Source organism: Litoreibacter meonggei (genome assembly GCF_003663885.1).
GTDB lineage: Bacteria > Pseudomonadota > Alphaproteobacteria > Rhodobacterales > Rhodobacteraceae > Litoreibacter > Litoreibacter meonggei.
In genome coordinates this window covers 114,921-172,591 of the sequence record NZ_RCCE01000001.1, presented here as the reverse complement: position 1 = coordinate 172,591, position 57,671 = coordinate 114,921, and the positions used below count along the sequence as shown (strand labels likewise).

The following is a 57,671-nucleotide window of genomic DNA, read 5'->3' as shown; positions in this document are numbered from 1 at the left end:
CTTCACCGCGATGCTGGCTGTGATGGCGCTGGAGGATCACGGCATCAAAGACGGCCCTGTGCTGGTGACGGGGGCGGCTGGCGGTGTGGGGTCGGTCGCGACCGCAATTCTGGGCAATCTAGGCCACGAGGTTGCCGCTGTAACGGGACGGCCCGAGACGGCGGACTATCTGAAAAGCCTTGGTGCAACGCAGATCGTCGCTCGCGAAGAGATCAACGAGACCACCAAGCGGCCTTTGGAGGCCGAGATGTGGGGCGGGTGTGTCGACGCGGTGGGCGGCGAGATGCTGGCGCGGCTGCTGGGGCAGATGAAATACGGCGCGTCGGTCTCGGCTGTAGGGCTGGCAGGCGGGGCAGGGCTTCCGGCCACCGTCATCCCGTTCCTGTTGCGCGGCGTGAACCTGCTGGGCATCGACAGCGTGATGCAGCCCTATGACAACCGCCTGCGGGCGTGGCAGCGGATCGCGAAAGACCTGCCGATGGCTAAACTTGATGCCATGGTGCAGCCCGCGACGCTGGCCGATTTGCCCCAACTGGGCAAAGATATCCTGAAGGGTCAGGTCAAAGGCCGCGTCGTTGTTGACGTGAACGCCTGACAAATTCTGGCGGGGCGCATCGGTTGCGTTGCGGTCCGCCATCCTGTTACGGTTCTATGATGAGGTGGATGAGGTGGTCGGGCACTCGGCCCGCCGCTCATCAAAACTGACGGAGATTCCAGTGGTTTGCGCCTCGGCACAAGTTCCGGAAATCCAACTAAAACAGGAGGGACCTATGTTTCAAAAAATCATGGTGCCGATTGACTTGGCCCATAGTGAAAAAATGGGCAAGGCGCTGGTGACAGCCGCAGAGATTGCGCAAAGCCACAAGGCAGAACTTTGCTTTGTGGGGGTCACATCGAATACGCCCGGCAAGATCGCACATACACCGAAAGAATACGCGCAGAAGCTTGAAACCTTCGCGCAAGAGCAGGGCAAATCCCACGGGGTCGCTGCGTCGTCGCATGCGATGACCAGCCACGATCCGGCGGTTGATCTGGACAAGACGCTGCTGGCCGCTGTGGATGAAACGGGCTGTGACCTGGTCGTTATGGCCACGCACACACCGGGGTTTAGCGAGCATATTTGGGCATCGCACGGGGGGCATTTGGCCCAACACGCGAAAGCGTCCGTTTTCTTGGTGCGCTGATAGCAAAAAATAACACAGGGGGACCAGATAATGGTCGATGAAACTGAAAATGAAGGAATCCGCCCGCCGGATGGAGAGTCGGATCTGATTGATACGGATTACGAGATCGGGCAGGACAATGTGGAAGGCAATGTCGGGCCGTTCGGGTTTGACATCCACAACCCGGTGTTTGGCATTTCGGGCGTCGCCATCGTGGCGTTCGTGTTCTACACGCTGGCCTTGCCAGAGCAATCGGGGGCCTTGTTCACATGGCTCTTCGGGGCGGTGACGAAGGGCTTTGACTGGTTCTTCATCGGGGCCGCCAACATCTTCGTTTTGTTCTGCTTCTTGCTGATCGTGCTGCCCATGGGCAAAGTGCGGTTGGGTGGCAAGGACGCAGTTCCGGACTATTCCTACATTGGCTGGTTCGCGATGTTGTTCGCCGCCGGTATGGGCATCGGTCTGATGTTCTACGGCGTGTCGGAGCCGATGAGCCACTTCTCCAGCTCCTTCGGAGGCACCGCGTCCGAGGGCGGCGTGCGCACCGACTGGGCCCCGCTTGGCGCAGCTGGCGGCAATCAGGAAGAGGCCATTCGCCTTGGCATGGCAGCGACGATTTTCCACTGGGGCTTGCACCCATGGGCGATCTACGCGGTCGTGGCACTTAGCCTTGCGCTGTTCACCTATAACAAGGGTCTGCCTCTGACGATCCGCTCCGCGTTCTACCCGATCTTCGGGGATCGCGTCTGGGGCTGGACAGGCCATATCATCGACACGCTGGCGGTGTTTGCCACGCTGTTCGGTCTGGCGACCTCGCTGGGCTTTGGCGCGACGCAGGCCAATGCGGGGCTGAACGAATTGTTCGGCGTGCCGATCAGCGGCAGCACGCAAGTGATCCTGATTTCCGTCATCACGGCGATTGCGCTGATCTCTGTTGTGCGTGGTCTGGACGGCGGGGTGAAGATCCTGTCCGAGATCAACATGGGGCTGGCCTTCCTGCTGCTCCTGTTCGTGCTGATCGTCGGGCCGACCGTTGCCATCCTGACCGGCTTTGCCGACAGCCTGCTGGCTTATGTCCAGTATCTGCCGGCGCTGTCTAATCCGGTAGGCCGTGAGGACGTGAACTTCAGCCAAGGCTGGACCGCGTTCTACTGGGCGTGGTGGATCAGCTGGTCACCTTTCGTCGGCATGTTCATTGCCCGCGTCAGCCGTGGCCGGACCGTGCGCGAGTTCGTGATCTGCGTTCTGCTGATCCCGAGCCTCGTTTGCGTGCTGTGGATGAGCGTCTTTGGTGGCACAGCCATCCATCAGGTTGTGGCCGACGGCTACACCGCTGCACAGGACGCACCACTTGAGCTGAAACTGTTCAAGATGCTGGACGAGTTGCCGCTGACCCAGATTACCTCGCTGATCGGGATCGTACTGGTCATCGTGTTCTTCGTCACCTCGTCGGATTCCGGCAGCCTTGTGATCGACACGATCACGGCAGGTGGCAAGATCGACGCGCCAGTACCGCAGCGTGTGTTCTGGTGCATCTTCGAGGGGGCGGTGGCGATTGTGCTGCTGTTGTCCGTCGGGGGATTGAAGTCGCTTCAAAGCATGGTGATCTCGACCGGACTTCCGTTCACGGTGGTCTTGCTTATGATGTGCTGGGCGATCTTCAAAGGGCTTCAAACCGAAGAGCGCTAGACTTCATCGCGACACAAACGAAAAACGGCGCCCCAATCGGGGCGCCGTTTCTTTTTGTAGAAGGGAAGGTTGCCTATTCGGCAGGTTGCCCTTCCGCCGCGAACTTGTCGCGCTTGCCGTCACGATACAGCGCCTTGGTCAGGGCGATCATCATCAGCCCCATGACCATGGTGAACGGAAGCGCCCCGATAATCATCGCGTTGCGCAGCGCGTCCATCGGGTTGTTGTCCCCCGCAGCAAGCAGCAGCGTGCCGATCACCAAGGTCAGGATGATGCCCCAAACGATGCGGTGCTTGACGCCGGTTTCCTGCTCTCCGCCGGACATGATGGTGTTCATCACCAGAATGCCCGAGTCTGCGGAGGTCACGAGGAAGGTCATGATCAGCACCACACACATGATGGTGATGGCCGACAGGAACCCGCCGGAGATCATCTCGCCCAGTGTCACGAACAACTTGGCGGTGTTGGACGCGCCGATGATGGCGCCTTCTGCGCCGCCGGTCAGCTCTAGGTCGATGGCCGTGCCACCAAGGATGGTCATCCATGCAAAGCACACCAGCGACGGCGCAATCACGCAACCGATGATGAACTCACGCACAGAGCGACCCTTGGAGATACGCGCAAGGAACAAACCCACGAACGGCGAGAATGCGATCCACCAAGCCCAGTAGAAAGTTGACCAACCGGACTGCCAGCCGAACTGACGGCCTTGGTTGCCTGCCTCGTAGGCTGCGGCCAGAACGTCGTCTGGCAGCGCTGCTGCGGCGCCTTCAAGTCCAGATTTGAAGCCATCGAATGAGCCCCAGGCGCTGGTGGCACCTGCCATCAGATCACCCGCCAGTGGTTTGGCGGCTTCTGGCAATGCAGCCGCAAATGCGTCTGCAGATTGTGGACCGTATGCGCCAAAGGACAGCTGCACGAAGTTCAGGATGTAGTCGATGAACGCTGAGCCATAGGTCGACAGGGCGAAGGTGAACGACCCGAAGATGATGAAGACCAGCAGCAGGATCAGCGACAGCACGAGGTTCAGGTTAGAAAGATACTTAACCCCTTTGCCGACACCCGACACCGCCGAGATGATTGACATCGTCATGATCACCACAAGGCCGGCCACAAGGCCAACTTTGCCCGGTGCAGGGGCGTCGCCCTCCATGTTCATCATCCACTCCATACCGGTGATTGCGTAGACCCCGTCGATGAATTGGCTGACACCGAACCCGATGGTCACCGACACACCAAGGATTGTCGCGACAACACCCAGCACGTCGACCACATGACCCAAGAAGCCATTCATAGCGCTGCCGAACAAGGGCGTCAGCGCCGCGCGGATCGTCAGTGGCATGTCGCGCGTGTAGGCGTAATAGGCCAAGCTGAGGCCGGTCACGACGTAGATCGCCCACGCGTGGAAGCCGTAATGCAGGAAGGTGTAGCGATACGCCGATTGCAGCGCCTCTTCCGAATTGGCTGGAACGTCACCCGCCAGCACGACAGGGTTGGAGCCCCAAAGGCCCAGCGGCTCGGCGGTTGCGAAGACCATCAGGCCCACACCGAGACCGGCCCCGAACATCATCGAGAACCACGAGAAGTTGGAGAACTCCGGCTTCTCGCCGGGGGTGCCCATGATGCGTCGGCCGGTGGATGGAATGATTGCGATGATCGCGAGGAAGAAGAAGAACAGCCCCGTGATGACGACATAGAAGGAGTTGAAGCTGGCGAGGATCGCGCTGTTCCAGCTGCTTAGCGTGCTGTTGGCGTAGCCCGGAAAGACCAATGCCCAAAGCACCAACGCGACCATGATCCCCTTGGAGATCAAAGCGATTGGAACGCTGTTTCCGTGATAAAACCCGCCATCAGCTGTATTGATGTCTAGGTCGGTGAAGGGTGGTTTAACACTCATATTTCCCTGTCCTTGTTGGGCGGGGCATGCTGTCCGTTATGTTTCGAAATTCTATGTGCCCCGTCTTCCCGTCCTCCTCGGACGGGTCATGGGCGGAGCCTAGGCGGGCGGCAGAATGTCGCAACGTCTGAAAGCGATGCGATTCTGCCTGTTGGCGACAGATTGGGCGCTTGCGTGGCGAAAACCGACGGGCCAAGATCATCGTATGAAACTTGATATTGAATTTGTGCGGGCGCAATTCCCGGCTTTCGACGCGGCCCCTTTGAAGGGGCAGGCCTTCTTTGAAAACGCCGGTGGGTCCTATACCTGTCGTCCTGTGATCGACAGGCTTAACCGCTTCTATACCGAGCGCAAAGTGCAGCCCTACGCGCCTTACGAGGCTTCGACCCTTGGCGGTGCAGAGATGGACGAGGCGCGGGTGCGGTTGTCCGCGATCCTTGGGGTGGACACGGACGAGCTGTCCTTCGGGCCGTCGACCACACAAAACACCTATGTTCTATCGCAAGCCTTCGCGCAGTGGATGAAACCGGGCGACGCGATCATCGTGACCAATCAGGACCACGAGGCCAATTCCGGCCCGTGGCGGCGGTTGGCTGATCGCGGGTTCGAGGTGCGCGAGTGGAAGATCAACCCCGAGTCCGGTCATTTGGACCCTGCCGATCTGGCGAACCTGCTGGACGACAAGGTGCGCTTGGTGGCCTTCCCGCATTGCTCCAACGTGGTGGGGGAGATCAACGACGTCGCCGCCATCTGCGCCCAAGTGCGTGAAGCCGAGGCGGTGGCCTGCGTCGACGGCGTGTCCTACGCGCCGCACGGGTTACCGGATGTGGACAAGCTGGGGGCGGATATCTACCTGTTCTCGGCCTATAAAACCTACGGCCCCCATCAGGGGATCATGGTGATCCGTCGGGATATAGGAATGAAGTTGCCGAACCAAGGTCACCATTTCAACGGTGGCACACTTTACCAGCGGTTCACCCCTGCGGGGCCGGACCACGCACAGGTCGCGGCCAGCGCGGGCATGGCGGATTATATCGACGCATTATACGACCACCATATCGGCGGTGATGCGGCCCCTGCGGCCAAAGGCGCTGTGGTGCATGACCTGATGCAGGCGCACGAGCGTGAGGTGTTGCAGCCCTTGCTGGACTACGCCTCGGCCAAGAACTCGGTGCGGTTGATCGGGCCGGACAAGGCGGCCTCACGCGCACCGACCGTGGCACTTGCCTTGCAAGCGAACGCAGAGGAGGCTGCGGCGCAACTGGCACCGCACGGTATCATGGCAGGCGGCGGTGATTTCTACGCAGGCCGCGCGCTGGAGGCGATGGGCGTCGACATGGACCGCGGCGTGCTGCGGCTGTCATTTGTGCATTATACTTCGAAGGCAGAGGTTGACCGGCTGATAGACGCCCTAGATCAGGTTTTATGAGTGATACACCAATTCTGTTCTGGTTCCGCCGCGACCTGCGGTTGGGCGACCATGAAGGCCTGAGTGCGGCGGCCAAGACCGGCCGCCCCGTAATTCCCGTTTTCATCCATGACGAGGTTGTCGAGACCCACGGCGCCGCGCCCAAATGGCGGCTGGGGCTGGGGGTGGAACACTTTGCAGGGACGCTGGAGGGCATCGGCTCCAAACTGATCTTGCGGCGCGGTAAGGCACTCGACGTGCTGCGTGATCTTGTGAAGGAAACAGGGGCAGGGGCCGTGTGGTGGTCTCGGGCCTATGATCCTGACGCGATTGCGCGGGACAAAGGCGTGAAGGAAGCCCTGAAAGACGACGGCATCGACGCGCAAAGCTTCAAAGGGCATGTGCTGTTCGAGCCGTGGACCGTGGAAACCAAAACCGGCGGGTTTTATCGGGTCTTCAGCCCGATGTGGAAATCCGTGCGCGGATGGGACCTTGCAGCGGACATCTCGGCGGTGAGCGAACTATGCGCACCCGACCAGTGGCCCGCTTCGGACAAGATCGACGACTGGCAGATGGGGGCTGCGATGCAGCGCGGCGCGGATATCGTCGCCAAGCATGTGGCCGTGGGGGAAGAAGCCGCGTCCATCCGACTGGCCACTTTCATCCGCGATCGCATCGACGGATACAAGGACGCCCGCGACCAAATGGCGGAGCGCGGCACCTCGATGCTGTCGGAGAACCTGACCTATGGCGAGATTTCCCCTCGCCGTTGCTGGCACGCTGGCTGGCGGGCGGTGCATGAGGGCAAGTCAGGGGCGGAGACCTTCCTGAAAGAGCTGGTCTGGCGGGAATTTGCCTATCATCTGGCCTATCACACGCCACATATCATGGACAAAAACTGGCGCGAGGAATGGGATGCGTTTCCGTGGCGCGACGACGAACGCGCCGCCGATATCAAGGCTTGGAAACAGGGACGCACGGGCATCCAACTTGTCGATGCGGCCATGCGGGAGATGTATGTCACCGGTTATATGCACAATCGCGGGCGGATGATCGTGGCGTCTTATTTGACCAAGCACCTTATGACCCATTGGAAGGTGGGGCAGGCGTGGTTCGACGATTGCCTGATCGACTGGGATCCAGCTTCAAATGCAATGGGATGGCAGTGGTCGGCGGGCTCTGGCCCCGACGCGACGCCCTATTTCCGCGTGTTCAATCCCGCGACGCAGGCCGAGAAGTTCGACAATGATCGCAGCTACCGCGCGCGGTATCTGGGAGAGCTGTTCAAGGATCACGGCGCGGAGGCGGAGGATTACTTCAAGGCCATTCCGAAGTCGTGGAATATGGCGATCACTGACGACTATCCCAAGCCCGTTGTTGCGTTGGATGAGGGGCGGCAGCGTGCGCTGGACGCCTATCAGCAACGCAAGGGATAAGCACCGCTCAGCGCTCACGGAAAAATACGACCGCGTTGCTTTACTTGAGAAATTTCGCGCTATCTGTCAAAATTCACGAAATCGCTTGGTTTGGGAGGCTGGGCATGAATGTTCTGAGCGGCGATGCTTTGACGCAAGAGGTGCTTACGCACACACAGGGGCAACAGGGGTTGCCGCGCTATTTTCCGCAGGCTTTTGCCACGGCGCAAAAGATGCGGGCCGGGCGGCTGGATATGAAACTGCCCGATGGCCGCGTGTTTCGTGCCGAAGGGCGCGAGAAGGGCATTTGCGCCGAGATCGACATCCACAACAACGACCTGTTTGCCCGCCTGATCCGAGAGGGCGATCTGGGCTTCTGCGACGCCTATCTGGACGGCTGGTGGACCACGCCCGATTTGCAAGCGTTTATGGACCTGATGCATGCCGACAACGAGGAGGTCTATGACGGCTTCCCCGGCCTCGGGCTGGTGCGGGCCTATGAGAAAATGCGGTTCTGGATGCAGCGCAATTCACGCGAGCAGGCGCGTAAAAATATCAGTTACCACTATGATCTGGGCAATGAGTTTTACGCGCTCTGGCTTGATCCCTCCATGACCTACAGCTCGGCTTTGTTCAAAGGCGACGAGAGCCATGAGGAGGCGCAGCAGGCCAAATACGCCTCCATGCTGGAGCAGATGGGCGCGCAGACAGGTGACCATGTGCTGGAGATCGGCTGCGGCTGGGGCGGGTTTGCGGAACATGCCGCCCGCAAGGGGATCAGGGTCACAGGGCTGACGATCAGTCAGGAACAGCATGATTATGCTGTCGCGCGGATTGCGAAGGCTGGCCTCAGCGATCTGGTCGAGATCAAGATGCAGGATTACCGCGACGAACGCGGACAGTATGACGGGATTGCCAGCATCGAGATGTTCGAGGCGGTGGGCGAAAAATATTGGCCGGTCTATTTCGACGCGATCCGCGACCGCCTGAAGCCCGGCAAAAGTGCGACCTTGCAGATCATCACGGTCGAGGATCGCCGTTGGGAGGTTTACAATCGCCAAGTGGATTTCATTCAAAAATACATCTTTCCGGGCGGCATGTTGCCATGCCCGTCCGTGCTGCGCGCGCAGGTGGAGCGGGCGGGGCTGGAAGTCGTGCGCTCCATCGAGTTCGGGCAAAGTTACTCGAAAACCCTGCGTCTGTGGCACGACACGTTCAACGCCCGATGGGACGAGGTGGAAGCGTTGGGGTTTGACCAACGCTTTAGAAACATGTGGAATTTCTATCTGACCTCTTGCGCCGCTACGTTTTGGAGTGGAAACTGCGACGTGACGCAGATCACCATGAAAAAAACCGAGTAGTTTCTAATGACCACCACTGCCAAGATGCCCACCGCAGCCAAGCTTGTTGCCGGCTTCATTTTTGCTGTCACCGGTTTTTTTGTGGCTGAAATTGTTCACGCGACCCTTCCCGAAGGCCAGCCGGTGAAATGGTTGCTACCAGTTAGCATCCTCATCCCCATGACGATCGGGTGGCGTTTGATGGGGAAATTGGTGGGAAAAAACTACGGAGCCAGCATGAACAACGGTCTCTACGGCGTTGTTGTGTCTACAGTTTCTGTAACTTTCATCTTTGCGGTTGCGTTAATGATAAAGAAATCGCGCCGCCTTCAGTATGATGGTCCAATGGAAGCCTTGGTCGACGTGTTCGCGCTGATGTTGGAATATGGGTTGCTGTTGTTGAACCCGCTTGTGTTAGCGACGTTGGTTGGCGGCGGGTTTATTGGTGGACTTGCCTCCGAGTGGGCACATCGCAAGTTTGAATGACATCGTGACTACTTGCAATGCCGTGGACGATATCGTCCTGTTTGGCACCCTAAGAGACCCCGACCTTCTGGAAATAGTGCTGGGCGCTGTGGCAGATGCGCAACCCGTGTCACTGGCTGATCACCGCGTATTTGCGGCGGCGGGCGAGACGTTTCCACTGCTCTTTCGGTGTGAGGGGGCGCAAGCCGACGGGTTGTTGCTACAAAATCTGACCGGTGAGCAAATTGCGCGATTGGATTATTATGAGGCGCCCTATGGCTACGAGCTTGAGCCGATGGTTTTGGCAGATGGTCGGCGCGCGCAGGTCTACAGGCCGACAGACAATCAATACCGTAAGGGCGAAATTTGGGACCTGACGCATTGGCAAGCCACCCAAGGCCCGATGACGCGCGAGGCGGCGCATGAGATCATGGGATTGTTCGGAAAAACCTCGGTGGACGCGTTGATCCCTTTGCTGGGACCAATCCGCTCGCGGGCTCAGGCGCGGGTGAATGCGCGCACGGACGACATTCCCACCGATCTGCGGCAAGGCTTCTCTCGCGATGACGTTGTGTTGACCGCGCGGCGAAGACCGTATTCGCGGTTTTTTGCGTTGGACGAAATGGAGTTGCGCCACCCTCGTTTTGATGGCAGCGAGAATGTCGTGGAACGCGAGGTTTTCGTCTCCGTCGATGCCGTGGTGGTGCTACCTTACGATCCCGTGCGTGACACGGTCTTACTGATTGAGCAGTTCCGTCCCGCGCCCTTTGCCCGTGGTGATTTGCACCCGTGGTGTCTGGAAGCTATCGCAGGCCGTATCGACGGTGGCGAGACTCCGCAAGATGCAGCGCATCGCGAGGCCGAGGAAGAGGCGGGGTTACGGTTTTCCCGGTTGGTGAAGGCCGCGGATTACTATCCGTCTCCGGGGGCGTTGACGGAATATCTCTATTGCTACATTGGTTTGGCGGATCTGCCGGATGATGCAGCAGGGCTTGGCGGTTTGGCCTCCGAGGCGGAGGACATCCGGTCGGTAGTGGTCCCGTTTCAAATGCTCATGGATGCGGTGCGTAGCGGAGAAGTTCAAAACGGCCCGCTCTTGATTTGCGCCTACTGTCTGGAACGTGAACGCATGCAGCTTCGCGCGGAGGCAACACCTGCTTGAGTTCGCGCCAAGCGATGCCTATCAAAGGCTAAGCGCTGAACAGGAGTTTCGCAGATGGCTATCAAGAAAAACCTTGCCGATTTGGTGGGCAACACGCCCTTGATCCGTTTGAACGCGGCAAGCGAGGCGACGGGCTGCGAAATCTTGGGTAAAGCCGAGTTTATGAACCCCGGCCAATCGGTCAAAGATCGTCCTGCGTTATATATCATTCGCGAGGCGATTGCTTCTGGCGCGTTGAAACCGGGCGGCACGATTGTCGAAGGCACGGCAGGCAATACAGGCATCGGCCTTGCGCTGGTCGGCGCGTCGATGGGATTCAAGGCCGTGATCGTCATCCCTGAGACGCAAAGTCAGGAAAAGAAAGACATGCTGCGCCTTGCTGGGGCGGAGTTGGTCGAAGTGCCAGCCGCACCTTACCGCAAACCCAACAATTTCGTCCGCTATTCCGAGCGGTTGGCGAAAAAGCTGAATGAGACCGAGCCGAATGGCGCGATCTGGGCCAACCAGTTCGACAACGTCGCCAACCGTCAAGCCCATATCGAGACCACCGGCCCTGAAATCTGGGAGCAAACCGGCGGTAAGGTCGATGGATTTATCTGCGCCGTCGGCTCTGGCGGCACATTGGCGGGGATCGCCATGGCGTTACAGCCTAAGGGCGTTAAAATCGGTTTGGCTGACCCGATGGGGGCAGCGCTCTATGACTGGTACACCAAAGGAGAGTTAACCATGGAAGGTGGCTCGATTGCGGAAGGTATCGGTCAGGTGAGGATTACCAAGAACCTTGAGGGGCTGACGCCCGACTATACGTACCAAATCCCCGACGAAGAAGCGTTGCCGATTGTGTTCGACCTGCTGTCCGAGGAAGGGCTGTGCATGGGGGCATCCTCTGGCATCAACATCGCAGGGGCGATCCGGCTGGCCAAAGATATGGGGCCGGGCCACACGATTGTGACGATCTTGTGCGACTATGGCACGCGGTATCAGTCCAAACTGTGGAACCCCGAATTCCTGAAAGAGAAGGGGCTTCCATATCCCGAATGGCTGGCGCGTGCGCCCCAGCCAATGCCGAGTGTTTATGAATAGCATGGCCCGTTTTACAATTTTGCGTGCACTGCTCATTGCACTGACGCTGTGCCTTGGGGTCGTCTCAGGGCCGGGATCGCTTCTGGCGCAGGCCGTGGCAACGGAGACCGGTTCACCTGACTACGGAGCGTGGGAGCGTGATGCCACGCGGGCTACGGACGTGTTGGACGCAGACCGTGCGTCCGTTGAAGGGCTGCAGACCCTGCGGGAGCAGCTCGTCTCGTGGCGAGACCTGTTTTTGCGCCGCCAGAACGTCAACAAGGACCAAATTTCCACTCTTAGAAACCAGATCAGTGCCCTTGGACCGCTTCCGGCAGAGGGGGAAAGCGAAGCTGATGAAATTGCCAATCGTCGTGCGGAGTTGAACAAAGAACTTGATGGCGCGACGGCACCGGTCCGACGGGCAGAAGAGGCTTACACGTTGGCTGACGGTCTGGTTTCGCGACTAGACAGCACTGTACGTGACCGGCAGACCAACCAGATACTGGAATTGAACCCGACGCCGGTAAACCCGGTCTTGTGGCCTAAGGCGGCGGTTTCGCTGGTCGAGGTATGGACCAAAACCGTAGATGAGGTGAAAGCCAATCTGGCGTCTCCGCTTAGGTATGAAGTTTTTAAAGGTAATTTGCCACTGATCGTGGTGCTGCTGTTGGTTGGTCTTGCTTTCGTTATTCGGGGCGGAGCATGGGTCGAACGTGCATTGACTGCTTTGCGCGGAAGCCGGCACTCCAGCCGTGCCCGGGTCAGGGTCGGCGTGTTTCTCACGTCGCTGGTTTCGCTTATTTTGCCAATCTTCGGGTTGATGTTGCTGCTCGAAGCCGCGGATCAAAGCCAGTTGACCGGCACCGCGGGGACGACCGTGCTCGACATCCTGTCAGCCGTTGTCATCATCATTTACGTGGCCCGCTGGCTTGGTCGCCAAATCGCGCCGCCTGCTTACCCTCCGCACCCCGTGCTGATCCTTTCTGAGGGTCAGGGGCTGCAAATGCGCGTCCTGATAAATTTTGCTGGCCTGTTTATTGCCGCGAACGCCGCGATCTCTGGGTTGCTGTTTGCCGATCTGTTGTCAGAGACTGCGGCGTCGGTTCTTGGATTGCCGGTGATTGTTCTGGCGGGTCTGTTCTTGTTCCGTATCGCGCAATTGATGGTGGCCTCAGCGAAAGCGGCGCAACTCCAATTTGCTGATGAAAGCGATACCGAGGAGCAGGGATCAAGCGTCGCTGAGGCATCCAGTGGCTTGGTCTTGCGCTATCTGGGCCGTGCCGCGAGCGCGGTGGCAATCGTTGGCCCTTCTTTGGCCGCGATCGGCTACACATTTGCCGGCAATGCACTGGTCTATTCCAGTTATCTGACGTTGGCTGTGATGGCGGGCGTGGCGATCTTGCAACGACTGGTGCGCGATATCTACGCGATGATCCGGGGCGAAGACGCGGGCTCCAACGGGTTGATCCCTGTCTTGATAGGCTTTGCACTTACGCTGTGCTCCCTTCCACTGCTGGCGTTGATCTGGGGCGCGCGCGTCACGGATCTAAGCGAGGCATGGACGATGATGGCGGCTGGTGTGCAGTTGGGCGACAGCCGCATCTCGCCAGTGGATTTCCTTAAGTTCGCGTTGATTTTTGCAGCTGGCTACGGGCTGACCCGATTGTTGCAAGGCACGCTGAAGACGCAGATTCTGCCGCGTACCAAACTCGATACTGGCGGCCGCAATGCGATGGTGGCAGGGACCGGCTATATCGGCATTTTCCTTGCCGCGCTGATCGCGATTACCAGCGCGGGGATTGACCTGTCATCGCTGGCGATTGTGGCTGGTGCGTTGTCGGTCGGTATCGGTTTTGGTCTGCAAACCATTGTGTCGAATTTCGTGTCGGGCATCATTTTGTTGATCGAGCGACCGATTTCCGAGGGCGACTGGATCGAGGTCGGCGGCACCATGGGGGTTGTGCGTGACATCTCGGTGCGCGCGACTCGGATCGAGACATTCGACCGCCGTGATGTGATTGTCCCCAATGCGGACCTGATCTCCACCTCGGTCACCAACTGGACCAAGGGCAATTTGACGGGGCGGATTATCGTGTCGGTCGGCGTAGCCTATGGGACGGATACCAAACGTGTAGAGCAGATTTTGCGCGAGATTGCCGAAGCCGAGCCGTTGGTGATCCTGAACCCACCACCAAGTGTGCTATTCAGGGGGTTTGGTGCGGACTCGCTGGACTTCGAGATCCGCGCGATTATCCGCGACGTCAACTACGTGGTGAAAGTACCGTCCGAGATGAACCACGAGATCGCGCGCCGGTTCGCCGAAGAGGGGATCGAGATTCCCTTTGCCCAACGCGATGTCTGGCTGCGTAACCCCGAGGCGCTTCAGCCGCCAACGGAGGAGAAAAAGCCTGCGCCGAAGAAGAAACCCGCACCCAAGAAGCCGGCCGCGAAGCAGGGGCCAATGTTATGAGTCTGTTGTTTCGCGAGGACGCCTATCTGAAAGAATCTGAGGCCGAAGTCGTTGGGGTGACCGAGCACGGTGTAATCCTGGATCATGCGCTGTTCTATCCCACTGGTGGAGGTCAACCGGGTGATACGGGGCGTCTGGAGTGGCTGGGCGGTAAGTGTACCATCGTGGATGCCCGTAAGGGCGAGGGCGATCAGGTTGTATTGACTGCGCAAGACGGGGCCGCGACGCCTGAGCTAGGTGCGAAGGTTACCCAGTTCCTCGACTGGGATCGCCGCTACGCGCATATGCGTATCCATACAGCATTGCACCTCTTGTCGGTGGTTATTCCCTTGGGTGTCACCGGTGGCCAAATCGGTGCCGAGAAGGGCCGATTGGATTTTGATATGCGAGAGCCGCCTGAGGATAAGACCGCTGTGGAAATCGCATTGAACACGCTGATTGCCCGCGATTTACAGATTACCGAGCAGTGGATCACCGATGCGGAACTTGAGGCCAATCCCGGTTTGGTAAAAACGATGTCGGTGCAACCGCCCAAAGGCGCAGGGCGGGTGCGGTTGGTGCGAATTGGCGATGATGCCCAGCAGATTGACTTGCAGCCCTGCGGCGGCACGCATGTGGCACGCACTTCAGAGATCGGGCGTGTTCGCATCGGTAAGATCGAGAACAAAGGCCGCAATAATAGACGGGTTAACCTGCATCTGGAAAGCTAGGCTGGTGTCCCCCGGGATGCGTGGCTGACATCTTCTTGAAAAGAGAAGATTTGCCCCTTGCGCTTCCCCTGTGGTTTTGGCTAAACCCTGCGCCACGGACAGGTGGCCGAGTGGTCGAAGGCGCACGCCTGGAAAGTGTGTAGGCGGGAGACCGTCTCCAGGGTTCGAATCCCTGTCTGTCCGCCACCACGCCTTATTGTTTGAGTTAGATTTGTTCGCCTGAAATGTGGGCGAGGATGTTAACCAACTTTCCAGTTGGATCATGCAAATAGACGCGCCGGATACCCCAAGGCTCGTCCGCCAATCGCATTGGAACCGCCGCACTTTCCACTAAGCGATGATGGGCAATGGGTGCGCCGTGTAGTCAAACATGATTTCGCGACCTGAGTGCGGATCACCTAGTCTCGCTTTGAATTTCACCGCGGGGCGCACGCCCCCAATAGCACCAAGTGTTCCGCACAGCATTGCAGTGTTGTCGCTCATTGGCGCACCGTCCATCAGTTCGAGTAGGGGGCGGATCGCGGCGAGTGTACCGGATTGATACGGCACCCATGTGCCGCTCTCTTCGATCCACGACTCCAATGTCAGATCGTCCAACCTGTCTGCCACCTCGTCAAATTGCCAAAGTGCGGTCGCCACCGGCTTGGGGCAAACTTGTTTTGAAGCAGCCACTGACGTGGCTTCCAGCGCGCGGTCGGTATGGTCGGAGCCAAGGCCCAGCCACAATGCCCCATCGTGTTGTATCAACAACGGCTCTGCTTCACCGGAGCTGTCAGGGCCAAGGACTTGCAGCTCCGTCGCCTGAGTAAGCAGGTCTGCCGAGACGCGGTAATAAAGGGGCGTGGTGGATGGAGGCGGAACGCCGATGGCAGCCAGCTCTTCAATGTGATGTGCCACTGCGGCGGTGTCGCGGCCTGTCCAGCCTGCGACAACCAACCGAGTACAGGAAAAGGATAGCGGCCCTGATTGGGTTTCGAATTGCATGGGTTTCTCCGATTTGAGGCGTGGGGTGGCATAGGCTTTGAGCTGAGGCTAACGTGTCGGTGACCCCATGGACAAGGTATCCGCGTGACGCTCGATCAAATTAAAACCTTTCTTTGGGTCGCGCGGCTTGGCGGCTTCCGGCGTGCCGCAGAGCAGTTGAACCTGACGCAACCCGCTATTTCGACCCGTATCGCCACGTTGGAAAGCGAGCTTCGTGTTCAGCTGTTCGAACGAAGCCCCAGGGGGCTGACTTTGACACGACATGGGGCGCTGTTGCTGGGCTACGCGGAGCAGCTGCTATTCGTCCAAGAAGAAATTCACCGCCGGGTGGCGAACGCTGCCGAGATGGACGGGCTGTTTCGAATTGGTGCGTCGGAGACGATCGCGCAAAGCTGGCTGCCTGCGTTCCTCAAAGCGTTTTCCGATGCTTATCCGCGCATCAATGTTGAACTTACAGTCGATATCAGCCGTGACTTACGCGATGCGTTATTGGGACGGCGGTTAGATTTGGCGTTTCTGATGGGGCCGGTGTCGGAGTTCTCGGTCGAAAACGTGACTCTTCCTGACTTCCCTTTGCATTGGTACAAACCTGCTGATCTTGGGGCTGTTGATTTGACCGAAATTCCGGTGATTTCCTTTTCGTCGCAAACTCGCCCCCACCGTGAATTGGCCACCGCCTTGTCACGCAAGGTTGGGCCGAATGCGCGGATATTTGCGTCGGCCTCGCTATCGGCGAGCCTTGAGATGATTGCGCACGGCGTGGCCGTTGGCCCGTTCCCACGTGCACTTGCGCAACGATTGCTGGACGAGGGACGCATAACAGAATTCTTCCCGGATATCGATGTCAGTCCACTGGTGTTCACCGCCTCGTATTTGGGAGAGCCCTATAGTTTTTTGACCGAAAGCAGCGCGGCGTTAGCGCAGGGTGTGGCGCAGGCATGGGATGCAAAATCCGGCAGCTAGGTATTAACAATTTCTATCACTGTTAATCAAAATCAAAAATTTGCTTTACACCCATAACCGTGGTTGGCTTGGTCATCCGAGTTTGGGGGATTATTTTGTCTGATACGATCAGCTACGACAGCCTTCGTGGCGCTACGGCCGCAGACGTGCGCAAGGCCATCCGTTCAGGGGCTTACTCCAAGCACACTGCCGGACTGGCGGCGGGCAAACTGCAATGCAATCTTGCGATCCTTCCCGAGGCCTATGCCCTGGATTTTTTGCGGTTTTGTCAACGTAATCCCAAGCCGTGTCCGGTGGTGGGTGTGAGCGAGACTGGCAGTCCCTATGTGCCCACTTTAGGCAGCGAGATTGATATTCGCACCGACGTGCCGCAATACCGCGTCTATCGTGACGGGGTATTGGCTGAGGAGTTGGATGACATTTCTGACATCTGGCGCGACGATTTGGTGACGATCGCCCTTGGCTGTTCATTCACTTTCGAGAATGCGCTGATTGAGGCGGGCATCAACATCCGCCATATCGAGCAAAACCGCACGGTGCCGATGTATAGCTCTTCGCTGGAACTGGTACCTGCGGGGCCGTTTCATGGCACGATGGTCGTCACCATGCGTCCGATCCCCTATGATCGCGTCGCGGACGCTCTCAAGATCAGTGCGGCGTACCCGCAGGCCCATGGTGCCCCTGTGGCATCGGGGGATCCGGCAGCTATTGGCATCGCCAACCTGAACGCCCCCGAATGGGGTGAGCCGGTCGAGGTCCGTGCGGGTGAACTGCCACTGTACTGGGCTTGCGGCGTCACGCCCCAAAACGTGCTGCTGGACGCGAAACTGCCCTTTGTCATTACTCATAAACCCGGCTGCATGCTCATCGCCGATGTCGGCGAACGCGACGAGCTTAGCAACCACACCTCTCTCACGTCTGTTCAACAAGGAGACTATCACTATGCGTAACATCGCACTCACATTGGCGCTCTCGACCGCATTGGTCGCGCCTGCTACCGCGGAAACTCTTTCGGTCGTCGGATCATGGTCCGGCCTCCCTTTGCACAAGGAATATGAGGCACCGTTCTGGAGCGAGACCCTGCCGGCCGCATCCGGCGGCAAGATCGAAGTCGAACTGACAACCCATAACCAAATGAATCTTGGCCTTGGCGACATCTATCCGCTGCTGGGCCAAGGCGTGTATGACGTGGCTATGACCGTGGGCGACTATGCCGTCTCTGACGCGCCAGAGTTGGAAGGCTTGGACGTTCCCATGATCGCCACTGATGCCGCCACGGCGCGCAAGGCCGTGGAAGCCGCCCGTCCCATGGTGGACGAGATTTTCGCCGAGCGTTTCAACTCCAAGGTGCTGGCCATCGCGCCATACCCACCACAGGTCGTGTTTTGCAACGCAGAGATCGCGTCGCTGGACGATTTGGCCGGCAAGAAAGTTCGTGCGTCTGGCCGTATGACCGCTAAATTCTTGGAGGCTTTGGGGGCGGAGGGCGTGAACGTGTCGTTCTCCGAAGTGCCGGGAGCCTTGCAAAAGGGCGTGGTTGATTGCGCCGTGACAGGAGCCGGTTCGGGCTATTCGGCGGGCTGGTGGGAAGTCTCCACACACCTGCTGCCGATCCCGCTGGGTGGCTGGGATCCGGTTGTTACTGCGATGAACATGGACAAGTGGAATGGCCTCGATGCCGATACCCAGGCATTGATCCAAAGCGAGCTTGCGACAAAGTTCGAAGCCCCCGCATGGGACACGGCACAGGGTGCGCTTGCCAATGACATAGGATGTCTGACCGGGCAGGGCGATTGTACGTCTGGCGACAAACGGTCGATGACTCTGGTCGAAGCCTCCGATGCGGATATCGCTAAGGCCACGGAAATCCTGACCTCCGAAGTGCTTCCCGATTGGGCGGAGCGTGCGGGCGGTGACTGGAAAGACCGTTGGAACGCTTCTGTCGGTGCCGCTGTGGGCGTGACCATCGAGTAAGCCAAACCGCTTCCCCCGAATAAGGAACCTCACGCCATGGCAGACCAGTTCATCGACAGACTGCGCACGCTGAACCGATATGTGGCCTACGCTGTCGGCGTGCTGCTGCTGGCTTGTGCTGCCTTCGTACTGGCCGACATCGTGCTGCGGCAACTGGGGTCCTCGTTCGGGGGGACGGACGAAATCAGCGGTTATGTGATGGCCATCGCCACAAGCTGGGGGATGGCCTACGCGCTGCTGGAATTAGGCCACGTGCGCATCGACCTGATCCGCAGCAAGGTTGCTGCAAAGGGCCGCGCGATGTTCGATCTGCTGTCGATGACGGTGATGAGCGCCACGATCGTACTGATCGCCGTTAAGTGCTGGCCGGTGGTGGCGCGTTCGATCAAGAACAGTTCGACGGCGAACACCCCGTTGGAAACGCCATTGGTCTGGGTGCAGGCCCCGTGGTTTGCAGGCTGGGTTTGGTTCGCGCTGATGTCATGCTTGCTGACGCTGGCCGCCTTGGTACTGGTCGTGCAGGGCAAGTTAGCTGAATCCGAGCGCCGCATCGGTGCCTTTGGCGAGCAGGACCTGCTATGATTGCCTACATTGCCGCCGGTCTTCTGGGGTTGCTGGCTTTGTCGATCCCTGTGGGTATCGTATTGTTCCTACTGGGTTTCGGGGTGGACCAATTTTTCTCGTCCTTTCCGCTGATACGCGGGCTTGGAAACATGGTGTGGTCGTCGTCCAATTCATCTACGCTGATCGCGATCCCGTTCTTTGTACTTCTGGGAGAAATTCTAGTGAGGAGTGGTGTCGCGGCCCGCACCTACGCAGCATTGGATAAATGGGTTAGCTGGATGCCCGGCGGTCTGGTCCACGCCAATGTCGCCACGGCGACCATGTTTTCCGCCACGTCCGGATCCTCGGTTGCCACAGCTGCGACGGTCGCAACAGTGGCCATGCCGCAAGCGGAAAAACTGGGCTATGACCCCAAACTATTTTCCGGCGCGATTGCGGCTGGCGGCACCTTGGGCATCATGATTCCGCCGTCGATAAACTTGATTGTCTATGGCTTTTTAACCCAGTCATCCATTCCGCAGCTGTTTCTTGCCGGATTGATCCCCGGCCTTGGTCTTGCCTTCGCATTCCTAGTGGTCACTGCCGCGATCTGTGTTGTACGACCGGAACTTGGCGGGGAGCGCCGGGTGTTCCCGCTCTCCGAGATGATGGGGGCATTGGCGCATTTGATCCCAATCATCTTGCTATTCACCGTGATCATCGGCTCGATCTATAAGGGATGGGCCACACCCACCGAAGCTGCGTCTGTCGGCGTTGCGGGAGCTTTGGTGATTGCAGCGGTCTTTGGTGGTGTCAGCGTGGCGATGATGGGCGAAGCCATCCTTGGAACCGTCAAGGTCACCTGTATGATCATGCTGATCGTGATTGGCGCGTCTTTCTTGAATTTCACACTTGCCTCTGCCGGGCTGGGCCGCGAGTTGGAGGCCTTTTTGGGCGGTCTGGGCTTGACCCCGCTCAGCACGATCTTGGTGATCGTTCTGATGTATATCGTGCTTGGCTTCTTTATCGAAACCTTATCGCTCATGGTTGTCACCATACCTATCGTCGTCCCGTTGGTGGTCGAGTTGGGCTATGATCCGATCTGGTTTGGTATCCTGATGATTGTGCTGATCGAAATGGCGCTGATCACACCGCCTGTCGGACTAAATCTGTATGTCGTGCAGGGCGCACGCAAATCGGGGCATCTCAACGAGGTGATGGTGGGGGCGATCCCTTACGTTCTTGTCATGCTTGCGATGGCAATCGCGTTGATCGCGTTCCCGTCCATCGCCCTCTTCCTGCCGGAGGCGCTGAGCTAGCTCGGAGAACTGCGTGCCGTGCATATCAATTCACCCGGATTTAATATCTAACATGGAGGTCGCTGCGCCGCCCGTTCCGAAAGTGGCATTGTCACCTCTGACATCTATGTCGCGCCTTGCGGCTATAACGACCTTTTCAAGGGAACCTTGCATCATGTGTGACCGTCACTCGCAATGTCGTGGCTAAGCAGGGATGTGACGTTGGGTTTGACGCAATTTGTGCGTCTAAATTCCGATATTTTGAATAGTAATTTCCGATTGCTAAGAACTTAAATAGCAACATTGACAGTCCCGTGTATTTCCTAGTCTCTCAAAGAAGAATGATGAGGATATCCTATGAAATCGCATGCGCGTGTTGTCGTTATCGGGGGTGGCATTGCTGGCTGCTCCACACTGTATCATTTGACGCAGGAAGGCTGGTCGGACGTTGTGCTTGTGGAGCGCAACGAGCTGACGTCTGGCACGACGTGGCATTCGGCCGCGCAGGTGACAAATTTTGGCATGAACCAAACCATGGTCGGTCTGAAGACGCATTCTATCGAGCTGTATAAAGAGCTGCGCGATGATCCTGATTACCCTGTCAGCTACAACCATGGCGATGGTGGTATCCGCTTGGCCAATACCGAGGCGCAAATGGATGGCTACCGCCACTTCACTTCGATGGCGCGGGGCATGGGGGTGGAATTCGAGGTGCTGGACGCCGCTGAATGTGCGCGGCGTCATCCGTTGATTTCAACCGATAACTTGCTGGGCGGGCTGTGGGATGGAAGCGACGGCGACATTGATCCCGCGCAGCTGTGTCAGGCCTTGGCGAGGCGTGCGCGCAAGGCCGGAGCGGAAGTGTACCGGAACACGCCGGTCACCGCGCTGACGCAGCACAAAGATGACAGTTGGACGGTGCATACGGATCACGGCGACATCACCTGCGAGATCGTGGTGAATGCGTGTGGCTACCGCGTCAATGAAGTCGGGGGGATGATGGGGGTTCAGCACCCTGTGGTGTCGATGGAACACCAGTATTTCGTGACAGAGGAAATCCCCGCGATCCGAGACGCCGGGCACCGGATGCCGCTGCTGCGCTGCCCCATTAGCGATTACTATAGCCGGCAAGAAAAGAACGGCCTGCTGATCGGGTTTTACGAGCAGGATTGCCGGACTTGGGGCATGGATGGGATCGACCCGCATTTCGTAAATGCACTGTGCCCCGATGATTTGGACCGGATCACCGACGTGCTGGAAGGGGCGTTCGCGCGGATGCCGGCGCTGACGGAGGCCGGCATTCATACCATCGTGAACGGCCCAATCACCTACACGATTGACGGCGCACCCTTAGTGGGGCCGATCCCGGGAAAGCGAAATGCCTTTTGCATAATTGGCCTGCGCGCCGGTTTGGGCGAGGGCGGCGGGCATGGGTGGCTTCTGGCGCAGCAGATTGTGCATGGCGAGGCGTGCTACGACACGTGGTGCATCGACCCGCGTCGTTTCACCGGACATGCCAATGTGGAATTGACGGCGTTGAAGGCAATTGAGGACTACCAAAACGAATTCCGCTTTCATTTTCCCAACGAGCATCGCCCAGCGGGCCGCATGGCGAAGACGACACCGCTCACCCCTGTTCTGGCCGCCGAAGGGGCCGAGTTTACCGTCGTAAACGGCTGGGAGCGCGCAGAGTTTTTCAAGCCCTCGGCGGATTTTCACGTCACACACGGCTTTCACTTTGACGAGTCCTTTCCCGTGGTGGCCAAGGAGGTCGACGTGGTGCAAAATGCGGTGGGCCTGTGCGAGGTCAACGGTTTCAACCGCCTCGAGATCACCGGCGCCGACGCCGTGTCGTTCTTAGACCGGATGATCTGTGGCAGGCTTCCGCGCAAGGAGGGACGCGTGGGGTTGGGCTATTTGTTGAACCACCACGGCATGCTCAAAGCCGAAGCAACGATTGCCAATATTCCAGCGTCCGACCGTGGTCCGGCCCGTATCTGGTATGGATCGGCAGCGGCCTCCGAATATCACGATATGGATTGGCTGACCGCCCATATCGGTGCCGATGAGGACGTGCAGATCACCTCACTCACCAATGACATGACGATCCTTGTTCTGGCGGGACCAAAGGCGCGCGATGTCATGCAGATGGTCAGTCGGGCTGACTGGTCACGTGAAGCGTTTCCTTGGTTGTCGGTTCGTGAATGCTTCATTGGCTTTGCGCCTGCGACGGCTATGTTGGTCAGCTTCTCGGGGGAGCTGGCCTATGAGCTGCACATCCCGAACGCGTCTCTTTACGCGGCCTACCTTGCTTTGCGCGAGGCGGGCAGGGCGCATGGGCTGCGCTTGTTCGGGGCACATGCCGTCGAGTCGATGCGTCTGGAAAAGGGTTATCTACATTGGAAGTCCGACCTCTTGACGGAATTCGATCCGTTCGAGACGGGACTGGACCGGTTCGTTCAAATGGAAAAAACCGATTTCATCGGCAAAGCGGCACTTGTCGAACGGATTAAGACGCCGCCGACCAAACATCTGGTCACGCTATGTCTTGATAGCGATCATGCGCCCGCCCATGGCGGCGCATCCGTGATGTCTGGTGATACGGTTGTGGGGACTGTGACGTCTGGTGGGTACGGCCACAGGGTTGGAAAAAACATCGCTTATGCGTTCGTAGAGGCGCGGTTTTCGCAGGTCGGGTGCTGCCTTCAGATTGACCTGTTGGGGCAGCTTGTGTCTTCGGTTGTTTCTGAAAAAGCACTTTATGACGAAGCTTTGCTTCACGTCAGATGCTGAGAGAAGTCAATCAGATCAAGACGTGGTTTGCGGAGTTAGCCACCATGGTAACCCAGTATCGGCACGACCACTTATTGCCGATCGTGCGCAGTCCTCCAAACTTCCAAATCGGACGTCCCTACCTGTCAGACCTTTTCCGTAATGTGCGTATTTTCCAGAATTTGTCATCAAGACTGAAGCGCTGGATGGGAAAACAGGTTCCGTTATGGAGCACCAGCAAATGTCCGGAATGACCTGAACACCCGAGCTTTGAAGCCGGTCTAACGTGCCCTCGGCGGCTATTTCGGCGTGGGTTTTCCGACCGACCGTCACAATCGTTTTGGTTTCGAAATGACAATGCGCATCACCCAAGAGCTGAGCAAATTTTTGACATTCGGACGCAGACGCATGCGGGCTGCCGATTGCGACAAGATCAATCTGATCAGTAGCGACGTTAAAGTCCCGCCAAAGCTGAACCAGATCAGCATGGGTGATATTGAATTGTTGCGCGTGATCGGCAAGCTTTAGCTCTCCTTCGGGCGTATGACCTCGTACATGCAGCATGGGGGCCGCTGAAGTTGTGCCAAAAGCAGCGCAAAGCGCCTTAAGATCGTCTGGTGTCGGCGATGCGGCTTCAAGCCCGGTTAGCACCGGAACGCAATTCGGAGATTTTGCGCCAGCCAGCCACCCAAGCATCGGCCACAGAGCGTCATCAAAATGTGCGGGCAACTCTACACGCAGCTCGCAAACAGGCACTCGATTTTCGGCCAGATAGACGCCTGTGTTTGGCGCGCGGCCGTTCATTGCAATGAACAAATCAAGGTAATCTGGGTGCTTTTGCGTGCGCGCACCTAGTACCGAATTTGCGTATATGACCGCGTTGGATTCCGACCATCCGATTGCTTCATCCTCTACGGGCGCGTCGTCCAGCAAATAAGGCGCACACGTAAATGTCGGGCGTGCGCCCATATTGACGTAGGCATCAGCAAGGCGACTGGCTTTATCGCCAAAATCAGGCACGACACCCTGCGTTCTCCAATTCTCCCGATCTACCGAGATTGCGTTGATAGTGGTTGGAATACAGACCCTGGCCCCCATCTTTTGCATCTTCTCCGCAAAATCCAGATTAGCATCATGCGCTAAAATGCTGCCGTCGATATGCGCCCGTGAAACATCAATTAACTCACGCGCACCTTGTGCTGCTGCCATCAGGCAAATCACTTCCATCGCAACTTTTTTTGCGGTGCCATCACCTCCGCTCAGAATATTCAGGTCGGTATCACTCAGGCTCAAATCTGCTGTCGTTGCCCGTGAAAGCGGGATCGACTGATCAGAAAATTCTAGTGTGTTATTTCTAATTTCTGCCACGCTCACCTTAGACAATGCGTCGTAGACCGTCGGCGCCACACGCAGAACCGCGACGGGGCTGTCAAAAAGTAGCGCTGCAATCATCGCACCAAGAGTTAGAATGTCCTCGGCTTCGTGGAAAACAAGGGCGGCGGGCGCAGTTCCGTTGCGTGCCAGTTGCAACAAGACGCCGCTGCCGCTGCACGACCCTCGAGAGGTTGGCATTAATACGATACGACCCGCAAGCGATGCCCCGTGGTTGGGGTGGTGCGCGTCAATAACCACGCCGGTATCCGGGTCGACACCACCCCAAAAGCTCAACCCTTCCTGACAGGCCAGCACCTCGCCCTTGGTGTCGTTTTGTACAAGCAGAGTGTTTGAGCGGGATGGTTCAGTGGTCATGTGTGGCCTGCTATTGCATGAGGAACGTGGTCGGCGAACATCAGGTCTAAACGCGCACCACAATCGTGCCAGACCGCGTAGATTTTATGGTCTGTCGTGCGAAATGAAACGGGACACAACATCAAATCTTAACCTTCAGCTGAGTATATATCCCAAGCTATGAGCAGTTTGGGTAGGGCCGTTTACCAATCCATATCAACGAACGGCGGGGCGCAAGAAAATACTGACCGACCATCGTTGCCTCCAGCTTGGGGAGTCTTCATGCTCGCTCAGCTTAGTGGTGCATGGACAACGGTTGAGCCAGTAATCGACATCTTCTGTTTAGTCTGCCCAACTTCGAAATGAACCGTTCCCGATGGACAGCTCCTGAGTTGGAGAGTTTGTACGGGTATTGGCAGAGCGAAAACGGCAACTGCGCCAAGATTGATTTCAGCTGATCATGAAGCCGCCCGCGACTTTGGTGTGGATGTCCCTGCACTAAATTGTGCAGAAGTCTTTGCAGGTAGTGTTGCGGCAACGCGTGCTAACCTATCGGCTAAAAGAGCAACAACTGCATTGGAGGGTTGATATGGACGCAACGCATTGGTCGACAGACCTCATCCTGCTGGCTGTCTTGGCAGGTGTTTTTCTTTATTCGTTGCTTACCAATGCGATCGCAAAATCGATCGTGACATTGCCCATCATATTTATGGCCATGGGCTACATTATTTCTCGGCCTATCGAAGCGTCGGCAGAACCGGAAATTCTGAACGAAGGGAAACGTCTGCTGGCAGAGATTACGCTGGTGCTCGTGTTGTTTTCAGACGCGAGCCATGTCCGTCTTAAAACGCTGCGCAAGAACTTCAGTGTCCCGCTGCGCATGTTGGTCATCGGATTGCCGCTGACCGTAGGGCTGGGGATGTTGGTAGCCTACATCTTAAATCCCGAAAGTGGGCTAGCTATGGCGCTTTTGACCGCAGCTGTATTAACTCCGACGGACGCGGCGCTCGGGCAGACTGTTGTTTCAAGCCCCGATGTGCCGGAGGAATTGCGCCAAACAATAAACGTGGAAAGCGGGTTAAACGACGGGCTGGTGCTCCCCTTTGTTCTATTCGGTGCGATTATGGCGTCGGCTGGAATGGAGGGCGCAGATACAGACGGCCTGGCATTCGCGGCAGTGTTGCAGGTCGTTTTGGGGCCAATCGTTGGGATCGCGTTTGGTTGGGGATTTGCCAAGGCGATGGATGTCGCCCAAAACAGAAATCTCATGGCCGAAGCTGCCGGTGGTGTGGCGTTTTTAGCCGTCGCATTTTCCGCCTTCATCGGGTCAGAGATTGTTGGTGGAAACGGGTTCATCGCAGCCTTTGTCGCGGGCATGGCGTTCGGCAATACCTACAAACATGAAATTCACTTCATTGGGGAGTTCATGGAAGGGGTCGGACAACTTTTGACGATGTTCGCGTTTCTCGTCTTTGGGGCGCTGCTCTTGCCGGATGGATTAGAACACATGACGTGGAAGGCCGTTGTGTTGGCCGTGCTGTTCCTGACGATCGTGCGGATGTTGCCTATCTGGCTGTCCCTGCTGGGTACCGGACTTGCCCTACATGAAAAGCTATTCTTGGGCTGGTTTGGGCCACGCGGTCTGGCTTCCATCCTCTTCACACTTATTATGATGGACGAGTTCGAGTTCCCCGGAGAACAGGAACTGCTGGCCTGTGTCTCGATGACGGTTTTCCTGTCGATCATTTTGCACGGTGTTTCCGCGGCCCCGCTTTCAAAATGGATTGGCCATGCCGCTCGGGACAAGTCCGACGTGACCGGAGAAACCGATGGATAAACCTCACGTGAAAACGGCAATACTCGCGCTGATTGTAATTCAGTGAACCAGATGCAAATCGGCTTTGGTGGTGGTTGTCACTGGTGCACCGAAGCAGTGTTCCAAGCGCTTCTGGGTGTCTACAATGTGGAGCAAGGACATATCAAATCCCTCGCCCCGCATGAGAGCTATTCCGAGGCGGTTGTTGTTACGTTTAACCCTGACCTCATTCCGCTTGAGATCTTGGTCAATGTGCATGTTCTGACCCATGCCAGTACGTCCCTGCACAAAATGCGCGATAAATACCGTAGCGCGGTTTATGTTTATTCCGAGAGCCAAGCGGCGGTTGTCCAAGGCCAGATCAAAGCATTTCAAAAGGACTTTGAGGCTCCGATTATTACAATCGTCCTGCCATTTAACGGCTTCAAACCGTCGCCGGAACAGTTTCGAGATTATTACAGATCGAACGCCGATAAGCCTTTCTGTAAAGCTTACATTAATCCGAAATTGAGTAAGATCAGGCAACAATTCAGTCGATATTGTCATCCCGCGAATACCTAGCCGATAAACCGCAACCTCAGGGTCCTTGCGTGGCCTCGGTCGGCAAGCTTTGCGGTTAGTCTTGAACTTTCAATATTCTGATATGCTTTCTCACTTCTGCTTGGACCGCGCCAAAACTGCATAGTCCCCGCGCTTCGAGGATCGGTAGCAGTGCGACAAGTATCTGCGCGGTGGCCATCGCATCGCCCAAAGCTGTGTGTCGTAATTCCGTCGGTATTTCCACGTCCAACCGATCGCAGATAGCATCCAACGTATGTTCTGCAGAGCCGCCGAAAACCACAGCGGATAAGTGCACCGTGTCAAGGATAGGGTTGTCGAACTGAAGGTCTTCGGCAGCGGTGTCACGATGGAGAAAGGCCATGTCGAAAGGCGCGTTATGTGCGACGATAACTGCCCCCCGTGAGAAGCGATGAAACGCAGCGCGGGCTTGTGAAAACGGCGGCGCTTCGGCGACCATACCATCGTTGATGTGATGCACTTTGGTTGAACTGGGTGGAATAGGGCGGCCCGGATTTACCAGTGTTTCGAACACCTCTGTCGCGATGATTTTACCGTTGACGACACGGATCGCACCAAGCTGCACGACGTCATCTTTGTTGGGGTCAAGCCCAGTCGTTTCGCTGTCGAAGACGACGAAGGTCAGATCGCGTAACGCGGTGTCGTTTGGATCGGTCGACTTGCTTTTTTGTAGCAGATCGAAATCATAGACCAACGGGCGTTCGGCATAAGGCGCGAGCGGCTCTAGCATGAGCGTGTAGCCAGCGCCGGCCTCGAAGAGGCGGATATGCCCCGAGTAATTTGCGCCGGAACGACCTTTGATTGCTATCTCGCGCCTGTGGGTCCCGTCGGCTTCCATCTGCGACAGGATTTCGCGGAGGACTGATTCCTCCAGATAGTCGAAAACGGACCCGTTCAGGCGCGCGGGTGCTTCACACTCCATCAGCTCGGCGGCCTGTCCGTCGTAGAGAACGATCTGGTGGTCTTGCGTTGCAACGATAACCGCGACAGGAATGTCTGACAGTATTCGCAGGAGCTGGGCGCGCTGACGTTCGAGCCGCGCGGTTTTCTGGGCAACGGTCTCCGCAGTGGCTTGATTGGCCTGCTCGAGTTTTTGGCGGATGGCAGAGGCGGCAGGGGCCAGATCGCCCAGATACTGCGCGGTTTTCGCGTCTATATCTGCGTTGATATCTGCATTGGCATGGACACGGAATTGGGCCGCCAGATGCTCGATCGGTTTGCTGACGTTTTCATCAAAAAGCCGCCAGATGAAGGTTGCGAGGGCCAGCAACCCGAAGGCAGCGACGATGGCAACGGTTGTGAATGCCGACAGGGCGTCTTGATTGCCCAGTTGACGATATCCCAGCCAGAGCGCACCCAGAACAACCACTATGCCACCGATGCCGATAAGGCAAAAGAACAAGAAGATGCGCAGGCGGAGGCTGAGATGTGTCATGTCATGAAGTCTCGCAGGCAGCTTTCAGGATTGGGTCGTCTTGCTCTATGGCACGCCATTGGGCATTCACCACATCGCCATCCGTGCCGAACTCGATGCCGTCGACCACATCGGCCCGCTTGGCGTTGGCGCAGTCAAACAGCATTGGCACCTTTGCGGTTCGCGACCACCGGCCATAGAATATCAAGTCGACGATCCGCTGGTCAGGTTGCGCTGGATGGGTCCGAACCGAAACCTGATCCACCGCCACAAAGCGCGCAACGAAGGGTTTGGCATAGGTCCAAGGGCGATAGAACTTGGTCTCTTCAATGGTCTGAGCGACAACCAATCCCTCGGGCATGTTTGCCTTAACGCGTCCGAACCAGCCATATTCACTGGAGATCGTCGCGAGCAACATTGCGACACCAGCAGCGGCGGGGATGAGCCAATTGGGCAGCCGCCCCTTCAACGTCCGGTTGATTGCCCACACAAGAAGGGCCGCAGCCGCGCCCGCCACGATCGTGCCGATGAGTTCAAAGAACATACGCCCCTCCCTTGTTTCGTTACCCTAGCACGCCGCGCCCCTGCATCAGCGCGGATTGCATCGTCTTGATGACCACAAACGCGTCACGCAGATGGCTGCGCTCGAACGCCGATAACTCTGCCGGTGGCAGGAAATTGTCCGGTGTCTTGCCATGTTTGATTTGTGCCGCCTGATGGTCCAAACGGCTTTGCGCCACCAGATCATAGGCATCCAGCAGGTCCTGCCCGCCACTTTGCGAGACAGCCTTCGCCGCAATAGCCCCTTCCAGTCTGGCCCGGGTGTTGACCACATCCAGCTTGCCTTGCAGCGCGTACATCCGGCCCAGATCAACGACAGGCACAACTCCGTTCAGCTTCATGTCGATGGTGTTGCGGTGTTCGCCGGAGCGGATCGTGGCCAACCCCTTCAACAACCCCAACGGCGTTGCGTGGGTCAGCGCGTTGCTCGCCATATGGGCGGTGAAAATCGAATTGGCCGCGGCGGCCTCAAGCGTTTGGGTTTGCAGCCCCTCGAACAGGCTGGCGTCGCCACCAATTGGGCGCAGGTCGAACATGACCGAGGCCAGCATCTGCGCCTCTTTGCTGGGGCTTTTGATCCAGTGTTGGAAATACTCGCGCCAGACCGACAAAGGCTGCCGCCAGCGCGGGTTCGTCGCCATCATGTCGCCCGGGCAATAGACGTAGCCGCAAGCGTTCAGACCATCACTGACAAACTGTGCGAACGGCTCAAAATAGGCGAGGGCGGTCTCGCTCAAATCGTCCTCAAGGATCAGGCAGTTGTCCTGATCAGATACGCCAGTTTGTTCCTGCCGCCCTTGGCTGCCGCAGGCCAGCCAGACGTAGCGCGCGGGCGGCGGCCCGAATTTGTCTTCGGCCAGCTTCAGCAAACGGCGCGTCACCACATCCGCAATGTCGGTGATCATGCGGGTCACGACATCGTGCCGGTTGCCTGCCGCAACCAACTGAACCAGCAGGTTAGGAATGCGTTTTGTGACATTGACCAAGGCGTCAGCGGTTTGAGCCTCTGCGGCTTCTGCGACAAATCCAGCGGTGTTCGAGGCCTGGAACCTCGTCAGGTCAGTTTGTGTGACGATGCCGATCAGCTGTTTCCCAGAGACAATCGGAAGATGCCCCAGCTTGTGCTCCATCATCATATGCAGCACGTCGGATCCGATAGCGGAGGGCGGCAAAGTGCGCGGGCTGTGGGTCATGACCGCGCCGACGGGCGTTGCGTAGTCCAGACCTTCGGCCAGAGCTTTGCTCGCTAGGTCGCGCAGCGTGAGGATGCCGACAAGCACGTCTTCTTCCGTAACACACAGGCACGAAATTCGAAGGTCACGCATTTGCTGAGCGGCAGCTTGAATTGATAATGACGGCGCGCAAGTTTCGGGATCAGGGACCATCAGCGTCTCGACCCGAACACTCGTCAGATCGAAAGCAAGGGCGGCTTCATTGGTGTCATCTGACCGCGTCCGGTCGAAGAAACGGCGGTAAGCGTCGTGCTCGGCCCGCAGTTTGTGAAAGACGTCCGGGGGAATGCAGATCAGCTGGCTATCTTCTTCGGCGCGTGCGGAGGTGACAGCAAGCCCATTGCGTAGAAGCCCGCGTTCGCCAAACGAGTTTTCGCGTTGAAGGTGAGAGATTTCATGGCCAGCGTCATCACGCACGCACACGCTACCATTCGTAACAATGTAGAGACCTTTTAGAGTGTCGCCGACACCGTATATCTCGGTGCCCTTGGGCGCGTCGATCCACTCGGTCCGCTTTTCCACCGAGACGAGCGTTGCCTCGGGAAGCGTATCGTATGGATGTAGGTGAGCGAGAAAAGAGAGGGCGGCGTCGGTCATGAAATGTCCCGCAATCAGAGCGTGTTAGATGCCCTCAAGTATATTTGAACAGGGAAGGAGGGGCCAGCGGGCTAAATGCCGCTGGCCCGATTGTTTTAGTGGTCGACCGCACCGCCTGCACCAGCTGGTACACGGACGCTTTCGACAAGGTCTTTGATCTCTTGCGGGGTGTCCGCCGTCGACATCGAGACGATGTAGGCCACCGCAAAGTTGATGATCGCACCCACAGCACCGATCGCTGTCGACTGAATGCCCAAGAGCGAGCCGTCAACAGTGTCAGGGAAGGAGTTGGTGCCCGCGATGAACAACCAGCCCTTGTGCAGGAAGATGTAGACCAGCGTGAAGCCAAGGCCCGCCAGCATCCCCGACACAGCGCCTACGTTGTTCACGCGCTTGGAGAAGATGCCCATCATCAAGGCCGGGAAGATCGACGCCGCAGCCAGACCGAAGGCAAGGGCCACGGTTTGCGCCGCAAATCCCGGAGGATTGAGCCCGAGGATCGTCGCCACACCAATGGCAACCGCCATGGCAATCCGCGCCGACAACAATTCCGACTTTTCGGACATATTAGGCGTCAGCTGACCTTTCATAAGGTCGTGGCTGACCGCTGACGAGATCGCCAGTAGCAGACCCGCCGCTGTGGACAACGCCGCAGCCAGACCACCTGCCGCCACAAGACCAATAACCCAACTTGGAAGGCTTGCGATTTCAGGGTTCGCCAACACAAGAATGTCGCGGTTGAACTTGGTCAGCTCGTTGCCTTCCCAGCCATTTTCCGCAGCTTTAGCAGCCATCGCGTCGGATTGGTCGTTGTAGTACTGGATTTTGCCGTCGCCGTTCTTGTCTTCCCAGTCGAGAAGACCGGTTTTCTGCCACGTCAGCATCCAGTTGTACTCGCTATCGTTTTGGATAGCCTCGACCGAAACAGCCTCATTGCTTGTGCCATTTGGCCACATCAGGTTGGTGATGTTCAGACGCGCCATGGCGCCAACAGCCGGGGCTGTCAGGTACAACAAGGCGATGAACACCAGTGCCCAGCCAGCGGACCAGCGGGCATCAGACACTTTTGGAACTGTGAAGAAGCGCATGATGACGTGGGGCAAACCGGCTGTACCAATCATGAGCGACAGCGTGAAGAGAACCATGTTCAGGTTGTCTTTATGCGCCTCTGTGTAGCTGGCAAAGCCAAGCTCGGTTACGACTTGGTCAAGCTTTTGCAGCAGGTAAACAGACCCTTCACCACCCGCAGCCGCGGTTTCACCAAACAGGCCAAGCGCCGGGATAGGATTGCCCGTCAGTTGCAGCGAGATGAACACAGCTGGAATTGTGTAGGCCATGATCAGCACGACATATTGCGCCACTTGGGTGTATGTCACACCTTTCATGCCGCCAAAAACCGCGTAGGCAAACACCACACAAGCACCGATCAACAGACCGGATGTGTTGGAGATTTCTAAGAACCGTCCAAAAGCCACGCCCACGCCTGTCATCTGCCCGATCACATATGTGGTCGATGCCACAATCAGACAGATCACGGCCACGATGCGTGCGGTCGGCGAATAGAAGCGGTCACCGATAAACTCGGACACGGTAAATTTGCCGAACTTGCGCAGATAAGGGGCAAGCAGCAGCGCCAGCAGAACGTAGCCACCCGTCCAACCCATCAGGAAGGTCGAGTTGTCATAGCCGGTAAACGCGATAAGACCGGCCATCCCGATGAACGACGCCGCCGACATCCAGTCCGCCGCCGTCGCCATGCCGTTGGTGACAGGGTGAACACCCCGACCAGCCGCGTAGAATTCAGATGTGGAACCCGCACGGGCCCAAATCGCGATGCCGATATAAAGCGCGAAGGACGCGCCCACAAACAGCAGGTTAATTGTAAACTGGTCCATCAGATCAGTCCTCCTCTACGCCGTATTCACGGTCGAGTTTGTTCATGCGCCATGCATAGAAAAAGATCAGCGCTAGAAAGACGAGGATCGAACCCTGCTGGGCAAACCAGAAGCCCAGATCGGTGCCGCCAACGGAAATGCCCGAGATCATCGGGCGCAGCAGGATGCCGAAGCCGAAGGACACCAGCGCCCAGATGATAAGGCTGATGACGATGATACGGATGTTGGCTGTCCAATAGCCAGCACCGTCCGCCGCAGCCTTCGTGTGTGTTGATTGATCCGCCATAGTGGCGCTCCTCCTTAGTTATTGGTCAAACTCGGTACGTCGGCATCATGGCGTCGACGTTTGGGTTTCTATGGTTTTGGGCACTCGTAATACTGGGGTCGGTCATCTGTCTGATACGTTAGCTTCCGTGCATCTCTTGGTGAGGCGAACACGTATTTTCGGCGATCAGCGCTGCGTGAGGCGAGACGAATTGATCAGCCCCAATAAGTAGCGTCGGCATGCTACACATGGGGTTGTCTGTTTTTCCAATGGGGTCCACCTCAGTCTCCTCAAGCCCATGCCGGCAGGGCAAATTTCGACCATAAAGGTCAAGTTTTCCTGCGGGCGATGCGCGTAACGCTACGTCATGGCGTGTAAAAAATGGACTATCTACGTGTGTTAGAAGAGTTATTTTGTAAATTTATTTTCACACACTATTCGGATTTGTAAATTTAACCTGCGGCAAGTTGCCAAATCCATACAAACTCAAAGCGATGTCTGTTAGGCGGTTCTGTCGGGGTGCTTATGTTAGCGCCTCAACAAAAAGCGCGGTTTTGAGCCAGCGGCTTCCTGCATGTTCAATAGGACGCTTGGCCGCGCTGCAACTGAATACAGGACAGTGTGATTTACCCCGAATCGTGGCTCGGGCGAGGACGTAAACTGGCAAGGCGAGCGTTTGACAGTGCCCCGATCAATCCATTGGAAAGAAGCAGGCCGCACTATGCGGATCGTGGCTTAGGGTTGGTTGCTCTGCTCTGCATCGATCCTGAACTTTCCAGCACCTTGGGGCAAACGGGCAGCCGTCGGGAATGGACAGGGGGGATGGCAATTCCCCAGTCAGTTTGATCCGGTCCTTTTCCGCCGCTGGATTGGCCCGTGGCGTGGCTGACAGAAGCGCCTTGGTATATGGATGTTTTGGTGCAGCAAAAAGCGCCTCTTTCGAGCCGCGTTCAACTGCACGGCCCAGATACATGACGATCACATCATCGGCGACGTGACGCACGACCGACAGGTCGTGGCTGATAAACAGATACGCAAGTTGCAGCCGATCCTGCAATTCGGTCAGCAGGTTCAGGATGGCGCTTTGGATGGATAGGTCCAAGGCCGAGACTGGTTCGTCCAGCACCAAAACCTTTGGATCAAGCATCAAGGCGCGGGCAACAGCAATCCGCTGCCGTTGACCGCCCGAGAACATGTGGGGATAGCGGTCGAAATGTTCCGGACGCAGGCCGACCAGTTTCAGCATTTCGCGGGCCTTTGCTTCACGCTCTTCGCGCGACAGATCCGGCTTGTTGATCACCAAAGGTTCCTGAAGGATCGCCCCGATGCGGTGTCGCGGATTCAAGGATCCGTACGGGTCTTGAAAGACGATCTGGACGGATTGGCGCAGATCGGCCCAATGTTCCGGAAGAACCCGCTTGCCATCAATGGTCAGCTCGCCTGCGGTGGGCTCTTCGATCATCGCGACCATCCGAGCGAGAGTTGATTTTCCGCAACCGCTTTCGCCGACGACGGCAAGGGTTTTTCCAGGGGAAAGTTTGAAATCAAGCCCCGCCACTGCCTTTAGCGTTTGCGGAGGTTGGAACAACCCTCCATTGACATTGTAGTGCCGCTGGAGCGCATTGGCTTCGATCACGGGTTGGGTCACGACGCAATCCTTTGGTCAGTATTCAAGGGATAGTGGCAGCGCGCATGGCCTAGCTCGGCACTGCAGGGTTTTGGCGCGGTGGATTTGCAGGTTGCATCCGCGAACTTGCAGCGCGGCGAGAATAGGCAACCGGCGGGGCGATCGAACTGACCGGGCACGACGCCCGGGATCGTTGGCAAAAGCCGCTCCGTCGCGCGCTCTGGCAGGGCATCCAGCAGGGCAGAGGTATAGGGATGGTACGGTGTCTTGAACAATGGCTCGACGGCCTGTTCTTCGATCTTCTGGCCCGCGTATTGTACGCTGACACGTTCGGCGGTCTCGGCGACGACGCCCATATCATGGGTGATTAGCACAAGCCCCATCCCGGTCTCTTCGCGCAAGGAAGCCAACAGGTCGAGAATTTGGGCCTGAATGGTGACGTCCAGCGCGGTCGTAGGTTCATCGGCGATTAGCAGCTTTGGTTTGCAGGCAATCGCCATCGCGATCATGACGCGTTGGTTCATACCGCCCGACAGCTGGTGCGGGAAGGCCGACAGACGTTTGGCGGGGTCGGGAATGCCAACCTGTTCAAACAGTTCCACAGCGCGGGTCTGACGCTCTGCGCGACCCAACCCTAGATGGATGCGCAGGGCCTCCTTGATCTGCCAGCCGACTGTGAAGCACGGATTCAGCGAAGACATGGGTTCCTGAAAGATCATCGCGAGGTCATTGCCGACGATCTTACGCCGCTCGGCGGAGCTCATGGTTAGAAGGTTATGGCCATCAAATGTCATCTCATCGGCCGTCACGGTGGCGGTCCAAGGCAACAGCCCCATCATCGCCAGCATCGACACCGATTTGCCAGAGCCGCTTTCGCCAACAATGGCAAGGATTTCGCCCGTGTCGACGTCCTGATCGACAGCATCAACCGCACGAAACTGGCCGGAGGCGGTCGCAAAATCGACGCTGAGGTTCCGTATGCGCAAAAGGGACATGGCTCAGCTCCGTTTCAGTTTGGGGTCAAGCGCATCGCGCAGACCGTCGCCCATCAGGTTGATGGCCAACACGGTGACAAGGATCGCAAGGCCGGGGAAGGTTACCACCCACCAAGCGCGTAGGATAAATTCGCGGGCCTCGGCCAGCATGGTACCCCATTCCGGGGTAGGCGGTTGCGCGCCCATGCCAAGAAAGCCAAGCGCTGCCGCGTCGAGGATCGCGGTCGAGAACGACAAGGCTGCTTGCACGATAATCGGGGCAAGGCAGTTAGGAAGCACCGTCACAAACATCATTCGAAACAGACCAGCACCCGCGACGCGGGCTGAGGTGACGTAGTCTTTCTGAAGCTCCGACAGGACAGAGGCGCGGGTCAACCTTACGTAGTGAGGTTGTAGAACGATCGCGATCGCAATCATCGCGTTGGTCAATGAGGGGCCAAGGATGGCGACTAGAACAAGCGCAAGCAGCAGAGACGGGAAGGCCAGAATAATATCCATGATCCGCATGATGATCGCATCCAGCCATTTCGGGGCGAACCCGGCCAACAGCCCAACCAAGATGCCGCCGGACGCGGCAATGCTGACCACGACCACTCCGACAAAGAACGAAAAGCGCGCGCCAACAATCAACCGAGACAGCATATCGCGCCCCAACGGGTCGGTGCCTAACGGATAAGTCAGGTTGCCGCCGTCCTGCCAAAAGGGAGGTTGAAGCGTGGCTTCGCGGAATTGGGCGGTGGCATCATGTGGGGCGATCCACGGGCCAAACAAGGCGAGAAACGCAAACACCGCAAATATCCAGAGGCCGATGACGGCACCGCGGTTTTCGCGAAAGTAGAACCAGAATTCACGCAGACGACCTGGGCGCTCGGCGATTTCTTCGATTTCGGTTGCGACGGTATCAGACATCAGCGTTTCCGTATCTTAGGGTTGATGACGCCATAGAGCATGTCCACGGTCAGATTTACGACCATCACCATAACGGCAATCAGCAGCAACCCACCCTGAACCACCGGGTAGTCGCGGCGGAAAATACTATCGACCATCCATTTGCCTATACCGGGCCAGCTAAAGATCGTTTCGGTCAGGATCGCGCCTGCAAGCAGGGTGCCCACAGACAGACCGATGACCGTGATGACCGGAATCAAGGCGTTGCGCAGCGCGTGAATGCCGTTAATGCGGCCCGGTGAAAGCCCTTTGGCACGCGCGGTGCGAATGTAATCCTCGCCCAATACCTCTAGCATCGCGGAACGCGTCTGACGTGCGATGACGGCAAGCGGTATGGTTCCAAGAACGATTGTGGGCAGAACAAGGTGACTGACTGCTGACGCAAACGCACCCTTTTGACCGGATGCGAGACTGTCGATCAGCATGAATCCTGTCGCGTCCTGAAAGTAGTAAACCAGCGAAATACGCCCCGAAACCGGCGTCCATTGCAGATTGCCGGAGAAGACGATGATCAGCAGCAGCGCCCACCAGAAAATCGGCATTGAATAGCCGATAAGAGCCGTAGACATCAGCGCGCGGTCAAAGAACTTCCCGCGGTTCACAGCGGCAATCACACCCGCTGGCAAGCCCAGAACGACGGCAAAGATCATTGCGCAGGCCGATAACTCCAACGTGGCGGGGAACAATGTAAAGAACTCGTCCCAGACCGGGCGCTTGGTTACGAAAGAATTGCCCAGATCGCCTTGCATCACGCCTGTGAGATATTCCCAGAACTGCGTGTAGATGGGGCGGTCGAAGCCAAATTGTGCTTCCAACTCGGCGTAGCGTTCTTTTGTCAGCCCGCGTTCGCCTGCCATGACGATGATCGGATCACCCGGCAACACGCGAATGAATGCAAACGAGATCAACGTTACCCCGATGAATGTCGGGATAAATGTCAGAAGGCGGCTTAGGACGTAGTTCAGCATTTGAGCACCGTAAGATCCTTCGGGAACTGGGTGAGGGAGAGGCAACCGTCTTCAGTGATTAGCACATCATCTTCGATGCGGACGCCAAAATTGTCGATTTCGTACAGGCCGGGTTCATTGGTGTAGACGGTTCCAGCCGGTAGCGTCATGTGGTTGCCGCGCATAATATAGGGGGCTTCGTGCACGTCGCGACCAAGCCCGTGGCCCGTTTTCGTTCGGATGCGGTCCGCATAGGGAGAGGCTTCCAGCACACCTGTCACGGCGTCGTCGATCTGGTGGGCCGTCACGCCAGCGCGGGTGACGTCGAACCCTTTGAGGTTGGCGCGCAGGACGGTGTCATAGACCGCTTGGCCCTCATCTGTGGCATGATCCAGAAACACCGTGCGGGTGATGTCGGCGGCAAAGCCATGTTTGCGGGCGCCGAAATCCAGCAGGAGGGCGTCGCCAGCTTTGACGGCATAGTCCGCCCGCGCCTTGGCATGAGGTCGCGCAGAGCCGTCGCCTGCGGCAACAATAGGGCTGAAAGCTTGGTCTTCGGCGCCTTCCGCGAACAGCGCTTGGATCAAGGTTTGCTCGATCTCTTTTTCGGTTTGGCCGAGGCGAACACTCTCGAGGGTCCGCGCCAATGCCCGCTCCGAGATGGCAATTGCACCTTTCAGCGCGTCAATGTCTTGAGGGGTCTTGATCATACGAGGTGCGGATATTTCGCGCTCGGCGTCAATGATGGTCAAATCAGGTTGCGCGCGCAGTAATGCGTGGTGGACGAACACACGCATCACTTGTCCTTCGACAGCGAGCGAGGAAATAGCGAGGTGATCGGTCAGCGCCTTAAAGGCGGCGTCGTAGCCGTCCTGATCGCGCCAGTCGAACACGGCGCCGTCAAAGCCGACAAGATCCCAACTGCGAAGTTCCAAATTCGGTACAAGGGCCGCAGGCGCACCGCTGGCGGGAACGACCAGCATAAAGGGGCGTTCATGGCTCATAAACGGGTGCATGACGGCTCTGGCGAAGTTCGGGCCGGGCACAAGGGCAACGGCGTCCACGCCAAGCTTAGTTGCGATGGTCGCATAGTCTGCAAGACGGGTATGTAGGGATTGTGTCACTCTGGTCCTGCCAACTTTTTAGGGAAGTCAGGGGGCGGCGCTTATCGCGCCGCCCCTAGTTTTCAGGTGTAGCTTACTGCGACAGGCCAACTTGGTTGAAGATGTGGCCACCCAGCGGGTGAACAATGTAGCCATCAACTTCTGGACGCATGGTCATGTAGACAACCGAGTGTGCGATCGTGGCCCAAGGAGCTTGCTCTTTGAAGATGACTTGCGCTTCTTCGTAGAGAGGCTGACGCTCTGCTTGCGTTGGAAGAACCTTGGCCTTCTGGATCAGGTCCTCGAACGGCTGGTGGCACCATTGTGCGCGGTTAGAGGCTTCACGGCCGTCACAACCAAGCAGAACTGCAAGGAAGTTGTCAGGATCGCCGTTGTCACCTGTCCAACCCAGCAAGACTGCGCCGTCACGATCCAACTCTTTCGAGCGTGACAGATACTCGCCCCACTCATAGGACACGATCTCAACCGTAACGCCAACCTTTGCAAAATCTTCCTGCATCAGCTCTGCCATGCGGCGGGCGTTGGGGTTGTAGGGGCGCTGCACTGGCATCGCCCAGATCTTCAGGTTCAGACCTTCAACACCTTCGGCCGCCAGCATTTCTTTGGCTTTCTCGGGGTTGTATTCGTCATCCTTCACGGCATCGTTGTAGGACCACATGGTCGGTGGCAGCGGGTTCTTGGCGATCTGGCCGGACCCCTGGAAGACCACGTCGATGATCGACTGCTTGTCGATCGCCATGTTCAGGGCCTTGCGCACGTTCGGATTGTCATATGGAGCAACAGTCGTGTTGTAGGCCAGATAGCCGACGTTCAGACCTTCCTGCTCCATCACCACGATGCCGTCATCATCTTTCATCGCTTGTATGTCGGCAGGGTTCGGGTAGGCCATGACGTGGCATTCGCCAGCTTGAACCTTCTGATAGCGAACAGACGCGTCTGGCGTGATCGCGAAGATCAGGCTTTCAACTTTGGCCGCATCACCCCAATAATCGTCGTTGCGCAGATACCGGATGACGGCATCTTTTTGGTAAGCTTGGAACGAAAATGGGCCAGTGCCGATAGGCGCCTGGTTCATCATCTCGGGGGTGCCTGCTTCCATCATGACATCGCCGTATTCCGCAGACTGGATCGACGCGAAGTCCATTGCCATATTTGCGATGAACGGTGCTTCGGGGCGGGTGAGGTTGAATTTGACTGTGTAGTCGTCAACTTTTTCGATGCTGTCGATCAGATCAGGCATCGACATGCCGCCGAAGTATTCCCATGTCCCGCCAGAGACCTTGTTGTACGGGTGGTCAGCGTTCTTCTGGCGTTCGAATGTAAAGATCACATCGTCGGCGTTGAAGTCACGCGACGGGCTGAACATGTCATTGGAGTGAAACTTCACGCCTTTGCGCAAGTTGAACGTCACCGTTTTACCGTCCTCCGAAACGTCCCAAGTTTCAGCCAAGCCAGGAAGAACCTCGGTTGTGCCGACTTTGAATTGGGTCAATCGATTGTAAATCGGGTGGCTCGACGCATCGAATGTGGTGCCGGCTGTATACAGGGCCGGGTCAAACCCTTCTGGTGAGCCTTCTGAGCAATATACCAGTGATTGCGCGGATGCTGCTGATGCGGCGATCCCGCTCAGCAAAATGCCGGTTGCTAGTTTAAGTCTGAGAGACATGTTTTCCTCCAACTGTCTTTTCATATTTGTGACCGTCCAATGCGCTGCGGGTATTGCAGTGCGTTGTTAGGTCCGCCGAATTGATCTGCGCTATTCTTGTTGTAAGTTCAGGCACCTGAGCAAATCGGTTGTGAATTTTGCCATACGATCACGGATGTAGAGATTTGCCAAGGCTCACTTTTATCCGATTGCGCGCAGGCTGGTGAATTGACAATGACACCAACGCGCTAGTGGCTATGCGGCTCTTCATCCAACGACCCGTGGATGGCGAATTGATCCAGTCCCGCATCACGCGGCTCGATCATGCGAAAGCTCTCTTTAACGCCTGCATCCGTAAGTTCACGCGCCACTGTGAGCAGGGTGTTGGCGTCTTGATCCTCGCACAGTTCCGCCATATGGCGCAGTTCGTCCTCCGCAACCTGGGCTGCGGCTTCCACCGAGGGCGCGCCGTACATCTGTACAAAATGCTGCGCCAACGCGGTCTTGAGGGCGTCAAACTCTACCGGTTCGATCTGCGTTACCGCCACGAAAGTCACGCGGCCAAAGGTTTCGGCCCCGAGCCAGCCATTGGAGAAGGCCTGCCGCGCCTTGCCGGTCAGGTCGGCCTCTGACCAGTTGGAAAACTCGAACCCGCCAGCGATACACCATTCCCCCGTTCGGGCAGGTGAATGAAAGACATTTATGTCGCTTTCGTCGAAATGGATCGCGCGCGCCAGCATCATGTCAGGTGCCCTCCAGAAGATGTGTCAGGGGGATAAGGTTGGTTGTGCCGGCATCACGCAGCAGCATTCCAAATTGCTCGTCCACACCTAGAAATGTGCCTGCTTTGCCATCCATCTTTGTGTCTTCCCCGATACCAAAGGCCAGCCCGCGCCATTCCTTGTGCAAGGGTCCAACACCCTCATCCAGCCACGTGTTGATGCCGACCAATGTGTGTTTCACCCAAGACTCGAGCAACTCTGCCGCGTTCACGTCCGCGCATCCTTCGGCATAGAGCGTGGTCTGGTCGGGCATGATGCCGGGATCATCGTTTTCCGGCCAAAGCGGTAATTCGAGGCCAACAACCAGCCAATCCGGCTCAAGGGTCGGATCTGTTCTCGACGCCGCCACGCGCAACTGGCCGCAGGTGGCACCGTTGATCCGTAGGCCACCCGCCCAGTCAAGATGCACCGACACTTCGGGCGGGGCCAACGCCCCCAGCGCATTTTGAAACCCGACGCCGCACAGAGGCATCATCGCCATGGCATCCGCCAAAACCACGTCTGGGGCAAAGACCAACGCCGCGCGTAGTTTGTTCGCGCCAAGGTTATAGACAACCAACCCCGCGTCGCAGCCGCGGGCCGCCTCTACACAGGCCTTCTCGAATGGGTCGATCTGACCCTCGACCTCTAATCCGCTGAACAGCGGTGGAAAGCTCGGAGTCGTCATGCCTTTCCATCCGCAACCAAGGCCTTGGCGACCGTTCTAAATCCTTGAGCTTGTGTGGACTCTGGCTTGGAGACGACAATCGGTGCGCCTCCATCTGCCGCCAATCGGATATCAAGATGCAGAGGGATTTCAGCGAGCAGTGGTACGCCCAGCTTTTCCGCCTCTGACTTCACGCCGCCATGGCCGAAGACGTGTTCTTCGTGCCCGCATTGGGAACAGATATGGGTGCTCATGTTTTCGATCATGCCGATGATCGGTGTGCCCATTTGGTTGAACATGTCGATGCCCTTGCGCGCATCCAGAAGTGCCACGTCCTGCGGGGTGGACACGATGACCACACCGTCCAGATGTGCCTTCTGCGCTAATGTCATCTGCACGTCCCCGGTGCCGGGCGGCAGGTCCACGATCAGCACATCCAGCGCGCCCCATTGCACTTGGGTCAACATCTGTTGCAACGCGCCCATCAGCATTGGACCACGCCAAACCACGGCCTGATCCTCATTGGTCATCAGCCCGATGGACATCATCGTCACGCCGAAGTTGCGCAGTGGCAAAATCAGCTTTCCGTCAGGGCTTTGCGGCCGACCCGACACCCCCAGCATACGCGGCTGTGATGGGCCGTAGACATCGGCATCAAGCAGCCCAACGCGGCGGCCTTCTGCGGCGAGTGCGCAGGCAAGGTTTGCCGCGACGGTTGATTTGCCAACGCCGCCTTTGCCTGACGCGATTGCGACGATCCGATCAACGCCCGGTATCTTTTCCGGCCCCGCAGGCTCAGGCTTGCGGCCAGCCGACAGGTCGGGTGGCGCGCTTGGCTTGCTATGCGCGGTCATCACGATCGAGACTGATTTGGCACCCAACGCTGTCAGGGCCTGCTCCGCCTGTTCCTTGACCGCCATAAAGGGTTCCGGATTGTCGACCTCCATGACAAATCGCACGGCATCGCCGTCCACATTCAGTGCACGGACCAATCCGGCTTCTACAAGGTCGGTGCCGGACGGTGCTTTGATCGCCTTTAAGCAAGCGAGAACGTCTTCGCGGGACAGCGCCATTTATGCGCCTTCGATCTTGCCGGTCACGACGTGTTCGAGCTCGATTCCATCAACGGTCAACACCATCTTCGCCTCGAAACTCTTTCCCGAGGTATCGCCCGATTTACGCATCGCTTCCTCAATGGCTTGCTGCGAGGTAACCCCGACCTGTTTGAGAAATTTTCGCATCGACATGTTGAAGTCTTCGCTCATGGCCTTGCCCCTTTATTTACCGAAAATGTTGACGATCCGATCCTAGCGCCCCTAGGCTGACATGCAACCTGACGCAACAGATCGGAGCAGATGAAATGTTCAAATATCTGGCTTTGGTCGCGGCCTTGATCGTCACACCGGCGCTGTCGCAAGATAAAGCGTTCACTTTGCAAACGCCGGACGCGCTGGTCGAGACGGGATTTATGAAACACCTGCTGCCGCGGTTTTCGCTGAAAACCGGTATCCGCATTACGACCAGCACCGAGGTAGGCGATGCCGCATTCGGGGCAGGGGGAACGGCGGTGTTTCGTCAGGGCGATACACTTTGGCATTTGGACAAAACCGCTGGGCCGTACACAGACGCGTTCCATGACTGGCTGCTGTCTGATGTCGGCAAACGGACCATCGAGGCGTTCGCGCCAGACGGCGATGCGCTTTTCAGCGCTGATATTGGTGTGGCGGTCGAGGTACAAGCCGTGGCTGTGACAGGTGACGCGGCTTTGGGCGAACGGGTCAGCCTGACGCGCTGCGGGCGGTGCCATGTCGTCAACGAGACCAATCGCATGAATGCCATTGGCTCCACGCCGTCTTTCGGCTTGATGCGCAATTTCCCCGACTGGCAGGAGCGATTCGAGACGTTCTTCTTGCTCAAACCTCATCCGGCATTCACGCAAGTCGCGGATGTTACCGAGCCGTTCGCGGCTCACCTTCCGTCGCCCATTGCGCCAATTGAGGTCACGTTGCAAGAGATCGAGGCGATCACCGCCTACGTCGCGTCTATCGCGCCCGCCGATCTTGGCGCACCTATCCAATCTCAGTGATCCTTGCGCTTTGAGAAGTAGTCTTCGCTGGTTCGAACGCGTGGGCGTTCGCCCCCCTGAAACGGATTGTCCTGCGAATGGTATTGCGCCTGAATACGGCAGTTGTCGCACATCTGGATCATCTTGGCGGCATCGGACGTGGCGAACATCGGGTGGTTGCCTGCCAGCTTCTCGGTGATCTTTTCGACCGTCGACTTCACTCCGAACAAGCCCCCGCATTCAATGCAGGCGAAAGGTTCTTCCTCATGGAGCACGCGCTGATTGAAGGCGGCGTCCGTTAAGTCCATTTGTGGTTGCAAGGTGATCGCATTTTCCGGGCAAATATTGCTGCACAACCCGCATTGCAGGCACGCATCTTCCTGAAAGCGCAGCTGCGGCATGTCGGGGTTGTCGCCGAGCGCGCCTGACGGGCAGAGTGACACGCAAGACAGGCACAACGTGCAGGCATCTGTATCTACCAGAACAGCCCCGTAGGGCGCGTTTTCCGGCAACTCCACGATCTCTGTGTCTGGTTGCAAGGCCTTCGCCGCCAACCGCGCGACCTGCCGCCGTGTGCCCATCGGCAAGATCGGTTCGCATGTGACGGGCGCGGTTGTCTCACCGTAAAGGTAGTCAGTCAGGGCGTCGGGGTCTGCGGGCTGCATAAGTTGTATGGCTTCGGTATTGGCCAAGGCTTTGGCCAAAGCGGCTTCCGCCTCGATAACATCCCACTCGGTTTTGGGGGATAGGAGTATATCAATATGCCCAAACCCGCAGGCCAAGCCCGCCAACATCTCCGCATGTCCAAAGCCGGACAACGCGTCAATTTCCAATGGGATGACATGTGATGGCAATCCCCGCCCGAAACGCGCGGCCAGCGAGATCATCTCCATGCCAAATGACCCGTCATGGACCAGCAGTCGTGCGTTTTGCCCGCCTGCATCGCGGTAAGTTGTGCTGAGCGTGGTCAAGCGTCGAAACACAGTCTCCACCGATGGCGCGTCGTAGCTGATCGCGCCGGACGGGCAGACCGCAGAACATGATCCACAGCCCGCGCAGATCATCGGGTCAATAGTAACATGCTCGCCGGCGGAGGTGATCGCACCTGTCGGGCAGACGTTCAGGCAGTTCGAACAGGCGGGCTGCTCGGCGCGGCTATGGGCGCACAGGGTGGGCTCAAGACGCACGTATAGGGGTTTCTCGAATGTTCCAACAAGCTGCGACGCTGCAAGGACCGCTTTGGCTACGGACGGCGCGTGTGTCGGGTCGGCGCGCAGGTATCCTTCGCGCTTTTCTGGCGCAGGGAACATCGCGGGGGAGCCGCTGAGGTCTAGGATGACGTCACAATCCGACATCGCGCCGTCTTGCGGATCGCTCAGGGTGAATGCACCTCGTCCGCCGGGCGTGATCTGACGCAATCCGTTGAACTTTACGGTAAACCCGCCCAACGCCCCCGTCGCGCTGTGAAGGGAGCCGACGACGCAATCAAATCTGCGGTCGGTTGGGACTTCGTCTGCGTCCGACAAAAGCACCGTCACAGCGAGCATGTCGCATAGATCAGCCGCGGCTTGTAGCGCGGCGCCGTCACCGACGATCAGGCAGGTCCCTTCCGAGATCACATCGATCGACTTGCCCATGGGGATTGAAAGCGCGGCCTCTGCGGCCAGCGCCGCCATCTTCGAAGCTGCGTTGCCTTCACCCCAGCCAGCACGGTCGCGCAGGTCGACGAAGCCGGGGGTGTCGGTGTCCAACTCGTCGGCAAGCTCTTCAAATCGTTGGCGTTCTTGTTGACATGCGATGATTATGTCGCCTTGAGAAATTTCCTTGGCGGCCTCGTCAATCTGGTCCACGCAAAGGCTGGTATAGAGCTTCGAGCAGGCTAACCCACTGCCTTTTGAAATAGCATCGACATCCACGGCTTGGGAGCCGAGGCAATCACATAGAATGAGCTTCTTCGCCATCTTTGGGTCCCCTTTGGCGCGGGCCGAAAAAGGCTGCGCACTCAGCAGGCTAGCCGCGATTCTTTCCTGACGTAAACCACAATTCTCCCTGATTGACCCATCAGCCCGAAATGCTGCGCGTGCGAAGAAGTCAAGCTGGTGTGCTGTCGTCTGCTGTAAAGTGCTGTCTTGGGGCAGTGTAGGTTGGCTGAAACAAAACGCGGCGATCTGCTGCGCCGCAGCAGTGCAAAATTGTGTTCTACTGCATACTAAAAAACGCTTTGAAATTGCCCTTGGGTCATTCAAACTTGTCTTATGTCGAAAGACCATGCTGGGGACGGATCAATCGCTGAAAGCCAAAAATCGATTTCTATGTCACTGGGGATTGTGATCCGCAGGGTGCCCGGGGTGACCCGCTGGGCCACGCATGTCTGGAAGGCCGTTGCGGTTTTGCCGGGTGCGGGTGATGCGGACTGGAAAGAGTTGCGCCGCGATAATGACACCATCGAATATCACGCGGCCACATTGCCATTGGAGTTGTTCAGGACCGACACGGAAGCCTACTTGCACGGCCTGTCAACTAAAGTGCCGTCCATCTATGTCGTGATGCGCGAGGCGGCGGGTGATCATCCACTGGATATAGTGCTCGCGACAGCTTCCCCCTACGAGGCGCAGGACTACGCCGACACGGGCGAAGAGCTCGTCGAGAAGGTTCCAATGCCAGAAGGTCTGATCGCGTGGATCCGCGACTATGTCGAACTGCACCATGAGGATGAAGTTTTCATCAAACGGAAGCGCAACAAAACCCGCGTTGATTTACACGAAGACGGGATCGGCGATGCACGCATTCGCCAAACGTCAGACGTCTATCGTGCGCCTGCATCAAAGGAGACGGTGCATTGAGCGCGGAACAAAGTTTCTGGTCAAAACGCCGTGCCGGTGTCGCTGCTGAGGCGGAGGCCGAGCAAGCCGCCGTAGACGCCCAGGCGTTGGCAGCAGAGCACGCAGCCCTTGAGGAAAAAACTGACGCAGAGCTGTTGGCCGAGTTGGACTTGCCCGATCCCGACACCCTGAAGATGGGCGATGACTTCTCGGCCTTTATGGCCAAGGCGGTCCCGGACCGTATTCGTCGCCGCGCGTTACGCACCTTGTGGCGCTCCAACCCCGTTTTGGCGAATGTCGATATGCTGGTCGACTACGGCGAGGATTTCACCGACAGAGCCACGGTCGTTGAAAACATGCAAACGGCCTATCAGGTCGGAAAAGGCATGCTGAAGCATGTCGAGGAAATGGCACGTCAGACCGAGGCGCGGGAAAACCCGCCGGAGCCGGAAGAGATCGAAGAAGAGGTTGAGGAAGAACCCGTCCTTGTCGCGGCCGCCGAGGATGAAGGCGACGAAGCCGAAGATGTTGCCGATCTAGATCAAGGGCAGGGGGAAGAGGCCTACGCAGCCACCACCCCGCGCCGCATGAAATTCAGACTTGAGGAGAGCGCCGCGTGAACGCAGCAGAAGATATCAAAGTCTCGTCCGAGGACCGCCTGCGCGCCGACCTTTATAACTTTCTGGGGTTGATGTTGTCCGGACCGCCTGACCAGCTTCTGTTGGATCAATGCGTGGGATTGTCTGGAGATGACAGCGATATTGGCAAAGCGATCAGTGGTTTGTCGCGGGTCGCAAAAGCCTCGAAGCCCAAGGGGATCGAAAGCGAATTCAATGCGTTGTTTGTCGGCTTGGGTCGGGGGGAATTGCTGCCCTATGCCAGCTACTATCTTACGGGCTTCTTAAATGAAAAACCGCTTGCCGCGCTGCGCACAGATATGGCCACACGCGGCATCACACGGGCGCCAAATGTGTACGAGCCGGAAGACAACATCGCCTCGCTGATGGAGATGATGGGTGGCATGATCGTTGGCCGCTTTGGCGCGCCAGCCACGCTGGACGATCAAAAGGTGTTTTTTAATAAGCATATCGCCCCATGGGCCGGACATTTCTTTGCTGATCTGGAGGCCGCTAAAAACTCGGTTCTCTATGCGTCGCTGGGAAGTTTGGGCAAGGCGTTTATGGAGATTGAGCGCGAAGCGTTCAGAATGACAGTGGCCTAAGCGGGCCGCGAAACTGGCGGGGATGCCCGCCACCAACCAAGGAGGGAGACATCCCCATGACCAAGAAACTTGAAGGCACAAATCGCCGGGACTTTCTAAAGCTGGCAGGCTCGACAGCGCCCGTTGCCGCCGTGGCTTTGGCCACTGGTACGACAGCGGCTGAAGCGCAGCCCGTAGACCTTTCGTCCGACCAAATTCAGGACACGGCGCATACGCGCGCATATCTCGACAGCGCCCGCTTCTAGGACGCCGTATCTAACGATCCGCAGACGACTGGTTGCGTGACGCCCGACTGTCTGAGGCACAACAATAACCAAGCAAGCAAGGGCAATGCCCAAGCACGCACGGGAGGAACTACAATGCTAAGGAAAAAGACCAACGGGGTTGCGCGACGCCCCCAGCGGACCGGTATCCTGTCTGACATCGCAGAGAAATCTGTTGATCGCCGCTCGTTTCTACGCGGCTCCGGCTTGGCCATCGGTGGCCTGGCTGCAATCTCCGCCACGGGTGGCTCCGTCACCGGTGCCACGGCCCAAACGGCGGCCAATGGTGCGGTCGAGACCATTAAATCTGTCTGCACCCACTGCTCTGTCGGGTGTACGGTCATTGCCGAAGTCAGCAATGGCGTCTGGACGGGGCAGGAGCCCGGTTGGGACAGCCCGTTCAACCTTGGCGCGCATTGCGCGAAAGGGGCCGCGGTCCGCGAGCACGCCCATGGCGAACGCCGCTTGAAATACCCGATGAAAAAAGAAGGCGGGGAGTGGAAACGCATCAGCTGGGAGCAAGCGATCGACGAGATCGGCGACGGTATGATGAATATCCGCGAGGAAAGCGGGCCGGACTCGGTCTACTGGCTCGGCTCTGCCAAGCATAACAACGAACAAGCCTACCTGTTCCGCAAATTTGCTGCGTATTGGGGCACCAATAACGTCGACCACCAAGCACGGATTTGCCACTCTACTACTGTGGCGGGCGTAGCCAACACATGGGGCTATGGCGCCATGACCAACAGCTACAACGACATCCACAATTCCAAAGCGATCTTCATCATCGGCGGCAACCCCGCCGAGGCGCACCCTGTGTCCTTGCTTCACCTGTTGAAGGCCAAAGAGCAGAACAACGCGCCGTTGATCGTGTGCGATCCGCGCTTCACCCGCACGGCGGCCCATGCTGATGAGTATGTGCGCTTCCGTCCCGGCTCTGACGTGGCGCTGGTCTGGGGCATCCTGTGGCACATCTTCGAGAACGGCTGGGAGGACAAGGAGTTCATCCGCACCCGTGTCTGGGGCATGGATCAGATTCAGGACGAAGTCCGCAAGTGGAACCCGGAAGAAGTTGAACGTGTCACTGGTGCTCCGGGCGAGCAGTTGCGCCGTGTCGCGCGCACCATGGCGAACAACCGCCCCGGCACTGTGATCTGGTGCATGGGTGGCACGCAGCACACCAACGGCAACAACAACACGCGTGCTTACTGCATCTTGCAGCTTGCTCTTGGCAACATGGGCACCGAAGGCGGCGGCACGAACATTTTCCGCGGCCACGACAACGTGCAAGGTGCGACCGACCTTGGCGTTCTGTCCCATACATTGCCGGGCTATTACGGCCTGTCGGCTGGGGCGTGGGCACATTGGGGCCGCGTCTGGGGTGAAGACGGTGACTGGCTGAAAGGTCAATTCGCGTCATCCAAGAACGCTGACGGCAAGGACCAGTCCTTGCAGCAACTCACCGGCATTCCGGTGTCGCGCTGGATCGACGGTGTGCTTGAGGATAACGAGAACACCGACAACCCAAACAAGGTGCGCGCCATGGTGCTGTGGGGCCACGCGCCCAACTCGCAGACCCGCCAGAAGGAAATGAAGACCGCGATGGAGCAGCTCGATATGCTGGTCGTTGTGGACCCATATCCAACGGTCTCGGCAGTGCTGCATGACCGGACCGACGGTGTTTACCTGCTGCCGGCCTGTACGCAGTTCGAAACCCGTGGCTCTGTCACCGCATCGAACCGCTCGTTCCAGTGGCGCGACAAGGTTGTCGATCCGCTGTTCGAAAGCCTGCCGGACGAGGTCATCATGGCCAAGTTCGCCAACAAGTTCGGTTGGGGAGAACGTTTCTTCCGCAATATCGAGATGGAGGATGCGGAAACGCCTGTCGTGGAAAGCATCACGCGGGAATTCAACCGCGGCATGTGGACCATCGGCTATACCGGTCAGGACCCTGACCGCATCAAGATGCACATGGCCAACCAGCACACGTTCGACAGAACGACGCTGCGCGCCAATGGCGGCCCTGCTGATGGCGACTATTACGGTCTGCCATGGCCGTGCTGGGGCACCGCGGAGATGAACCACCCCGGCACCCCGAACCTTTATGACATGTCCAAACGTGTCTCCGAGGGGGGCCTTACCTTCCGCGCCCGCTTTGGTGTGGAACGGGACGGTGACAACCTGTTGGCCGAAGGCGTCTACAGCAAGGATTCGGATATCCAGGACGGATACCCCGAATTCACCATGCAGATGCTCAAGGATCTTGGTTGGGATCAGGACCTGACTGAAGCGGAGCGTCGCTCGATTGCCTATGTTGCAGGGGTGGAAGGCTTTGTAGGTGTCGTTGGCGAAAGCGATGATGGTGAAGAAGTCGGTGAAAGCTCCATGTCGCCATTCCCGTCGGACTATGATGATCGCGTGGCGTCGGTGAACTGGAAAACCGACCTTTCGGGCGGCATCCAGCGGGTGGCGATTGCGCATGAATGTGCACCGTTCGGCAATGCCAAGGCGCGTGCCGTGGTCTGGACCTTCCCTGATCCGGTGCCGGTCCACCGTGAGCCGCTTTACACCAACCGCCGCGATCTTGTGGCCGACTACCCGACATATGAGGACCGCAAGTTCTACCGCTTGCCGACCATGTATGCCTCGATCCAGAAGAACGATTTCTCGAAGGAGTATCCGATGATCCTCACGTCGGGTCGTCTGGTCGAATACGAGGGGGGTGGCGACGAGAGCCGGTCCAACCCATGGCTTGCGGAATTGCAGCAGGACATGTTCGTCGAAATCAACACTCGTGACGCCAACAACTTAGGTGTTCGAGACGGCGCGCAGGTCTGGGTCGAAGGCCCGGAGGGCGCCAAGGTCAAAGTGATGGCCATGGTGACGGAGCGGGTCGGCGAAGGGGTGGCCTTCATGCCGTTCCACTTCGGCGGGCATTTCGAGGGCGAGGACTTGAGGGGCAAATACCCTGACGGCGCGGACCCGTATGTGTTGGGCGAAAGCTCCAACACCGCACAGACCTATGGCTACGATTCAGTGACCCAGATGCAAGAGACGAAAGCCACTCTTTGCAAAATCTGGACAGCATAAGGGAGAATGAGACATGGCAAGAGCTAAGTTTCTTGTAGATGCTGAGCGCTGCATCGAATGTAACGCCTGCGTCACCGCGTGTAAGAACGAGCACGAGGTGCCTTGGGGCATCAACCGCCGGAAGGTCGTCACCATCAATGACGGCTCACCGGGGGAACGGTCCATCTCGGTGGCGTGTATGCACTGCTCCGATGCACCTTGTATGGCGGTCTGCCCTGTAGATTGCTTCTACCAGAACGAGGAAGGGGTGGTTCTGCACTCCAAAGACCTCTGCATCGGGTGTGGTTATTGCTTCTACGCGTGCCCCTTCGGCGCGCCACAATACCCGCAGGCTGGTAACTTCGGATCACGTGGCAAGATGGACAAATGTACCTTCTGCGCCGGCGGCCCCGAGGAAAACCATTCCACAGCCGAGTTCGCCAAATACGGCCGCAACCGGATCGCAGAAGGCAAGTTGCCCATCTGCGCCGAGATGTGTTCAACCAAGGCGCTGTTGGCGGGTGACGGGGACATCGTGTCCGGCATCTACCGCGAACGCGTCGTGGCACGGGGCTTTGGCTCTGGCGCATGGGGCTGGGGCACGGCATATGATCAGAAGGGTGGCTGATACGCCCCGTCTGACTACGTGAACAGAAACGGGGCGATCCAAGCGGGTCGCCCTTTTCACCTATAACAACCTTCGAGGAACCGACATGCTGCGCGCCCTGATTGCTTTGATGCTGACATTGTCTTTCATATCCACCGCAAGCGCCCAAGACGCGCCTGCGCCCGACCGAAGTGCGACCGGTGGGGCACAGACCCTTGAAGATATCATGGCACGGCAACGTGGCGAGGACGTCGATAACAGTTTTCGCAGCGGGGCGACCGGTGATCCGGACAGCGCCGCGGGCATTTCAAACCAGCTTGGAACCTTGGGTGGATCATCCGATCCAGAGCTGTGGCGCGCCCTGCGCTTTGGGTCTGCTGATATCACCGCGTCAAACAATGGCCCTGCTGCGACGGTTCTCGTGCAGGATGGGGGCATGAAATGGCTGCTCTTTCGCGAAGGCCCGCTTGCAACCTATGGTGGTTACTTGCTGATCGGCACGCTTGTTCTACTGGCGGCGTTCTTTCTGATCCGGGGCCGCATTAAGATCGACGGCGAAAAAACCGGACGCAAAATCACGCGCTTCAAGGCCGTAGAGCGGTTTGGCCATTGGCTGTTAGCTGGGTCGTTCATTCTGCTCGGATTTACTGGCCTGATCTCGCTTTTCGGACGCAAGGTGTTGATCCCCGCCTTCGGACACGAGACGTTTGCGTTTCTCGCAACCGGCTCTAAATGGGTCCATAACAACGTGTCATGGGCCTTTATGCTTGGGCTGGTGATGATTTTTGTGATGTGGGTCGTTCACAACCTTCCTGACCGGACCGACATCAACTGGCTGCGCAAAGGCGGTGGTATTTTCACCAGTGGCCACCCGCCGGCCAAAAAATTCAATGCAGGTCAGAAGCTGATCTTCTGGTCGGTTATTCTACTAGGCGCCTCTATATCCGTGACAGGGCTTGCGCTGCTGTTCCCGTTTGAGATCAACATGTTTGCGGCCACCTTCGCCAAGCTGAATTCGTTTGGTATCTCTGGCGTACTTGGGCTGGGGGAACTCCGCGAAACGCTCGCCCCGCATGAAGAGATGCAATACGCCCAGTTGTGGCACGCCATTGTCAGCTTCGTGCTGATGGCGATTGTGCTTGCGCACATCTACATCGGCTCCGTTGGTATGGAAGGCGCTTATGACGCTATGGGGTCCGGCGAGGTGGAAGAGCAATGGGCCCGCGAGCACCACTCCCTCTGGGTCGACGAGGTGAAGGCAAACGAAAGCGCGTCCCCGCAAGGCGCCACCCCCGCTGAATAGTGCTGCGCGCGCTTGCGATAGCGACTTTCGTCGCCACGCCATTGGCCGCGCAGGACTTCTTCACGCTCAAAGGTCATGGTGGTCCGATCATGGATATTGCGGTGTCGCCGTCAGGTCAGATTGCGACAGCAAGCTTTGATAACTCCGTTGGGCTGTGGGACGGGACGACGCCCAATTGGTACGAGGGCCATCGTGCGGCGGTAAACGTGGTCGCGTTTTGGGGTGCAGGCACGCCAATTTCCGCAGGTGACGATTTCGAAGTGCGGTTTTGGCCGACAGTCAATGCCAGTCACGTACTTGGGCGCCATCAGGGCAAGGTGGTCGACTTGGCGTACTCCAAGCAGGCTGAACGTGTCGCCTCCGCCAGTTGGGACGGCAGCATTGGGTTGTGGCCCTTGTCGGCATCGGTAGGCGGCGCATTGTATTCGCCCCTCGATGGGCAAGAGCCCAAATTTCTCAAAGGCCATGCGCAAGGTGTCAATGACGTGGTGTTCAGCGAGGACGGCACGAGGCTGTATTCTGCATCCGTAGATGGCACCATCCGCGTTTGGGACGTCGAGAGCGCAACTGAGACGCAAATCCTCGTCAAGCACGGCTTCGGGGTCAACGAGTTGATCGTGAACGAGCAAGACGGCTGGCTGGCCTATGGTGCGGTCGACGGCGGGACTCGATTGATCGACATCACGACGGGCGAACTGATCGCTGATTTCACTCTCGACCGCCGCCCGATCCTGTCGATGGCATATCATGCAGATTCCCATCAACTCGCGGTTGGGGACGGGGAGGGGTACATCATGGTCGTCGACACGGCCACGCGCAAAATCACCCGCGATTTTCGCGCCACGCAGCGCGGCCCGATTTGGGCGTTGGCGTTCTCGCCTGACGGGCAAAACATTCACGCAGGTGGTATCGAGGACATCATGTATTCCTGGCCTATCTCGGCAATGGACGAACACGGCCCGATGACCGGCATCACGCGCAGTTTTCTGGAAGACCCAACGACGCTGCCCAATGGCGAGCGTCAATTCAAACGCAAATGCTCGATCTGCCACACGCTGGCATCGGGCAGCGCGCGCAAAGCGGGGCCAAGCCTCTATCAGCTTTTTGGCCGACCCGCAGGAACGGTGCCAGACTATACCTATTCCGACACGCTGAACGGGTCGGAAATTGTCTGGTCAGCAGAGACGATCAATGCTTTATTTGATCTGGGTCCAGATCACTACATTCCGGGGACGAAAATGCCGATGCAGCGGATCGCCAAGAAGACCGACCGGGACGATTTGATCGACTATCTACGCGCCGCCACGGCGCAGGGGGAGAATTGACATGAAAGCCATGCTTGTAGCTTTTGTTGCCATTGCGGTCATTGCGGTCGGGTCCAATCTGATTTTGGGTCAGGTCGGGTTTTCCAGCGAGGATCGCGCCGCAGGTCCTTCCGTGCGTCTCGATTGATGACGCGCAAATAGCCGGTTAGGACAGCTCTCACGTGAACGATATTTGGGCCGGCATACAGGCAGCCTTCGAGCTCATCATCACGTTTGATGCGGACCTTGTGGAAATCACGCTGCGATCGTTGCAGGTGAGCTTGTCTGCGCTTGTAATCGCGTCCGCAATCGCTCTGCCAATTGGCACATGGCTCGCCATTCGCAGGTTTCGATATCGCCGCGCTACCATCGCAACGCTCAACGCGTTGATGGGGTTGCCGCCGGTGGTCGTGGGCCTGATTGTTTATCTGCTCTTGTCGCGGTCTGGTCCGTTCGGCGTTATGGGCCTGCTGTTCACGCCGACAGCAATGATCATCGCGCAGGTGATCATTATCACGCCGCTGATCGCATCTATCACACATCAGGCGATGCGCGAGCTTTGGGCGGAGTATCATGATCTGCTGATTTCGCTCAACACGAGCAACAGACAGCGCATTCTGACGTTGATCTGGGACGGCAGACGAGCGCTTCTGACAGCGGCACTTGCAGGCTTCGGGCGCGCTATTGGCGAAGTTGGAGCCATCATGATCGTTGGCGGTAATATCGACCACGCCACGCGGGTTCTGACCACTGCGATTGCCTTGGAAACCGGCAAGGGCGATTTCGCCTTGGCGCTTGGCTTGGGCTTCGTGCTGATCGCGCTCGCCTTGTTGGTCAACTTCGCCATACATGCTTTGTCGCGGACGGAACGGGAGGGCAGGTGGTGAGCCATCCAATGTCTGTCTCGCTTCTAGACGTCCAAGTTAAACGGCGGGGCAAGGCCATCCTTGGCCCGATCAACCTTGATCTAGGCGCCACAGGCTTCACCATCGTGCTTGGCCCAAATGGCGCGGGTAAAACCACCTTGCTGAAGGTTCTGCACGGGGTTGAGCGGGTGTCCGGCGGGACGGTGCACTGGTCGGTTTCCGACACCGAAGCGCGGCAGGCGCAGGCTTATGTGTTTCAAAGCCCGATCATGCTGCGTCGGTCTGTGCGTGAGAATTTGGCCTATCCGCTGCGACTTCTGAAGTTGGATAAAGCTGATATTGCGATGCGCGTCACGGACTGGGCACAGCGCATCGGTCTTGGAGACGCGCTAGATCGCCCCGCGCCACGGTTGTCCGGGGGAGAGCGGCAAAAGCTTGCACTCGGGCGCGCGTTAATTCGAAATCCGAAGGTGCTGTTTCTTGACGAGCCTTGCGCAAATCTGGATGGCCGATCCACCCGGGAGATTGAAGCGCTCTTGCTTGATGCACACACTGCTGGAACCAGAATAATCATGACTACACATGATCTGGGCCAAGCACGACGGCTTGCCAGTGACGTCGTGTTTATGCTGAATGGGGGCCTGCACGAGCAAGGGCCTGCCTCGGACTTTTTCGTCGCTGCGCAGACGGCGGAGGCTCAGGCATTTCTAAATGGCGATATCGTGTAGCGGGCCCAAAAAGCACCAAAGCGTATGACATAGCGAGGGCCAAAAGTGCCACATATTGACCTCAACGGAGCGCATATTCATTTCACCGATACTGGTGGCGACGGGGACGTGATCGTGTTTTCACACGGCCTCTTGTTCAGCGGCGCGATGTTCGAAGAACAGATTGCCCATTTTCGCGGTAGTTTCCGTTGCATCACATTCGATCACCGTGGGCAGGGCCAAAGTGGCATCACTGATGACGGCTACGACATTGATACACTGGCCGACGACGCCGCCGCGCTGATTGCCCATTTGGGCATCGCGCCGTGCCATTTCGTGGGGCTGAGCATGGGCGGGTTTGTCGGCATACGCTTGGCGTCGCGCCAGCCTGATTTGCTGAAAACACTTACGCTTCTAGACACCTCTGCAGATCCCGAACCGAAAGAGAATGGGCCGAAATACCGATTGCTCAACTTTGTAGCCCGATGGTTCGGGCTTCGGTTGGTTATCAGCAGCGTCATGCCGATTATGTTTGGCCAAACCTTCCTTCGAGATGCAGATCGCAAAAACGACAAGAAACGGTGGGCAAGCGCAATTGCCGGCAATGACCGCGTTGGGATAACCCGTGCGGTATCAGGTGTAATTTATCGTGACGGCTGTAGTGATCTTCTGGGCCAGATCAATTTGCCGGTTGGCATCGGCGTAGGGGCAGAGGACGTTGCCACAGATCTCAGCAAGTCCGAACGCCTCCATGCGGGGATCAACGGGTCGGAACTGGCCGTGTTCACGGGGGCAGGCCATTCGTCTTCAATCGAAACGCCGGTTTTGGTGAACGATCTTGTCGAGCGGACGATCGCGCGTTCAGTATTGTGATTTGGTGGGTCGCATCTGAGGTCACTGGCTGCTGCTTAAGGGGGGGGGCCGTTGGCAAAGAGAAATGAGATAGAATGCCTCTAAAGCTTGGCCTGATCGGCGATAATATTGCCAACTCCAGCGCGCCGCTGTTGCATAGACTTGCAGGTCAGCAACGCGGTCTAGAGGTGCGCTATGACCGTTTGGTTCCAAAGGAAATCAATCTCGATTTCGAGCAGGTTTTCGAGAGATGCAAAGCCAGCGGGTATCGCGGGATCAACATCACCTATCCGTATAAAGAGCGGGTGGTTCAGCTTGTCGCGCTTGATGATCCATTCCTGCAGGCGATGGGGGCCGTCAACACTGTCGTTTTCGGCGATACGGTCCCACGCGGTTATAACACCGATTACTCGGGATTCATGGATGCCTATCGGGCAGCACGGGGCAAGCAGCCGACCGGCGCGGTCATGAT

At 57.7% G+C, this 57,671-nt stretch carries 52 protein-coding genes and 1 tRNA gene (2 of these 53 cut by a window edge); 34 read left to right on the top strand and 19 right to left on the bottom strand.

Going from position 1 to position 57,671, the window contains the following annotated elements; translation table 11 throughout:
• The 3 genes from acuI to BCF46_RS00730 form a co-directional block, all read left to right on the top strand.
• Positions 1 to 595, top strand: partial view of an acryloyl-CoA reductase gene (acuI, locus tag BCF46_RS00740; RefSeq protein WP_121020758.1) — the 3' portion only. Its footprint begins 389 nt before the window's first position; 595 of the gene's 984 nt are visible here — the last part of the coding sequence; its start codon lies off the left edge, out of view; it ends in the stop codon at positions 593 to 595.
• A 175-nt stretch (positions 596 to 770) separates the two neighbouring features.
• Positions 771 to 1,184: a universal stress protein gene (locus BCF46_RS00735; RefSeq protein WP_121020756.1), complete on the top strand. Its 414-nt coding sequence runs from the start codon at positions 771 to 773 to the stop codon at positions 1,182 to 1,184.
• 30 nt (positions 1,185 to 1,214) lie between these two features.
• A complete protein-coding gene (locus tag BCF46_RS00730; RefSeq protein WP_121020754.1) occupies positions 1,215 to 2,852 on the top strand; it encodes a BCCT family transporter in 1,638 nt (545 codons plus the stop codon).
• Positions 2,853 to 2,925: 73 nt separating this feature from the next.
• On the opposite strand, the gene BCF46_RS00725 is transcribed toward BCF46_RS00730, so the two are convergent.
• A complete protein-coding gene (locus tag BCF46_RS00725; protein ID WP_121020752.1) occupies positions 2,926 to 4,749 on the bottom strand; it encodes a BCCT family transporter in 1,824 nt (607 codons plus the stop codon).
• A 205-nt stretch (positions 4,750 to 4,954) separates the two neighbouring features.
• Here BCF46_RS00725 and BCF46_RS00720 point away from each other — a divergent pair, with 205 nt between their 5' ends.
• From BCF46_RS00720 to BCF46_RS00680, 9 genes are all read left to right on the top strand, one after another.
• Positions 4,955 to 6,178, top strand: a complete 1,224-nt coding sequence (locus tag BCF46_RS00720; protein ID WP_121022207.1) for an aminotransferase class V-fold PLP-dependent enzyme — start codon at positions 4,955 to 4,957, stop codon at positions 6,176 to 6,178.
• On the top strand, positions 6,175 to 7,593 hold the full coding sequence (locus BCF46_RS00715) for a cryptochrome/photolyase family protein (protein WP_121020750.1): 1,419 nt from the start codon (positions 6,175 to 6,177) through the stop codon (positions 7,591 to 7,593). The genes BCF46_RS00720 and BCF46_RS00715 overlap by 4 nt, the downstream gene beginning before the upstream one ends.
• A gap of 104 nt (positions 7,594 to 7,697) precedes the next feature.
• A complete protein-coding gene (locus BCF46_RS00710) occupies positions 7,698 to 8,933 on the top strand; it encodes an SAM-dependent methyltransferase (RefSeq protein WP_121020748.1) in 1,236 nt (411 codons plus the stop codon).
• Positions 8,934 to 8,939: 6 nt separating this feature from the next.
• On the top strand, positions 8,940 to 9,398 hold the full coding sequence (locus tag BCF46_RS00705) for a TrgA family protein (RefSeq protein ID WP_121020745.1): 459 nt from the start codon (positions 8,940 to 8,942) through the stop codon (positions 9,396 to 9,398).
• A 22-nt stretch (positions 9,399 to 9,420) separates the two neighbouring features.
• Complete coding sequence (locus tag BCF46_RS00700) at positions 9,421 to 10,539, top strand: NUDIX domain-containing protein (RefSeq protein ID WP_170157825.1); 1,119 nt, start codon at positions 9,421 to 9,423, stop codon at positions 10,537 to 10,539.
• 54 nt (positions 10,540 to 10,593) lie between these two features.
• Complete coding sequence (locus BCF46_RS00695) at positions 10,594 to 11,622, top strand: cysteine synthase A (RefSeq protein ID WP_121020741.1); 1,029 nt, start codon at positions 10,594 to 10,596, stop codon at positions 11,620 to 11,622.
• A 1-nt stretch (position 11,623) separates the two neighbouring features.
• A complete protein-coding gene (locus BCF46_RS00690) occupies positions 11,624 to 14,074 on the top strand; it encodes a DUF3772 domain-containing protein (RefSeq protein WP_170157824.1) in 2,451 nt (816 codons plus the stop codon).
• The gene (locus BCF46_RS00685; RefSeq protein WP_121020737.1) at positions 14,071 to 14,784 is read left to right on the top strand and encodes an alanyl-tRNA editing protein; all 714 of its coding nucleotides are present in this window, start codon (positions 14,071 to 14,073) and stop codon (positions 14,782 to 14,784) included. Before BCF46_RS00690 ends, BCF46_RS00685 begins: the two co-directional genes overlap by 4 nt.
• A 96-nt stretch (positions 14,785 to 14,880) precedes the next feature.
• A tRNA-Ser gene (locus BCF46_RS00680) sits at positions 14,881 to 14,970 on the top strand.
• Between the two features lie 144 nt (positions 14,971 to 15,114).
• Here the strand turns inward: BCF46_RS00680 and BCF46_RS00675 are convergent.
• On the bottom strand, positions 15,115 to 15,768 hold the full coding sequence (locus BCF46_RS00675) for a DUF2848 domain-containing protein (RefSeq protein ID WP_121020735.1): 654 nt from the start codon (positions 15,766 to 15,768) through the stop codon (positions 15,115 to 15,117).
• 84 nt (positions 15,769 to 15,852) lie between these two features.
• Between BCF46_RS00675 and BCF46_RS00670 the strand changes: the two genes are divergently transcribed.
• The 6 genes from BCF46_RS00670 to BCF46_RS00645 all read left to right on the top strand — a co-directional run bounded on the left by BCF46_RS00670 (position 15,853) and on the right by BCF46_RS00645 (position 23,339).
• Complete coding sequence (locus tag BCF46_RS00670) at positions 15,853 to 16,731, top strand: LysR family transcriptional regulator (RefSeq protein WP_121020733.1); 879 nt, start codon at positions 15,853 to 15,855, stop codon at positions 16,729 to 16,731.
• 92 nt (positions 16,732 to 16,823) lie between these two features.
• Positions 16,824 to 17,681 carry a putative hydro-lyase gene (locus tag BCF46_RS00665; RefSeq protein WP_121022205.1) on the top strand — a complete coding sequence of 286 codons (858 nt, stop codon included), beginning with the start codon at positions 16,824 to 16,826 and terminating at the stop codon, positions 17,679 to 17,681.
• Positions 17,674 to 18,705 (top strand): TRAP transporter substrate-binding protein, encoded by a 1,032-nt coding sequence (locus tag BCF46_RS00660; protein ID WP_121020731.1) that lies wholly within the window; start codon positions 17,674 to 17,676, stop codon positions 18,703 to 18,705. The genes BCF46_RS00665 and BCF46_RS00660 overlap by 8 nt, the downstream gene beginning before the upstream one ends.
• Before the next feature lie 36 nt (positions 18,706 to 18,741).
• Positions 18,742 to 19,287 carry a TRAP transporter small permease subunit gene (locus BCF46_RS00655; protein WP_121020729.1) on the top strand — a complete coding sequence of 182 codons (546 nt, stop codon included), beginning with the start codon at positions 18,742 to 18,744 and terminating at the stop codon, positions 19,285 to 19,287.
• A complete protein-coding gene (locus BCF46_RS00650) occupies positions 19,284 to 20,567 on the top strand; it encodes a TRAP transporter large permease (protein WP_121020727.1) in 1,284 nt (427 codons plus the stop codon). The genes BCF46_RS00655 and BCF46_RS00650 overlap by 4 nt, the downstream gene beginning before the upstream one ends.
• A gap of 336 nt (positions 20,568 to 20,903) precedes the next feature.
• Positions 20,904 to 23,339: a GcvT family protein gene (locus BCF46_RS00645; RefSeq protein ID WP_121020725.1), complete on the top strand. Its 2,436-nt coding sequence runs from the start codon at positions 20,904 to 20,906 to the stop codon at positions 23,337 to 23,339.
• Positions 23,340 to 23,354: 15 nt separating this feature from the next.
• Here BCF46_RS00645 and lhpI read toward each other — a convergent pair whose 3' ends face one another.
• The gene (gene lhpI / locus BCF46_RS00640) at positions 23,355 to 25,067 is read right to left on the bottom strand and encodes a cis-3-hydroxy-L-proline dehydratase (protein WP_121020723.1); all 1,713 of its coding nucleotides are present in this window, start codon (positions 25,065 to 25,067) and stop codon (positions 23,355 to 23,357) included.
• A gap of 568 nt (positions 25,068 to 25,635) precedes the next feature.
• On the opposite strand from lhpI, the gene BCF46_RS00635 reads away from it, so the two are divergent.
• Positions 25,636 to 26,883: a cation:proton antiporter gene (locus tag BCF46_RS00635; RefSeq protein ID WP_121020721.1), complete on the top strand. Its 1,248-nt coding sequence runs from the start codon at positions 25,636 to 25,638 to the stop codon at positions 26,881 to 26,883.
• 51 nt (positions 26,884 to 26,934) lie between these two features.
• Positions 26,935 to 27,423 carry a peptide-methionine (S)-S-oxide reductase gene (locus tag BCF46_RS00630; RefSeq protein WP_121020719.1) on the top strand — a complete coding sequence of 163 codons (489 nt, stop codon included), beginning with the start codon at positions 26,935 to 26,937 and terminating at the stop codon, positions 27,421 to 27,423.
• A gap of 55 nt (positions 27,424 to 27,478) precedes the next feature.
• On the opposite strand, the gene BCF46_RS00625 is transcribed toward BCF46_RS00630, so the two are convergent.
• The 15 genes from BCF46_RS00625 to BCF46_RS00555 form a co-directional block, all read right to left on the bottom strand.
• Positions 27,479 to 28,876: a 3'-5' exonuclease gene (locus BCF46_RS00625; RefSeq protein ID WP_121020716.1), complete on the bottom strand. Its 1,398-nt coding sequence runs from the start codon at positions 28,874 to 28,876 to the stop codon at positions 27,479 to 27,481.
• A gap of 1 nt (position 28,877) precedes the next feature.
• Positions 28,878 to 29,399, bottom strand: a complete 522-nt coding sequence (locus tag BCF46_RS00620) for a hypothetical protein (RefSeq protein WP_121020714.1) — start codon at positions 29,397 to 29,399, stop codon at positions 28,878 to 28,880.
• Positions 29,400 to 29,418: 19 nt separating this feature from the next.
• A complete protein-coding gene (locus tag BCF46_RS00615; RefSeq protein ID WP_121020712.1) occupies positions 29,419 to 31,245 on the bottom strand; it encodes a DUF294 nucleotidyltransferase-like domain-containing protein in 1,827 nt (608 codons plus the stop codon).
• A gap of 95 nt (positions 31,246 to 31,340) precedes the next feature.
• A complete protein-coding gene (locus tag BCF46_RS00610; protein WP_121020710.1) occupies positions 31,341 to 33,140 on the bottom strand; it encodes a sodium:solute symporter family protein in 1,800 nt (599 codons plus the stop codon).
• A gap of 4 nt (positions 33,141 to 33,144) precedes the next feature.
• Positions 33,145 to 33,426, bottom strand: a complete 282-nt coding sequence (locus BCF46_RS00605; protein WP_121020708.1) for a DUF4212 domain-containing protein — start codon at positions 33,424 to 33,426, stop codon at positions 33,145 to 33,147.
• Positions 33,427 to 34,096: 670 nt separating this feature from the next.
• A complete protein-coding gene (locus BCF46_RS00600) occupies positions 34,097 to 35,053 on the bottom strand; it encodes a dipeptide ABC transporter ATP-binding protein (RefSeq protein WP_121020706.1) in 957 nt (318 codons plus the stop codon).
• Positions 35,050 to 36,027, bottom strand: a complete 978-nt coding sequence (locus BCF46_RS00595) for an ABC transporter ATP-binding protein (RefSeq protein ID WP_121020704.1) — start codon at positions 36,025 to 36,027, stop codon at positions 35,050 to 35,052. The genes BCF46_RS00600 and BCF46_RS00595 overlap by 4 nt, the downstream gene beginning before the upstream one ends.
• Positions 36,028 to 36,030: 3 nt before the next feature.
• Positions 36,031 to 36,936: an ABC transporter permease subunit gene (locus BCF46_RS00590; protein ID WP_121020702.1), complete on the bottom strand. Its 906-nt coding sequence runs from the start codon at positions 36,934 to 36,936 to the stop codon at positions 36,031 to 36,033.
• Positions 36,936 to 37,943 carry an ABC transporter permease subunit gene (locus BCF46_RS00585; RefSeq protein WP_121020700.1) on the bottom strand — a complete coding sequence of 336 codons (1,008 nt, stop codon included), beginning with the start codon at positions 37,941 to 37,943 and terminating at the stop codon, positions 36,936 to 36,938. The genes BCF46_RS00590 and BCF46_RS00585 overlap by 1 nt, the downstream gene beginning before the upstream one ends.
• Entirely contained in the window at positions 37,937 to 39,046 is a 1,110-nt protein-coding gene (locus BCF46_RS00580) for a M24 family metallopeptidase (protein WP_121020698.1), read from the bottom strand. The genes BCF46_RS00585 and BCF46_RS00580 overlap by 7 nt, the downstream gene beginning before the upstream one ends.
• A 73-nt stretch (positions 39,047 to 39,119) precedes the next feature.
• On the bottom strand, positions 39,120 to 40,712 hold the full coding sequence (locus tag BCF46_RS00575) for an ABC transporter substrate-binding protein (RefSeq protein ID WP_121020696.1): 1,593 nt from the start codon (positions 40,710 to 40,712) through the stop codon (positions 39,120 to 39,122).
• A gap of 227 nt (positions 40,713 to 40,939) precedes the next feature.
• The gene (locus tag BCF46_RS00570; protein WP_121020694.1) at positions 40,940 to 41,434 is read right to left on the bottom strand and encodes a DUF6505 family protein; all 495 of its coding nucleotides are present in this window, start codon (positions 41,432 to 41,434) and stop codon (positions 40,940 to 40,942) included.
• A gap of 1 nt (position 41,435) precedes the next feature.
• A complete protein-coding gene (locus BCF46_RS00565; protein ID WP_121020692.1) occupies positions 41,436 to 42,140 on the bottom strand; it encodes a biotin/lipoate--protein ligase family protein in 705 nt (234 codons plus the stop codon).
• Entirely contained in the window at positions 42,137 to 43,192 is a 1,056-nt protein-coding gene (locus BCF46_RS00560; RefSeq protein WP_121020690.1) for an Mrp/NBP35 family ATP-binding protein, read from the bottom strand. The genes BCF46_RS00565 and BCF46_RS00560 overlap by 4 nt, the downstream gene beginning before the upstream one ends.
• Positions 43,193 to 43,384 (bottom strand): DUF6494 family protein, encoded by a 192-nt coding sequence (locus BCF46_RS00555; protein WP_121020688.1) that lies wholly within the window; start codon positions 43,382 to 43,384, stop codon positions 43,193 to 43,195.
• Positions 43,385 to 43,479: 95 nt separating this feature from the next.
• Here BCF46_RS00555 and BCF46_RS00550 point away from each other — a divergent pair, with 95 nt between their 5' ends.
• Positions 43,480 to 44,205, top strand: coding sequence for a hypothetical protein (locus tag BCF46_RS00550; protein ID WP_121020686.1), 726 nt, complete (start codon positions 43,480 to 43,482; stop codon positions 44,203 to 44,205).
• Here BCF46_RS00550 and BCF46_RS00545 read toward each other — a convergent pair.
• Complete coding sequence (locus tag BCF46_RS00545; protein WP_121020684.1) at positions 44,199 to 46,145, bottom strand: 4Fe-4S binding protein; 1,947 nt, start codon at positions 46,143 to 46,145, stop codon at positions 44,199 to 44,201. The two genes, BCF46_RS00550 and BCF46_RS00545, sit on opposite strands and share 7 nt — an antisense overlap.
• A gap of 351 nt (positions 46,146 to 46,496) precedes the next feature.
• Between BCF46_RS00545 and BCF46_RS00540 the strand changes: the two genes are divergently transcribed.
• The 13 genes from BCF46_RS00540 to BCF46_RS00485 all read left to right on the top strand — a co-directional run.
• Positions 46,497 to 47,027: a DUF3305 domain-containing protein gene (locus tag BCF46_RS00540; RefSeq protein WP_121022203.1), complete on the top strand. Its 531-nt coding sequence runs from the start codon at positions 46,497 to 46,499 to the stop codon at positions 47,025 to 47,027.
• Complete coding sequence (locus BCF46_RS00535) at positions 47,024 to 47,626, top strand: DUF3306 domain-containing protein (RefSeq protein ID WP_121020682.1); 603 nt, start codon at positions 47,024 to 47,026, stop codon at positions 47,624 to 47,626. The genes BCF46_RS00540 and BCF46_RS00535 overlap by 4 nt, the downstream gene beginning before the upstream one ends.
• On the top strand, positions 47,623 to 48,228 hold the full coding sequence (locus BCF46_RS00530) for a TorD/DmsD family molecular chaperone (protein WP_121020680.1): 606 nt from the start codon (positions 47,623 to 47,625) through the stop codon (positions 48,226 to 48,228). The genes BCF46_RS00535 and BCF46_RS00530 overlap by 4 nt, the downstream gene beginning before the upstream one ends.
• A gap of 56 nt (positions 48,229 to 48,284) precedes the next feature.
• The gene (locus tag BCF46_RS00525; protein WP_121020678.1) at positions 48,285 to 48,473 is read left to right on the top strand and encodes a twin-arginine translocation signal domain-containing protein; all 189 of its coding nucleotides are present in this window, start codon (positions 48,285 to 48,287) and stop codon (positions 48,471 to 48,473) included.
• 114 nt (positions 48,474 to 48,587) lie between these two features.
• Positions 48,588 to 51,581, top strand: coding sequence for a formate dehydrogenase subunit alpha (locus tag BCF46_RS00520; protein ID WP_121020676.1), 2,994 nt, complete (start codon positions 48,588 to 48,590; stop codon positions 51,579 to 51,581).
• A gap of 13 nt (positions 51,582 to 51,594) precedes the next feature.
• Positions 51,595 to 52,188 carry a formate dehydrogenase FDH3 subunit beta gene (gene fdh3B, locus BCF46_RS00515; RefSeq protein WP_121020674.1) on the top strand — a complete coding sequence of 198 codons (594 nt, stop codon included), beginning with the start codon at positions 51,595 to 51,597 and terminating at the stop codon, positions 52,186 to 52,188.
• An 85-nt stretch (positions 52,189 to 52,273) separates the two neighbouring features.
• Positions 52,274 to 53,470: a formate dehydrogenase subunit gamma gene (locus BCF46_RS00510; protein WP_121020671.1), complete on the top strand. Its 1,197-nt coding sequence runs from the start codon at positions 52,274 to 52,276 to the stop codon at positions 53,468 to 53,470.
• Entirely contained in the window at positions 53,470 to 54,795 is a 1,326-nt protein-coding gene (locus BCF46_RS00505) for a c-type cytochrome (RefSeq protein ID WP_121020669.1), read from the top strand. The genes BCF46_RS00510 and BCF46_RS00505 overlap by 1 nt, the downstream gene beginning before the upstream one ends.
• A 1-nt stretch (position 54,796) precedes the next feature.
• Complete coding sequence (locus tag BCF46_RS20045; RefSeq protein WP_281272071.1) at positions 54,797 to 54,922, top strand: hypothetical protein; 126 nt, start codon at positions 54,797 to 54,799, stop codon at positions 54,920 to 54,922.
• Between the two features lie 34 nt (positions 54,923 to 54,956).
• Entirely contained in the window at positions 54,957 to 55,661 is a 705-nt protein-coding gene (locus tag BCF46_RS00500; RefSeq protein WP_121020667.1) for an ABC transporter permease, read from the top strand.
• A gap of 8 nt (positions 55,662 to 55,669) precedes the next feature.
• Positions 55,670 to 56,368: an ABC transporter ATP-binding protein gene (locus BCF46_RS00495; RefSeq protein ID WP_121020665.1), complete on the top strand. Its 699-nt coding sequence runs from the start codon at positions 55,670 to 55,672 to the stop codon at positions 56,366 to 56,368.
• A 45-nt stretch (positions 56,369 to 56,413) separates the two neighbouring features.
• The gene (locus BCF46_RS00490; RefSeq protein ID WP_121020664.1) at positions 56,414 to 57,220 is read left to right on the top strand and encodes an alpha/beta fold hydrolase; all 807 of its coding nucleotides are present in this window, start codon (positions 56,414 to 56,416) and stop codon (positions 57,218 to 57,220) included.
• 74 nt (positions 57,221 to 57,294) lie between these two features.
• A protein-coding gene (locus BCF46_RS00485) for a shikimate dehydrogenase family protein (RefSeq protein WP_121020662.1) crosses the window boundary here: on the top strand, positions 57,295 to 57,671 show its beginning. The gene runs 451 nt beyond the window's last position; the window shows 377 of its 828 coding nt (coding positions 1-377); its start codon is at positions 57,295 to 57,297; its stop codon lies off the right edge, out of view.

What these genes read in the sequence shown, in the direction of transcription:
- BCF46_RS00735 (WP_121020756.1), top strand. Translation starts at nt 771, where the DNA reads ATGTTTCAAAAAATCATGGTGCCGATTGACTTGGCCCATAGTGAAAAA.
- BCF46_RS00730 (WP_121020754.1), top strand. Translation starts at nt 1,215, where the DNA reads ATGGTCGATGAAACTGAAAATGAAGGAATCCGCCCGCCGGATGGAGAG.
- BCF46_RS00725 (WP_121020752.1), bottom strand. Translation starts at nt 4,749, where the DNA reads ATGAGTGTTAAACCACCCTTCACCGACCTAGACATCAATACAGCTGAT.
- BCF46_RS00720 (WP_121022207.1), top strand. Translation starts at nt 4,955, where the DNA reads ATGAAACTTGATATTGAATTTGTGCGGGCGCAATTCCCGGCTTTCGAC.
- BCF46_RS00715 (WP_121020750.1), top strand. Translation starts at nt 6,175, where the DNA reads ATGAGTGATACACCAATTCTGTTCTGGTTCCGCCGCGACCTGCGGTTG.
- BCF46_RS00710 (WP_121020748.1), top strand. Translation starts at nt 7,698, where the DNA reads ATGAATGTTCTGAGCGGCGATGCTTTGACGCAAGAGGTGCTTACGCAC.
- BCF46_RS00705 (WP_121020745.1), top strand. Translation starts at nt 8,940, where the DNA reads ATGACCACCACTGCCAAGATGCCCACCGCAGCCAAGCTTGTTGCCGGC.
- BCF46_RS00695 (WP_121020741.1), top strand. Translation starts at nt 10,594, where the DNA reads ATGGCTATCAAGAAAAACCTTGCCGATTTGGTGGGCAACACGCCCTTG.
- BCF46_RS00690 (WP_170157824.1), top strand. Translation starts at nt 11,624, where the DNA reads ATGGCCCGTTTTACAATTTTGCGTGCACTGCTCATTGCACTGACGCTG.
- BCF46_RS00685 (WP_121020737.1), top strand. Translation starts at nt 14,071, where the DNA reads ATGAGTCTGTTGTTTCGCGAGGACGCCTATCTGAAAGAATCTGAGGCC.
- BCF46_RS00675 (WP_121020735.1), bottom strand. Translation starts at nt 15,768, where the DNA reads ATGCAATTCGAAACCCAATCAGGGCCGCTATCCTTTTCCTGTACTCGG.
- BCF46_RS00660 (WP_121020731.1), top strand. Translation starts at nt 17,674, where the DNA reads ATGCGTAACATCGCACTCACATTGGCGCTCTCGACCGCATTGGTCGCG.
- BCF46_RS00655 (WP_121020729.1), top strand. Translation starts at nt 18,742, where the DNA reads ATGGCAGACCAGTTCATCGACAGACTGCGCACGCTGAACCGATATGTG.
- BCF46_RS00650 (WP_121020727.1), top strand. Translation starts at nt 19,284, where the DNA reads ATGATTGCCTACATTGCCGCCGGTCTTCTGGGGTTGCTGGCTTTGTCG.
- BCF46_RS00645 (WP_121020725.1), top strand. Translation starts at nt 20,904, where the DNA reads ATGAAATCGCATGCGCGTGTTGTCGTTATCGGGGGTGGCATTGCTGGC.
- lhpI (WP_121020723.1), bottom strand. Translation starts at nt 25,067, where the DNA reads ATGACCACTGAACCATCCCGCTCAAACACTCTGCTTGTACAAAACGAC.
- BCF46_RS00635 (WP_121020721.1), top strand. Translation starts at nt 25,636, where the DNA reads ATGGACGCAACGCATTGGTCGACAGACCTCATCCTGCTGGCTGTCTTG.
- BCF46_RS00630 (WP_121020719.1), top strand. Translation starts at nt 26,935, where the DNA reads ATGCAAATCGGCTTTGGTGGTGGTTGTCACTGGTGCACCGAAGCAGTG.
- BCF46_RS00625 (WP_121020716.1), bottom strand. Translation starts at nt 28,876, where the DNA reads ATGACACATCTCAGCCTCCGCCTGCGCATCTTCTTGTTCTTTTGCCTT.
- BCF46_RS00620 (WP_121020714.1), bottom strand. Translation starts at nt 29,399, where the DNA reads ATGTTCTTTGAACTCATCGGCACGATCGTGGCGGGCGCGGCTGCGGCC.
- BCF46_RS00615 (WP_121020712.1), bottom strand. Translation starts at nt 31,245, where the DNA reads ATGACCGACGCCGCCCTCTCTTTTCTCGCTCACCTACATCCATACGAT.
- BCF46_RS00610 (WP_121020710.1), bottom strand. Translation starts at nt 33,140, where the DNA reads ATGGACCAGTTTACAATTAACCTGCTGTTTGTGGGCGCGTCCTTCGCG.
- BCF46_RS00605 (WP_121020708.1), bottom strand. Translation starts at nt 33,426, where the DNA reads ATGGCGGATCAATCAACACACACGAAGGCTGCGGCGGACGGTGCTGGC.
- BCF46_RS00595 (WP_121020704.1), bottom strand. Translation starts at nt 36,027, where the DNA reads ATGTCCCTTTTGCGCATACGGAACCTCAGCGTCGATTTTGCGACCGCC.
- BCF46_RS00590 (WP_121020702.1), bottom strand. Translation starts at nt 36,936, where the DNA reads ATGTCTGATACCGTCGCAACCGAAATCGAAGAAATCGCCGAGCGCCCA.
- BCF46_RS00585 (WP_121020700.1), bottom strand. Translation starts at nt 37,943, where the DNA reads ATGCTGAACTACGTCCTAAGCCGCCTTCTGACATTTATCCCGACATTC.
- BCF46_RS00575 (WP_121020696.1), bottom strand. Translation starts at nt 40,712, where the DNA reads ATGTCTCTCAGACTTAAACTAGCAACCGGCATTTTGCTGAGCGGGATC.
- BCF46_RS00570 (WP_121020694.1), bottom strand. Translation starts at nt 41,434, where the DNA reads ATGATGCTGGCGCGCGCGATCCATTTCGACGAAAGCGACATAAATGTC.
- BCF46_RS00565 (WP_121020692.1), bottom strand. Translation starts at nt 42,140, where the DNA reads ATGACGACTCCGAGCTTTCCACCGCTGTTCAGCGGATTAGAGGTCGAG.
- BCF46_RS00560 (WP_121020690.1), bottom strand. Translation starts at nt 43,192, where the DNA reads ATGGCGCTGTCCCGCGAAGACGTTCTCGCTTGCTTAAAGGCGATCAAA.
- BCF46_RS00555 (WP_121020688.1), bottom strand. Translation starts at nt 43,384, where the DNA reads ATGAGCGAAGACTTCAACATGTCGATGCGAAAATTTCTCAAACAGGTC.
- BCF46_RS00550 (WP_121020686.1), top strand. Translation starts at nt 43,480, where the DNA reads ATGTTCAAATATCTGGCTTTGGTCGCGGCCTTGATCGTCACACCGGCG.
- BCF46_RS00545 (WP_121020684.1), bottom strand. Translation starts at nt 46,145, where the DNA reads ATGGCGAAGAAGCTCATTCTATGTGATTGCCTCGGCTCCCAAGCCGTG.
- BCF46_RS00540 (WP_121022203.1), top strand. Translation starts at nt 46,497, where the DNA reads ATGTCACTGGGGATTGTGATCCGCAGGGTGCCCGGGGTGACCCGCTGG.
- BCF46_RS00525 (WP_121020678.1), top strand. Translation starts at nt 48,285, where the DNA reads ATGACCAAGAAACTTGAAGGCACAAATCGCCGGGACTTTCTAAAGCTG.
- BCF46_RS00520 (WP_121020676.1), top strand. Translation starts at nt 48,588, where the DNA reads ATGCTAAGGAAAAAGACCAACGGGGTTGCGCGACGCCCCCAGCGGACC.
- fdh3B (WP_121020674.1), top strand. Translation starts at nt 51,595, where the DNA reads ATGGCAAGAGCTAAGTTTCTTGTAGATGCTGAGCGCTGCATCGAATGT.
- BCF46_RS00510 (WP_121020671.1), top strand. Translation starts at nt 52,274, where the DNA reads ATGCTGCGCGCCCTGATTGCTTTGATGCTGACATTGTCTTTCATATCC.
- BCF46_RS20045 (WP_281272071.1), top strand. Translation starts at nt 54,797, where the DNA reads ATGAAAGCCATGCTTGTAGCTTTTGTTGCCATTGCGGTCATTGCGGTC.
- BCF46_RS00495 (WP_121020665.1), top strand. Translation starts at nt 55,670, where the DNA reads ATGTCTGTCTCGCTTCTAGACGTCCAAGTTAAACGGCGGGGCAAGGCC.